General features: G+C 63.7%; 57 protein-coding genes and 2 tRNA genes (1 of these 59 cut by a window edge). 28 read left to right on the top strand and 31 right to left on the bottom strand.

Translation table 11 applies throughout. The features are described 5' to 3' along the window. Positions 1 to 202: 202 nt before the first annotated feature. A complete protein-coding gene (locus C7I85_RS22685) occupies positions 203 to 901 on the top strand; it encodes an outer membrane protein (RefSeq protein WP_106726295.1) in 699 nt (232 codons plus the stop codon). Positions 902 to 1,337: 436 nt separating this feature from the next. Beyond that, positions 1,338 to 1,751, top strand: coding sequence for a hypothetical protein (locus C7I85_RS22675; RefSeq protein ID WP_106726293.1), 414 nt, complete (start codon positions 1,338 to 1,340; stop codon positions 1,749 to 1,751). Between the two features lie 75 nt (positions 1,752 to 1,826). Here the strand turns inward: C7I85_RS22675 and C7I85_RS22670 are convergent, their stop codons facing one another. The 13 genes from C7I85_RS22670 to C7I85_RS22605 form a co-directional block, all read right to left on the bottom strand. After that, positions 1,827 to 2,486 carry a hypothetical protein gene (locus C7I85_RS22670; protein WP_106726292.1) on the bottom strand — a complete coding sequence of 220 codons (660 nt, stop codon included), beginning with the start codon at positions 2,484 to 2,486 and terminating at the stop codon, positions 1,827 to 1,829. Beyond that, entirely contained in the window at positions 2,479 to 2,802 is a 324-nt protein-coding gene (locus C7I85_RS22665; protein ID WP_106726291.1) for a hypothetical protein, read from the bottom strand. The genes C7I85_RS22670 and C7I85_RS22665 overlap by 8 nt, the downstream gene beginning before the upstream one ends. Next, positions 2,799 to 3,803 (bottom strand): hypothetical protein, encoded by a 1,005-nt coding sequence (locus C7I85_RS22660; protein WP_146148918.1) that lies wholly within the window; start codon positions 3,801 to 3,803, stop codon positions 2,799 to 2,801. Before C7I85_RS22660 ends, C7I85_RS22665 begins: the two co-directional genes overlap by 4 nt. A gap of 132 nt (positions 3,804 to 3,935) precedes the next feature. Then, on the bottom strand, positions 3,936 to 5,006 hold the full coding sequence (locus C7I85_RS22655; protein WP_146148917.1) for a hypothetical protein: 1,071 nt from the start codon (positions 5,004 to 5,006) through the stop codon (positions 3,936 to 3,938). Beyond that, complete coding sequence (locus C7I85_RS22650; protein WP_106726288.1) at positions 4,964 to 5,278, bottom strand: hypothetical protein; 315 nt, start codon at positions 5,276 to 5,278, stop codon at positions 4,964 to 4,966. Before C7I85_RS22650 ends, C7I85_RS22655 begins: the two co-directional genes overlap by 43 nt. Beyond that, positions 5,278 to 5,583: a DUF6074 family protein gene (locus C7I85_RS22645; protein ID WP_106726287.1), complete on the bottom strand. Its 306-nt coding sequence runs from the start codon at positions 5,581 to 5,583 to the stop codon at positions 5,278 to 5,280. Before C7I85_RS22645 ends, C7I85_RS22650 begins: the two co-directional genes overlap by 1 nt. A 139-nt stretch (positions 5,584 to 5,722) precedes the next feature. After that, complete coding sequence (locus C7I85_RS22640) at positions 5,723 to 6,145, bottom strand: hypothetical protein (RefSeq protein ID WP_245445052.1); 423 nt, start codon at positions 6,143 to 6,145, stop codon at positions 5,723 to 5,725. A 211-nt stretch (positions 6,146 to 6,356) separates the two neighbouring features. Next, entirely contained in the window at positions 6,357 to 6,554 is a 198-nt protein-coding gene (locus C7I85_RS22630) for a helix-turn-helix transcriptional regulator (protein ID WP_106726284.1), read from the bottom strand. A 91-nt stretch (positions 6,555 to 6,645) separates the two neighbouring features. Further along, positions 6,646 to 7,491: a hypothetical protein gene (locus tag C7I85_RS22625; protein WP_106726283.1), complete on the bottom strand. Its 846-nt coding sequence runs from the start codon at positions 7,489 to 7,491 to the stop codon at positions 6,646 to 6,648. Positions 7,492 to 7,514: 23 nt separating this feature from the next. Next, positions 7,515 to 7,591: transfer RNA gene (locus C7I85_RS22620), tRNA-Arg, on the bottom strand. A 272-nt stretch (positions 7,592 to 7,863) separates the two neighbouring features. Then, entirely contained in the window at positions 7,864 to 9,345 is a 1,482-nt protein-coding gene (locus C7I85_RS22615; RefSeq protein ID WP_106726282.1) for a sensor histidine kinase, read from the bottom strand. A 29-nt stretch (positions 9,346 to 9,374) separates the two neighbouring features. Further along, a complete protein-coding gene (locus C7I85_RS22610) occupies positions 9,375 to 10,802 on the bottom strand; it encodes a dihydrolipoyl dehydrogenase family protein (protein ID WP_106726281.1) in 1,428 nt (475 codons plus the stop codon). Between the two features lie 164 nt (positions 10,803 to 10,966). Next, entirely contained in the window at positions 10,967 to 11,785 is an 819-nt protein-coding gene (locus C7I85_RS22605) for a TVP38/TMEM64 family protein (RefSeq protein ID WP_245445051.1), read from the bottom strand. A 291-nt stretch (positions 11,786 to 12,076) separates the two neighbouring features. On the opposite strand from C7I85_RS22605, the gene rpmH reads away from it, so the two are divergent. The 5 genes from rpmH (at position 12,077) to C7I85_RS22580 (ending at position 15,752) form a co-directional block, all read left to right on the top strand. Next, positions 12,077 to 12,211 carry a 50S ribosomal protein L34 gene (gene rpmH, locus C7I85_RS22600; RefSeq protein ID WP_083867726.1) on the top strand — a complete coding sequence of 45 codons (135 nt, stop codon included), beginning with the start codon at positions 12,077 to 12,079 and terminating at the stop codon, positions 12,209 to 12,211. Between the two features lie 17 nt (positions 12,212 to 12,228). Then, positions 12,229 to 12,582: a ribonuclease P protein component gene (rnpA, locus tag C7I85_RS22595; protein ID WP_106726280.1), complete on the top strand. Its 354-nt coding sequence runs from the start codon at positions 12,229 to 12,231 to the stop codon at positions 12,580 to 12,582. A gap of 9 nt (positions 12,583 to 12,591) precedes the next feature. Beyond that, positions 12,592 to 14,397, top strand: a complete 1,806-nt coding sequence (gene yidC / locus C7I85_RS22590) for a membrane protein insertase YidC (protein WP_106726279.1) — start codon at positions 12,592 to 12,594, stop codon at positions 14,395 to 14,397. 215 nt (positions 14,398 to 14,612) lie between these two features. Then, a complete protein-coding gene (gene yihA, locus C7I85_RS22585) occupies positions 14,613 to 15,248 on the top strand; it encodes a ribosome biogenesis GTP-binding protein YihA/YsxC (protein WP_106726320.1) in 636 nt (211 codons plus the stop codon). 204 nt (positions 15,249 to 15,452) lie between these two features. Beyond that, complete coding sequence (locus C7I85_RS22580) at positions 15,453 to 15,752, top strand: putative quinol monooxygenase (RefSeq protein WP_106726278.1); 300 nt, start codon at positions 15,453 to 15,455, stop codon at positions 15,750 to 15,752. Between the two features lie 97 nt (positions 15,753 to 15,849). Here the strand turns inward: C7I85_RS22580 and C7I85_RS22575 are convergent, their stop codons facing one another. Continuing rightward, on the bottom strand, positions 15,850 to 17,370 hold the full coding sequence (locus C7I85_RS22575) for an amidase (protein WP_106726277.1): 1,521 nt from the start codon (positions 17,368 to 17,370) through the stop codon (positions 15,850 to 15,852). Positions 17,371 to 17,642: 272 nt separating this feature from the next. Here C7I85_RS22575 and msrB point away from each other — a divergent pair, with 272 nt between their 5' ends. Beyond that, positions 17,643 to 18,143 carry a peptide-methionine (R)-S-oxide reductase MsrB gene (msrB, locus tag C7I85_RS22570; protein ID WP_106726276.1) on the top strand — a complete coding sequence of 167 codons (501 nt, stop codon included), beginning with the start codon at positions 17,643 to 17,645 and terminating at the stop codon, positions 18,141 to 18,143. A gap of 91 nt (positions 18,144 to 18,234) precedes the next feature. Beyond that, positions 18,235 to 19,134, top strand: coding sequence for an acetylglutamate kinase (gene argB / locus C7I85_RS22565; protein ID WP_106726275.1), 900 nt, complete (start codon positions 18,235 to 18,237; stop codon positions 19,132 to 19,134). Positions 19,135 to 19,171: 37 nt separating this feature from the next. Here argB and C7I85_RS22560 read toward each other — a convergent pair whose 3' ends face one another. Further along, positions 19,172 to 19,606 (bottom strand): MarR family transcriptional regulator, encoded by a 435-nt coding sequence (locus C7I85_RS22560; RefSeq protein ID WP_106726274.1) that lies wholly within the window; start codon positions 19,604 to 19,606, stop codon positions 19,172 to 19,174. Positions 19,607 to 19,719: 113 nt separating this feature from the next. On the opposite strand from C7I85_RS22560, the gene C7I85_RS22555 reads away from it, so the two are divergent. Next, on the top strand, positions 19,720 to 19,899 hold the full coding sequence (locus C7I85_RS22555) for a hypothetical protein (protein WP_106726273.1): 180 nt from the start codon (positions 19,720 to 19,722) through the stop codon (positions 19,897 to 19,899). Positions 19,900 to 19,930: 31 nt separating this feature from the next. Here the strand turns inward: C7I85_RS22555 and C7I85_RS22550 are convergent, their stop codons facing one another. Then, positions 19,931 to 20,407: an Lrp/AsnC family transcriptional regulator gene (locus C7I85_RS22550; protein WP_106726272.1), complete on the bottom strand. Its 477-nt coding sequence runs from the start codon at positions 20,405 to 20,407 to the stop codon at positions 19,931 to 19,933. Positions 20,408 to 20,526: 119 nt separating this feature from the next. Between C7I85_RS22550 and phhA the strand changes: the two genes are divergently transcribed. From phhA to C7I85_RS22505, 9 genes are all read left to right on the top strand, one after another. Beyond that, positions 20,527 to 21,360: a phenylalanine 4-monooxygenase gene (gene phhA, locus C7I85_RS22545; RefSeq protein WP_106726319.1), complete on the top strand. Its 834-nt coding sequence runs from the start codon at positions 20,527 to 20,529 to the stop codon at positions 21,358 to 21,360. 487 nt (positions 21,361 to 21,847) lie between these two features. After that, the gene (locus tag C7I85_RS22540; protein ID WP_106726271.1) at positions 21,848 to 22,108 is read left to right on the top strand and encodes a DUF982 domain-containing protein; all 261 of its coding nucleotides are present in this window, start codon (positions 21,848 to 21,850) and stop codon (positions 22,106 to 22,108) included. A gap of 143 nt (positions 22,109 to 22,251) precedes the next feature. Beyond that, entirely contained in the window at positions 22,252 to 23,286 is a 1,035-nt protein-coding gene (locus C7I85_RS22535; RefSeq protein WP_106726270.1) for a BMP family protein, read from the top strand. Between the two features lie 189 nt (positions 23,287 to 23,475). Next, positions 23,476 to 25,038, top strand: a complete 1,563-nt coding sequence (locus tag C7I85_RS22530; RefSeq protein ID WP_245445050.1) for an ABC transporter ATP-binding protein — start codon at positions 23,476 to 23,478, stop codon at positions 25,036 to 25,038. Beyond that, the gene (locus C7I85_RS22525; RefSeq protein WP_106726269.1) at positions 25,028 to 26,077 is read left to right on the top strand and encodes an ABC transporter permease; all 1,050 of its coding nucleotides are present in this window, start codon (positions 25,028 to 25,030) and stop codon (positions 26,075 to 26,077) included. Before C7I85_RS22530 ends, C7I85_RS22525 begins: the two co-directional genes overlap by 11 nt. Continuing rightward, positions 26,077 to 27,021 carry an ABC transporter permease gene (locus C7I85_RS22520; RefSeq protein WP_106726268.1) on the top strand — a complete coding sequence of 315 codons (945 nt, stop codon included), beginning with the start codon at positions 26,077 to 26,079 and terminating at the stop codon, positions 27,019 to 27,021. Before C7I85_RS22525 ends, C7I85_RS22520 begins: the two co-directional genes overlap by 1 nt. Then, on the top strand, positions 27,018 to 28,298 hold the full coding sequence (locus C7I85_RS22515; protein ID WP_106726267.1) for an amidohydrolase family protein: 1,281 nt from the start codon (positions 27,018 to 27,020) through the stop codon (positions 28,296 to 28,298). The genes C7I85_RS22520 and C7I85_RS22515 overlap by 4 nt, the downstream gene beginning before the upstream one ends. Before the next feature lie 102 nt (positions 28,299 to 28,400). Beyond that, entirely contained in the window at positions 28,401 to 28,748 is a 348-nt protein-coding gene (locus tag C7I85_RS22510; RefSeq protein WP_106726266.1) for an ArsR/SmtB family transcription factor, read from the top strand. Further along, the gene (locus C7I85_RS22505) at positions 28,732 to 29,217 is read left to right on the top strand and encodes an SRPBCC domain-containing protein (RefSeq protein ID WP_106726265.1); all 486 of its coding nucleotides are present in this window, start codon (positions 28,732 to 28,734) and stop codon (positions 29,215 to 29,217) included. The genes C7I85_RS22510 and C7I85_RS22505 overlap by 17 nt, the downstream gene beginning before the upstream one ends. A 148-nt stretch (positions 29,218 to 29,365) precedes the next feature. On the opposite strand, the gene C7I85_RS22500 is transcribed toward C7I85_RS22505, so the two are convergent. Continuing rightward, complete coding sequence (locus C7I85_RS22500) at positions 29,366 to 30,340, bottom strand: complex I NDUFA9 subunit family protein (protein ID WP_106726264.1); 975 nt, start codon at positions 30,338 to 30,340, stop codon at positions 29,366 to 29,368. Between the two features lie 276 nt (positions 30,341 to 30,616). Continuing rightward, the gene (locus C7I85_RS22495) at positions 30,617 to 31,069 is read right to left on the bottom strand and encodes a DoxX family protein (RefSeq protein ID WP_106726263.1); all 453 of its coding nucleotides are present in this window, start codon (positions 31,067 to 31,069) and stop codon (positions 30,617 to 30,619) included. 187 nt (positions 31,070 to 31,256) lie between these two features. Here C7I85_RS22495 and C7I85_RS22490 point away from each other — a divergent pair, with 187 nt between their 5' ends. Beyond that, positions 31,257 to 31,457, top strand: coding sequence for a CsbD family protein (locus C7I85_RS22490; RefSeq protein ID WP_106726262.1), 201 nt, complete (start codon positions 31,257 to 31,259; stop codon positions 31,455 to 31,457). 98 nt (positions 31,458 to 31,555) lie between these two features. Here the strand turns inward: C7I85_RS22490 and C7I85_RS22485 are convergent, their stop codons facing one another. Genes C7I85_RS22485 through C7I85_RS22465 form a run of 5 tightly spaced genes read right to left on the bottom strand, consistent with a single transcriptional unit; the run spans position 31,556 to position 35,866 of the window. Continuing rightward, positions 31,556 to 32,557, bottom strand: coding sequence for an Ldh family oxidoreductase (locus C7I85_RS22485; protein ID WP_106726261.1), 1,002 nt, complete (start codon positions 32,555 to 32,557; stop codon positions 31,556 to 31,558). Positions 32,558 to 32,559: 2 nt separating this feature from the next. Beyond that, a complete protein-coding gene (locus C7I85_RS22480) occupies positions 32,560 to 33,369 on the bottom strand; it encodes an ABC transporter permease (RefSeq protein WP_106726260.1) in 810 nt (269 codons plus the stop codon). Then, a complete protein-coding gene (locus C7I85_RS22475; protein ID WP_106726259.1) occupies positions 33,369 to 34,151 on the bottom strand; it encodes an ABC transporter permease in 783 nt (260 codons plus the stop codon). The genes C7I85_RS22480 and C7I85_RS22475 overlap by 1 nt, the downstream gene beginning before the upstream one ends. Before the next feature lie 49 nt (positions 34,152 to 34,200). After that, a complete protein-coding gene (locus C7I85_RS22470) occupies positions 34,201 to 34,998 on the bottom strand; it encodes a transporter substrate-binding domain-containing protein (protein ID WP_106726258.1) in 798 nt (265 codons plus the stop codon). A gap of 52 nt (positions 34,999 to 35,050) precedes the next feature. Further along, positions 35,051 to 35,866 carry an ABC transporter ATP-binding protein gene (locus tag C7I85_RS22465; RefSeq protein WP_106726257.1) on the bottom strand — a complete coding sequence of 272 codons (816 nt, stop codon included), beginning with the start codon at positions 35,864 to 35,866 and terminating at the stop codon, positions 35,051 to 35,053. Between the two features lie 233 nt (positions 35,867 to 36,099). Between C7I85_RS22465 and C7I85_RS22460 the strand changes: the two genes are divergently transcribed. From C7I85_RS22460 to C7I85_RS22450, 3 genes are read left to right on the top strand one after another with little or no spacing between them, the layout of a single operon-like run. Then, positions 36,100 to 36,948: a dimethylarginine dimethylaminohydrolase family protein gene (locus C7I85_RS22460; protein ID WP_245445053.1), complete on the top strand. Its 849-nt coding sequence runs from the start codon at positions 36,100 to 36,102 to the stop codon at positions 36,946 to 36,948. Further along, entirely contained in the window at positions 36,945 to 37,592 is a 648-nt protein-coding gene (locus tag C7I85_RS22455) for a TetR family transcriptional regulator C-terminal domain-containing protein (protein ID WP_181257280.1), read from the top strand. Before C7I85_RS22460 ends, C7I85_RS22455 begins: the two co-directional genes overlap by 4 nt. Then, positions 37,589 to 39,178, top strand: a complete 1,590-nt coding sequence (locus C7I85_RS22450) for a 5-guanidino-2-oxopentanoate decarboxylase (RefSeq protein WP_106726255.1) — start codon at positions 37,589 to 37,591, stop codon at positions 39,176 to 39,178. Before C7I85_RS22455 ends, C7I85_RS22450 begins: the two co-directional genes overlap by 4 nt. Before the next feature lie 30 nt (positions 39,179 to 39,208). On the opposite strand, the gene C7I85_RS22445 is transcribed toward C7I85_RS22450, so the two are convergent. From C7I85_RS22445 to aroA, 4 genes are all read right to left on the bottom strand, one after another. Further along, positions 39,209 to 40,858, bottom strand: a complete 1,650-nt coding sequence (locus C7I85_RS22445; RefSeq protein ID WP_106726254.1) for an MFS transporter — start codon at positions 40,856 to 40,858, stop codon at positions 39,209 to 39,211. Positions 40,859 to 41,047: 189 nt separating this feature from the next. After that, entirely contained in the window at positions 41,048 to 42,754 is a 1,707-nt protein-coding gene (gene rpsA / locus C7I85_RS22440; RefSeq protein ID WP_106726253.1) for a 30S ribosomal protein S1, read from the bottom strand. 199 nt (positions 42,755 to 42,953) lie between these two features. Continuing rightward, positions 42,954 to 43,601, bottom strand: coding sequence for a (d)CMP kinase (gene cmk, locus C7I85_RS22435; protein ID WP_106726252.1), 648 nt, complete (start codon positions 43,599 to 43,601; stop codon positions 42,954 to 42,956). Then, complete coding sequence (aroA, locus tag C7I85_RS22430) at positions 43,598 to 44,956, bottom strand: 3-phosphoshikimate 1-carboxyvinyltransferase (RefSeq protein WP_106726316.1); 1,359 nt, start codon at positions 44,954 to 44,956, stop codon at positions 43,598 to 43,600. Before aroA ends, cmk begins: the two co-directional genes overlap by 4 nt. Positions 44,957 to 45,161: 205 nt before the next feature. On the opposite strand from aroA, the gene C7I85_RS22425 reads away from it, so the two are divergent. From C7I85_RS22425 to C7I85_RS22405, 5 genes are all read left to right on the top strand, one after another. Further along, positions 45,162 to 45,548, top strand: a complete 387-nt coding sequence (locus C7I85_RS22425) for a TIGR02300 family protein (protein ID WP_106726251.1) — start codon at positions 45,162 to 45,164, stop codon at positions 45,546 to 45,548. 263 nt (positions 45,549 to 45,811) lie between these two features. After that, positions 45,812 to 45,887: transfer RNA gene (locus tag C7I85_RS22420), tRNA-Ala, on the top strand. 639 nt (positions 45,888 to 46,526) lie between these two features. Then, positions 46,527 to 47,225: a hypothetical protein gene (locus C7I85_RS22415; protein WP_106726250.1), complete on the top strand. Its 699-nt coding sequence runs from the start codon at positions 46,527 to 46,529 to the stop codon at positions 47,223 to 47,225. Next, positions 47,222 to 49,141, top strand: coding sequence for a hypothetical protein (locus tag C7I85_RS22410; RefSeq protein WP_106726249.1), 1,920 nt, complete (start codon positions 47,222 to 47,224; stop codon positions 49,139 to 49,141). Before C7I85_RS22415 ends, C7I85_RS22410 begins: the two co-directional genes overlap by 4 nt. Before the next feature lies 1 nt (position 49,142). Further along, the gene (locus C7I85_RS22405; RefSeq protein ID WP_181257278.1) at positions 49,143 to 51,095 is read left to right on the top strand and encodes a VWA domain-containing protein; all 1,953 of its coding nucleotides are present in this window, start codon (positions 49,143 to 49,145) and stop codon (positions 51,093 to 51,095) included. Between the two features lie 51 nt (positions 51,096 to 51,146). Here the strand turns inward: C7I85_RS22405 and C7I85_RS22400 are convergent, their stop codons facing one another. The 4 genes in view from C7I85_RS22400 to hglS are tightly spaced (at most 14 nt apart) and all read right to left on the bottom strand, a layout consistent with a single transcriptional unit that may run on beyond the window. After that, complete coding sequence (locus C7I85_RS22400) at positions 51,147 to 52,382, bottom strand: pyridoxal phosphate-dependent aminotransferase (RefSeq protein WP_106726247.1); 1,236 nt, start codon at positions 52,380 to 52,382, stop codon at positions 51,147 to 51,149. Between the two features lie 8 nt (positions 52,383 to 52,390). Continuing rightward, positions 52,391 to 53,923, bottom strand: a complete 1,533-nt coding sequence (gene amaB, locus C7I85_RS22395) for an L-piperidine-6-carboxylate dehydrogenase (protein WP_106726246.1) — start codon at positions 53,921 to 53,923, stop codon at positions 52,391 to 52,393. 14 nt (positions 53,924 to 53,937) lie between these two features. After that, positions 53,938 to 55,359, bottom strand: coding sequence for an FAD-binding oxidoreductase (locus C7I85_RS22390; RefSeq protein ID WP_106726245.1), 1,422 nt, complete (start codon positions 55,357 to 55,359; stop codon positions 53,938 to 53,940). 7 nt (positions 55,360 to 55,366) lie between these two features. Continuing rightward, on the bottom strand, positions 55,367 to 55,464 hold the end of the coding sequence (gene hglS / locus C7I85_RS22385; protein ID WP_106726244.1) for a 2-oxoadipate dioxygenase/decarboxylase HglS. Its footprint extends 1,303 nt past the window's final position; 98 of the gene's 1,401 nt are visible here — the last part of the coding sequence; the start codon falls outside the window, past its right edge; its stop codon occupies positions 55,367 to 55,369.

The raw sequence follows: 55,464 nt of genomic DNA, 5'->3' as shown, positions 1-55,464 counted from the left end.
CATATTTCAACATATTCTATCTATCAAGAAACTCATCACCGTGACTTTCGATTGGTTTAACGAATAGAAAACGGCATTCCCCAGATCGAAAGCAGTATCAGATTTGCAACACTTTCTGCTAATGTAAAAGTTCCAAGCTCTACCAATTGCGTACTTCCGGGCGATTGTATTACTCCTCCTGACCTCTCAGGGGATATGATTCATGAAAAGTTACATTATCGCTTCGGCGCTTCTCTTTGCCGGCATTACCGGCGCCCAGGCCGCCGACGTGGTCGTTCAAGAGCCTGTTGCCGTGTATAACTGGTCTGGCATCTATGTTGGCGCACAAGCTGGCTATGCTTGGGGAGATGCTCCCTTCAGAAATCGCTCTGGAAACTATGTTGAAGGCGCCGACTACGACCCGCGTGGTTTTCTGGGTGGCTTTTATGCTGGTTACAGCCAGCAACTGAGCAATAACGTTGTCCTTGGCATCGAGGGTGATATCAATTTCGCCAACATCAAGCGCAATGGTGTGGACTACGTCGACTTCGCCGACGGGTATGTCTACTCGGACAATGCGCACGCAAAGATGAGGTGGAACGGCGCGGTTCGTGCACGCGTGGGCTACGCGATGGATCGCTTCATGCCGTACCTTGCGGGTGGCGTCTCGTTCGGAGAACTCAAGTTTGACCTGCTCGACCCATCCGACGGCTCTACCATCTTCTCCGAGAAAGCCACTATGACCGGCTGGAACATCGGCGCTGGCGTCGACTATGCCGCCACGGACAATTTGATCCTCAGGGCAGAGTATCGCTTCAGCGACTTCGGCAGCAAGACTTTCCACGGCCTCTATGGCGTGGACGACGGCAAGATCAAACTGCGGACCAACGACATCCGTTTGGGCATCGCCTACAAGTTCTGATCTGCACTCCCGCAGTGACTTTTGGCCCCGGCGAGAGCTGGGGCTTTTTCTTTGGGGCGTGGGCTGACTGGGTGAGACCCGGAACCGGTTGACGTTGCGGGGGGACTTGGCTCCGGGTCTCTTGGTGCTGAGGGCACAGTTGATGATTGTCCAAAGGAGCCGATGGGCGCAACGACGCCTTGGGGCGAGCCGGCATATCCATTTGTGCGAGGCGATGGCTACGACTGGCGAAAGACGCTCGCCGCATAGCGCTGCTGATTTGCATGGCCATGATGGTCGTGCTGGCGATCTACGGCATCACGCCGGCCGTTATGCCGTCGCGGAAGTAATCGGAAAGACGTGCTAGCGCCAGGCTAGCTCCAAAAGGGCGATCGTCTGCGTCTCTCGCCATCTCATTCATCGCGTGCTAGCAATCGTAAGAGAACGGGAGGGTAATATGAAAGCATCATCGATAAGCTTTTCAGTAGCGGTATTGTTGGCATTGGTTGGGATGGTCTGGGGGATAACTATGGCGATCTCGCAGGACCACTCTACGATGCCGGCGCACGCGCATCTCAACTTGTTGGGCTGGGTCTCGCTATTCCTTTTTGGGGTGTTCTATCATCTCCATCCAACTATCGACGGCGGCCGAACCGCGGTCATTCAGGTAGCCATCTGGATAGTTGGAACCGTCGTGCTCACGATAGGCGTGGGCCTCGTTCACTCGGGAACTCCGGCGGGCGATCCGATTGCCGGCATTGGCTCCTTGATTGTCGTGGCCGGAATGGTGCTCTTCGGCTGGATCGTGGTTCGGCGAGATCAGAACGCAGGTGTTGTCGACAGAAAGCCTATGGCTGCGCGCGCCAAGTAAGTCGGCGTCTCTTTTGACACTATGGTGGCCCGGTCACGCACCGGGCCATTTGCTGCCGGCCGCCCAACTCATCTGTCAGGCGGCTTTCGCCAGTCTCATCGCTTGGTGCGCGGAGCTTATCGGAACGCCCTGCTTCTTCAGCCAGGGCCCGAAGTGGCCATGAGGGAGGGATGCCTTCACCTCAATCAGCTCGCGGCCGAGTGCGATCTTCTCCTCCTCGCGAAGCCGACGCCGATAGGGCATTTCCCGCCCCTTGGCGGCCTCGCTGACACGCGCTGCGGTCTGCATGCCCCGAGAAGCCTCCCGGCTCGTCAATGTCGCTGAGCGTCGCGACATGAGGTAAAGCATGCCTGCCAGAGCGTGGCCCTGATGCACAATGCCACGTAGTTCGTTGGCCAGCATCATCAGAGCGCCAAAAGGAATCTTGTCGAACAGATCGAGAAAGGCCGATGCATCCTCCTCGATCATGTCATGACACGCCAAGACCATAGTGGAGACGGCTTTCAAGGCCATCTCGTCGATAAGGGCGTGGTTTCCCTTGCAATCCATCAGGACGGTCAGCACGAGTCGAGCATGCTCTTCGCCATGGTTGCGTATAAGCCGGCCGATCGTAGCCACCGCCCTGGTCTCGCCGGGTTCAGGATAGGCCGACTTCGAAATGATCCGTACCGAAAATTCGTCACAGAGGGCTTGCACCTGGGGATCAACGATCATTCCGGCGTGCTGATCACGCATTGCCACCCGCCTCTCTGTAAGCGACCTGAATCAATTCTCCGGCTGACATCATGGCCAGCACGTACTCATTGCCGAAGGCCTGCCACAGCGTGAACGGAATCGAGATCTTCACGACGTCGCGGTCTTCCTTCCAGAACTGGACGCCGATCCATTCCCCCTTGGGCGCCGGCCCGATCTGGAAGCTGACGATGTGATGTTTCTTGAAGTCGCCGAACGCCTCCTGAAAACCGGCTTGGTTCGCCCGCACATCGGCCGCATGCTGGTGACCGTGCGCCGGTATGGTGGCGGGATCGAAGAGCTCGTTCGCGTCGGTCATTTGTACCACCCTGGCCTGCGGCCTGCAGAGACGTTCCCGGATGCGGCTACCGCCTTGCGCATCTGCGTGGCGGTTTCGGCGGGGCTCATCAAGCCACGGAAGACCTGCACGCCGCCCTGCATGTGCAGGTGCAGGTCGAATTCCTTCATCCCGCCACCACCGCCGGCCGACGCCAGCGCGTGCTCGACAAGACCGCCATTGGCAAACTGCGGGATATTGAAACTCGACAGGCGGGAGCGGAGCCCGTCCACGATGCCGCCGCTCGAGAAGCCTTTGACTGCCGGCAGGAGTCCGCGATTGAGACTGGCGAAGAAATCAACGCCGAACTTCCGCACCGCCTGAGCCTGAATGACGAACTCGCCCAGGCTCAGCCAAGCCGGAATGCTGTCGCTGGTCGAGGTGCCCGGACCTGTCCCAAGATAGCCACCTCGCGAGAAGCCGCGGCCGGTGGAGCGCGACGACGAGGACGACGACCCTGAAGCGCGCAGCTTGGATGCCTCAGCGGCCGCCTGGCGAAGTGAGGCGATGATGCTGTTGATCATCTTGGTGATTTCACCGCCCAACTCGCGCACCGTCGCGGACAAGGCGGAAAACCCGCCCTGCGCCACACTCTTAATGGAGGTGAGGATCGAGTCGATCTTGCTGGGCAGGTCCTGGAATGGGGTCAGGATCGCGTCGGCTGCCTGCGTCGCGCTGCCGGCGTCGATGTTGCCCAATGCGGTCTGGATGCCGCTGGCGGCCTGCTGTGCTGCCGGTGCAATCCGATCCACATCAGCGACGACGCTATCGACGGCCGCCGATGCAGCGTCCGACCGCAGCGGACCCGACGATCCGTGAGCCCGAGCACGACCCCCATTTCCGTTCCTGTCACCATCAAACCCTTGATATCCATGGGTTTCACCTACGAAACGGAAACGGAAATAGAGGTTTTGAATCTGTGGCTGGAGACGCCTTGCGCTGCCGCCCCACCCGCATTGGTTTTTCGGTTCGGAAGGACCCAAGACGGGCCGAAAGATCGCCGGCGGGCGCCTCAAGCCAAAGGCGCTTGCTCCGCCGGCTTTGCCGTGAGGCACTAGGAGCAATACCCCGGCGGCAATCTGATTGTGTGTGAGTGGGCGATACTGCTGCCAACGTCATACCGCCGACTCCTCGGCGCCCACGACAAGGGCATCAACGGGCTCGTCCTCCACTGGGACGAACTCGACGCGGACCTCGCGACGATCCTCGCGCGCAACCGGGTTGTGCTGGGACACCGCGGACAGGCGAGACAGGATGGTGCGTACATCGTTGGACGGCACGACGGCACGCCAGACCGGAGGCTCATCGGCAGCAAAGCCAGGCAGATTGATCGCGGCCAGGCGATCGGGCCGGCGCATCATTTCCGCCTCGAGGTATTCCCGCTTGATGAACCGTCGCTTTTCGTAGACGCACCCAAAGCCGACATCGTTAACGCGGCCGGTCCGGTCATGGTCCATCTGGTCCAATTTCGACCATAGCGTCTCGGGTGCGATGCTGTCCTGGCTGGCATTGTACCAGCGCGTCACCTCTTGCTCGCTGACGATCTTTCGGGGCAGACCGCCCCGGCCACGCGCTGCAAACTCGGGATCGGGCAGCGGATCTTGCCCCGTGGGCAGGTCGTTGTTAGCGAGCTCCACCGCAGCCGTTGCCTCGGCCAGCGCGCGGATAAGATCTCGGATGCCGGCCGCGAGTCGCGGATATTCCTCGGCGACTCTGGACGCGGCGAGTTCGCCAGCCTTCTTGGCTGCACGGTATCGGGCGAGTTTCTCGCTATCTGCTTCGGCGGCGGCAGCTTCGCGCAGCCGCTTTTCCAGTTCGGCTCTTGTCGCCAGGGCGCGTTCAACATCCCGGTTCGCCGTTACGATCTGGGCCTCGATGGCCTCAAGTTCCTTGTCGGTGCCGTCGAGAAGGATGCGGCGCCGTTCCTCCTCAAGCTTCTCCGCAGCGGCCTCCAGATCATCGATGTTGATCCGGGCCAAGGCGTCCTCGATCTCGGCAACAGAGGATTTTCCGGTGCGCAGTTTCTTCAGGACGGAGGCGAAGGACATGGTGAACTCCTGTTCAGTAGATGAGCAGAAGTTGCGGTTCGAAACGCGATGACGAAACGGGCCGAAACGCGAAAAACGCGAAAAACGCGAAGTGGCTACGGTCGTAGTCGGGCTTGCATCTTTCGGATTGAAACCCACCACCGACCGCCACGTTTCACGCCGATTTTGTAGGTTCGGCACCAGAACCGCAGGGTATCAGAGGCCATGCCAAAGCGTTGTGCCGCAATATGGAGCTCGATCAGGTCGGTTTCCTCTCGAGGTTGGACCGCTTCACTCGACGGCCGGGTGTAGGGAGGGCCAGCGAGCGCGGCGCGCTGTGCCTCTAGCTGCGCGACGTGCACCTCCACCTGCACGAGATGCGCCCGAGCACTCGCAATCGTCTCGTTGAGAATGGCGAGCTGGTCAGACATCAAGCGGCGCCTCCACCCGGCCGCTGGCCGCGATAGGTGAGACGCGCCATTTCCCACTCGACGGCAGTCCAGAATGCGCCGACTTGCTCATCAATGACGTGGTCAGCAATGCCTAGCCGATGGAGCCTCTTCACAAGCGCGTCGGTCACTTGGCCGCGGTAATAGTCGGCATGCCTTTCGGTGGTCTTTTCGAGAAGCTTCCGGGCCGTCTCGCTGACCTTCTTGCCCTGTCTTGCGAGGGGAAAGGTGACAACTTCGCCGACCGATGGACGCCATGCAAACAAGGGCAGGTCGTCTGGTTTCATCGGCCCATATCCCCCGTAATATTAGAGATAGTAGTAGAAAGGGAACCAGTGAGATTGCAGGAAAGGGAACCGGTAAGGCCTACTTCATTGCGGAAAAGGACACCGGTCGGATGCAGAAAAGGGAACTGGGAAGCTGTTTTCATGCTGCCCTCTTTTTCTTCGTCGCGGATGCCGCCGCCTTGTCTTCTGTCCTGTAGGCCTCAAGGAGAACCTGCGCTCGCGCCTCGGTGATAGCCTTCCACTCATCGGTTGGGCCGGATTTGCCCTTTGCCGGCACGTAGGTGAGCCGATAGGCATTGGCGGCTCGAATATCGTTCAGATGGTTCTCGGCCTCCTGAATGACCTCCAGAAGGCCAAGCTTCTGGCCTAGCTCAAGCGTGGGCTTGATGGAGCGCTTCGATACGCCGAACTCAACGAACTGAAGATACGAGACGTAGAGCTCACCGTTGTTGAAACCGCCATGACGCAGGTGCTCGATCTCGAGCCGCTCAAGAACATTGCGTAGCGGCCGAGGCGCCGCGCGCCAGGCGGGGCTAATTAGAAGCTCAAGCCGATGCGGCATGAAACAGGATAGCCACTTCCGTTTTCCGCTCATCCAGCCCGAGCCCTCCGCAGATTGGCCTGGGCGATCGCTTGGCAGGCCTCCTGCGCGCTCAAGCCGAAGCGCTGGCGAAGTGCCGGAACGAGGGGGCCAGATATCTGGTCTCGCCGTGTCGTCGACAACCATTCGGCCGCGAGATCGACTGCGGCGGTGTGCTGGTGGTCGGCGCCAGTCATGCCGCCACCCTGTCGCGCGCGGCGATCTTCTCGTTAAGCCATGTATCAACATCGCGCTCGGGCCAGCCGACGCGGCGACGGGTAAGCTGTACGGGGCGGGGAAACCGACCTTCCGAAATCTCGTCGTAGAGGGTTCGACGGCTGAGGCCGGTGCGGTCAAGAACTGCATCAATGGGGAGGATGCGGGTCTGCATGAATCACTCCATCTATTGCGATGGTGTGCATCATGGCGCGGCAACGTCACATAAAGTAGGAATTTAAGCTGCGCGAAATCGCGAAAAAAGTTTACCCTATTCTTTTGCTGCCCCAATCGGCAAAGGCATAAGCCAGCTCTGGTCTTCGCCCTTCTTCCCAAAAGCGCTTCACTTCAGCGATCTCCTTGCGGATCACTTGATCGTCGAGAATATGCGGGCCTTTGAGTCTTGCGGCCTTCAATATGGGGGGCAGCGCCACGCTTATAAAGTCGACAGCGGGGCTAACCTGTCGATCACCAAGGCGGTTCCTGTTAGCGTAGGCGGTGGCTTCCTGCCCCGTGATGCGACAGAAGGTGGCCAAGAGATCTGCAATCAAGACGAACCGCGGGTATTCAGTACGCCGCTTCACGCCTTCTTCCGCTTTCTCGTCCGCCGCTGGGTCGAGACCGCTGTGCAGCCTAAATTTCGCGAACAGATGCAACGTCAGGAGAGACTCGTTCGCTCGTGCCCAATGGTCGAACCGACTTCGTTTGTCGCCACGGGCTCTGCTAGTCTTCTCCAGGAAGCGAAAGGGGTCCGCAGTTGTGCCGTCGATCTCCTGATACCCCGTCAGCAACCGCATTAGCGCTTCCGTGTGCGCTTCGATCGCTTGAAGGTATTTTCGTTGATCAGCCTTGCCGGCCGGCTTTACCCGATTGCGCAGAAAGCGGTTCGCGCAACCCTCGAGAGCCATGGCAATTGCAGCGTCAGGCGTTGATACAAGCTCAATGGCACCGTCACGGTATTGCTCTAACCAGTCCTCGCAGGGGCGGCAGAGCTCTAGCAGGCGGATGCGCGCCTCATCATCAAAATGAAACTGGATTGCAAGTTGATCGGCTAAAGCGCCAGTGATCTGTGCCCCCGGTGTGCCCCCAGCGATTAGGCTATTACTTGCCATTCGCCTCAACCCCTTGGGAAATATGGCGCGCCCGAAAGGATTCGAACCTCTGACCCCCAGATTCGTAGTCTGGTGCTCTATCCAGCTGAGCTACGGGCGCGCAACCGATCGTCCATCAGGCGATCGTCGCTGGCCGGCTGATGTCCCGGCCGCGATTGATGTGCTACCTAACGGCTGAAACGACGAATTGCAAGCGCCTCTCGAAAAACTTTTTGTTCGCCCACAGGCGTCCGCAAAAGCCCCTTGAATCCGCTGGGTCATCTTGCCCACCTCGCCGGCCATGGCAGGGGGCTGGTTCGTCTCGTGAGCCGAACAAGTGAGCTGCGGCCGCGAATCGCGGTCGCCTTGATAGCCGTTGAGTAGCGCGAATCGTCATGCCGGGCGGCGCAGGCTGCTGCGAGCCTCGTCGAGCCGGACCGGCTGGTCGGGGATGGTGATCGAGAACACTGTGCGCCCGCCCACGCTTTCCACAAGCTCCAGCGTGCCCCCATGGGCGCGCACGAGCTCGTAGGCAATGGCCAGGCCCAACCCCGTGCCGCCGCTGCGGGCCGAGCCGCGGAAGGCGGAAAACAGGTTTTCGCGCGCCTTTTGCGGCAGGCCGGGGCCGGTGTCGGCAACCAGGATGCGGCTGACGCTGCCATTGCGCTCGGCCGAAATGGTCAGCCGCTTGACGATCGCGCCCTCCTTGTCGCCGGCCATCGCTTGCAGCGAGTTGCGGCAGAGATTGGTGAGCACGCGCACCAGCTGTTCCGAATCGGCGTCGATCTCGAAATTGGGGTCCACCTGGTTCTCGAATTCGATGTCGCCTTCCGGCTCGATGCCGAGCAGGCCCTGCACGTCCTCGATCGTCTGGCGCAGCCGAAGCCGGCGACGCGAAGGAGGCGCTTCCTGCGTGCGGCCATAGGTGATCACGCCCTCCGAATAGGAGACCGCGCGGTTCAGCGCGCGCACCAGCTTGGGCACCAGCGACTGCACGGTGGGGTCCTTCACCATGCCCAGGCGGTCTGACATGAGCTGGGCGGAGGCCAGTATGTTGCGCATGTCGTGATTGATCTTGGAAACCGCGAGCCCGAGGTCGGCCAGGTGCTTCTGCTCGCCCAGCGTCCGCTGCAGGCGTTGCTGCATGTCGGAGAGCTCGCGTTCGGCTACGCCGATCTCGTCGGCGCGCGGTTCCGGCGCGATGATGCTGGCCGGATCGTCCGGCGCCTGCGAGAAGGTGAGCATAGAGCGCGTCATGTCGCGAATCGGGCGAATCATGATCCGGTCGATGGCGTAGAAGACCAGCGTCGCGGTGAACAGCGAGATCAAGAGCGACAAGAGCGCTACGTTGCGCGAATAGGTCAGCATCGCGTTGCGCAGCTTGTGGTCGGAAATGATCAGCTCGAATTCCTTCTCGCTGTCGCCGACATGGCCGAACACGCGCAATATGCGATCGCCGCCGAAAACCAGCGTGTCCAGCGCCTCGCGCATGGCCAGCACCGGCCCGGTATTGGCGAGGTCGATGTGCTCGTCCACCTGCGGCGGCACTTCCGACGCGACAAGCATGCGTGATTCGCCGCCGTCGCGGATGGCAATCGCCTTGACGCCCATCGAGCGCAGCACCTCGTCCTGCACTTCGCGCGAAATGCCGGGGGAATTGTTCTGGACCAGAAGCACCGAGACGGCGGCGGCGGTGCCCAGCCGCTCTTCCAGCCAGCGCAGCCGGAAATAGGCGACCGATGGCGCGAAGATCAGGATTTCGGCCAGCAGCACGAAGATAGCGGTGAGCACCAGCAGCTTGGTCGACAGACCGCGCGCCAGCGGCACCGTGCGTGCCTGCCCCCTGCCGGGATCGGTGATGGCATTGTCTCCCATCTGAAAAGTCTGCCGCTCCAGAACCCTGTTCAATCGAATTTGCGCAGCAAGTTCACCAGCCGGCGTACCAGCGGCTTGCGTGCCATGGGGGTAAAGTAGGCCACCGCGGCGCGTTTGCCAATTTCGCCAAGCGTGGGGTAGGGCGGGACATAAGAGGCAACGTCGCGCAGGGTCAGGTTCTTGGACAGCGCCAGCGCCCAGACGCCGATCAGCTCACCGGCCTGGGCGCCGACTATGGACACGCCGAGGATGCGTCCCCGGGGGCTGGCGATCACCTTGATGTGGCCGTGGGTGCGGTGCTCGGTCCGGGCCCGGTCGTTTTCGGCATAGGGCCAGCGCGCCACGCGGATCGATTTGTAAGCCTTGGTCGCCTCCGCCTCGGTCAGCCCGATATGGGCGAGTTCCGGTTCGGTGAACGTGACCCTCGGGACGATGTTGCGCCTTTCGCGCGCGGGCAGCCGGAACAGGATGGAGCGGACCACCAGCCCGGCATGGTAGTTGGCGGCGTGGGTATATTGCTGCAAGCCGGTAGCGTCGCCCACCGCATAGATGCGGCGGTTGCTGGTGCGCAGCCGGCTGTCGACCTGCAGTCCCCACTCGCCATGCACAACGCCGGCCTTGTCGAGGCCCATCCCTCTGAGGTTGGGCACACGGCCGGCCGCGACCAGCAGATGCGTACCCTCGATGGTCTCGCTGCCGTCGCCTGATTTGAGGCTTAGCTGCACGGAGCCAAGCCCGTGCTGCACGATGCGGGTGATTTCGGTTCGTTCGTGAATGACGACGCCCTCGTCGCGAATCTGCTTGAGGACGATTGCCGCAAGCTCGGGGTCCTCTTTGCCGAGCGCTGTGGCGATCTCGATCACCGTCACCATGGAGCCGAGCCGCTTGTAGGCCTGTGCCAGCTCCATGCCGATTGCCCCGCCGCCGATGATGATCAGATGCTCCGGCCTGGCTGTCAGGTCGAAGATCGTCTCGTTGGTCAGGTAGTCGGACTTGTCCAGGCCGGGGATAGGGGGCACGAAAGGTGACGAGCCGGTGGCGAGGACGAAATAACGCGCCTGGATTTCGATGTCGCCGGCGACGAGCGTCTGCAGGTCCCTGAATTGGCCCTCGGCCCTGATGACATGAACACCAAGCGCGTTGAAACGCTCGGCCGAGTCGTTGGGTGCTATTGCGGCGATTGCTTCGTGTACATGGCGGTGAACCGCTTCGAAGTCGATCTCAGGTTCGACCGCGCCGATGCCGAGCGGGGTTCCGTCGCGCATCGCCTGCGCGTGGCGCGCGGCGGCGATCAGAGCTTTCGAAGGTACGCAGCCATAGTTGAGGCAGTCGCCGCCCATCTTGCCGCGTTCGACAAGCACCACATCCACCCCGAAGGCCGCTGCTGCTGCAGCCACCGACAATCCGCCCGACCCGGCACCGATCACGCAGATGTCCGGGGTCAGGGTTGTCGTCATTCGTTCGCCTTCTGAAACGGGACGTTGCGCCGGCTACAGCGCCGCTCGCCCTATTGGGCGAGCAAAGGACGCTGTAACACTTTGAATCTACGCATAATCCTTTCCAAAAATCGATTCCGATTTTTGGGGTTATGCGTTAGGCGCGGAAAAAAATCAGCTCAAAATCAGATACGTGAAGCCCACATTCTCTTTACGACGGTGGCGAGCGCCGCGACAAGCGCGAGCGCCAGGAAGGCGATGGTAATCTGCGGTGTGACGAGGTCGCGGATCGTGGCCTGCTGGCCGGCCGTTTCCGCCGCCATCAGCACGCTGTCGCAGCCCTGGCCGAGCCAGGCATAGGCGAAGCCGCCGGGAATAATGCCGATAAAGGTTGCCGCCACATAGGTGCGCAGCCTGACGTTGAACAGGGCAGGGGCTACGTTGACGATGAAGAAGGGGGCGAACGGAGCGAGCCGCAGCACGAGGAGATAGCCGAAGGCGTTCTTCTCGAAGCCGTCCGAGAGCTTGCATGCCAGCCCGCCGACGCGCCGCCTGAGAAAGCTGCCACAGACCGTCCGCGCCGCCATGAATATGATCGTTGCGCCCACCGTTGCGGCGACGATGGCATAGATGCCGCCCAGCAGCCACCCGAACAGGAAGCCGCCAAACACGGTCATTATGGATGCTGCAGGAAAGGAACAGGCGACGGCGGCGGTGTAGATCGCCATGAAGCCCAGCGGCGCCAGGACCGGGTTGTCGGCGGCGAAATCCTTGAGGACCTGCCGGCTTTCGGCGAGATAGTCGAGCGTCAGATAGTGCTGCCAGCCGAGCGCGTAACCGGTGGCGAGACCCACCAGCACGACGACGAGCGGTGCATAACGCCAGCGCCCGGCCGCGCGCCCGCCCGTGTCGAATTCTCCCGTCATGTCGGCCCCGATCGCCTCTCCAGCCCTCATCCCGGCTGCCATCATGGGTTCGCCCGGGTCCTGGCCGCAAGAGGTCATATCGTTTCCATCGTTGTTTCTGCTATGACAGGTGGATTGGAATTATGGTGCGCGCAAGCCGTCTGGGAAGGTCTCACCGCCTATTGAACTATCGGAAAGAAAACCTCACCCGTTCGTGAGTTTTTTGCCTTTTCATGCGCCGATTGACTCGCCGGGCCCTTCTTTCTATAAGCCGCACACGCTCGGGCCGACCTCCCGGCGCGATTTCTATTGCGCTTGAGTAGGCCGGGCATAGCTCCTGTTACAACGTGACAGAATTAAGAAGGGCCGCACACCGCGGTATTAAAACAAATGAAGCGTACTTATCAGCCATCCAAACTCGTCCGTAAGCGCCGCCACGGCTTCCGCGCGCGCATGGCCACCAAGGGCGGTCGTGCCGTCGTTGCGGCCCGCCGCAATCGTGGCCGCAAGCGTCTTTCCGCTTAAAGCGAGAGACGAGACCATTGCCGGCTGCCGGCAAAACCGAATTTCCGTCTCCGCTGCGGCTTCGCAAGCGAGCTGAGTTCCTGGCCGTCCGCCGCGGTGAAAAGCGTCGCGGGCGGCTTTTCCTCATGGAAGTTCTGGACCGTGGCACGTCCGACGCTCCGCGCGTCGGCTTCACGGTCACCAAGAAAGTTGGCAATGCGGTTGTCCGAAACCGCATTCGCCGCCGCCTCAAGGAGGCGGTTCGCGTCCATGCCGCAGGTGACATGACGCCTGGCAAGGACTATGTGATCGTCGGGCGGGAAGACGTACTGACGGTGCCGTTTGAGCAGCTTGCCGCCGAGCTTTCACGACGAATTCGCGGTACGCGTTAAGGGTTTTCGATGGAAAACAACCGGAATTTCTTGATCACGATCGCGCTTTCCGTGCTGATCCTGACGCTGTGGCAGGTGTTCTACATGAACCCGCGCGTCGAGAAGGAGCGCGAGACCGCTCGCATCGAGCAGCAGCGCGTCGAGGCGCAGAAGCAGACCCAGGGCGCCACGGGCGAAGTGCCGGCCGCGCCGCAGGGCGGCGTGCCCGGCAGCAACACCGGAACCGCAGGCGCGGTGCCCGAAAGCCGCGAACAGGCGGTTGCTGCTTCCCAGCGCGTGAAGATCGATACGCCGAGCATCGGCGGCTCCATCAACCTCACCGGCGCCCGCATCGACGACGTCCTGCTGAAGGACTACCACGTCACCGTCGACAAGAATTCGCCCAACATCGACCTGCTCAACCCGTCGGTCCTGCCGAATGGCTACTATGCCGAAATCGGCTTCGTCGGAAATGCAGAGACCGGCAGCGTGCCGGGTCCGGACACCGTCTGGACCGCCGAGCCGAATGCGGTGCTGACGCCCACCACCCCGGTGACGCTGACCTACACCAACGACAAGGGCCTGACGTTCAAGCGGACGATCGGCATCGACAGCAACTACATGTTCACCGTCACCGACACGGTGACGAACAGCGGCTCGGCCCCCGTGTCGCTCTCCAACTACGGCCGCGTCATCCGCTTCGACAAGCCGCTCGTCGCCAGCACCTATGTGCTGTTCGAGGGCCTGATCGGCGTCACCGGCAAGGAAGGCCTGCACGAGGTCAAGTACTCGCAGATCGAGAAGGACAAGCAGGTCGTTCCGGGCAAGTCCGACGACGGCTGGCTCGGCATCACCGACAAGTACTGGGCGGTGGCCATGGTGCCTTCGTCCAAGCAGTCCTTCCAGCCGCGCTTCAGCTATTTCGACGATGGCCGCCCGCGCTTTCAGTCGGACTTCATGACCGACCCGCTGACCATTGCGCCCGGCCAGTCGGGCACCGTCGAGACGCTGGTGTTCGCCGGCGCCAAGGAAGTGGCCAAGATCAACGCCTATGAAAAGGACCTCAACATCCGCCAGTTCGACCTGCTGATCGACTGGGGCTGGTTCTATTTCATCACCAAGCCGATGTTCTGGCTGATCGACAACCTCTACAAGTTGCTCGGCAATTTCGGCCTCGCCATCCTTGCCACGACCGTTCTGGTCAAGGCCATCTTCTTCCCGCTCGCCAACAAGTCCTACAAGTCGATGGCGAAGATGAAGATGGTGCAGCCGCGCATGCTTGAAATCCGTGAGAAATATGCGGACGACAAGATGAAGCAGCAGCAGGCCATGATGGAGCTCTACAAGACGGAGAAGATCAATCCGCTGGCGGGCTGCTGGCCGGTGCTGATCCAGATCCCGGTGTTCTTCGCGCTCTACAAGGTGCTCTACATCACCATCGAGATGCGCCATGCGCCGTTCTTCGGCTGGATCCAGGATTTGGCCGCGCCCGATCCGACGTCGCTGCTCAACCTGTTCGGCCTACTGCCTTTCGCGGCACCCGACTTCCTGCACATCGGCGTGTGGCCGCTCATCATGGGCGTCACCATGTTCCTGCAGATGCGCATGAACCCGACCCCGCCGGATCCGACGCAGGCGATGATCTTCAACTGGATGCCGGTGATCTTCACCTTCATGCTGGGTTCGTTCCCTGCCGGCCTCGTGATCTACTGGGCCTGGAACAACACGCTGTCGATCATCCAGCAGAGCGTCATCATGAAGCGCCAGGGCGCCAAGATCGAGCTCTGGGACAATCTGACGGGCATCTTCAAGAAGAAACCCAAGCCCGCCGAATAGCGGGCATCCCAATCCTCGAAAGGCCCCGGCTCGTCCGGGGCTTTTTATTCCGAGGTGGCTATTCCGGATGCATCGGCTGGGTCGCGGTTGCGACGCAGGTCCTGCTGGGCGGTTGACAAGGCCGTCCGCAACGCCGATGCCACTGGATGCCGCGAGAATGCCCGGCTGGAGCAAGCAGCGTGACTGAACAGACCGAGACGAATACCGTACCGCCGCTGGCCGGCAGCCTCTTCACGAACCCGTGGATCTTCATCCGCGGCGTGCCATCCATGAAGTTCCTGCCGCCGGAAGGCCCGCCCGAGATCGCCTTCGCCGGCCGCTCCAATGTCGGCAAGTCCTCGCTCATCAATGCGCTGGTCGGCCAGAAGGGTCTGGCGCGCACCTCCAACACGCCCGGCCGCACCCAGGAGCTCAATTACTTCGTGCCCGACGGCTATTCCGGCAAGGACGGCGACCTGCCGCCGATGGCACTGGTGGACATGCCGGGCTATGGCTATGCCAAGGCGCCCAAGGACCAGGTGGATGCGTGGACCAAGCTGGTGTTCGACTATCTGCGCGGCCGCGTGACGCTGAAGCGCGTCTATGTTCTGATCGACGCGCGCCACGGCATCAAAAAGAATGACGAGGAGGTTTTGACCTTGCTCGACAAGGCTGCCTGCTCCTACCAGATCGTGCTGACCAAGACCGACAAGATCAAGGCCGCCGGCGTGCCGCGTCTGATCGAAGAGACGTCGCAAAAGATCCGCAAGCGCCCGGCGGCCTTTCCCGCCGTGCTGTCCACCTCGTCCGAAAAGGGCGACGGCATGGAGGAACTGCGCGAGGCCATCGCGCTCGCGGTGAGCGGCGGCTGACGCCGGTTTCCTGAGCCGGCCCTGTCCGATTTATCCTCGGCGGGGCATGGACGCGCACCTGCCGCAGCCATATTTCTGAATCGCCGATCCTTGCTGCAGCGCGCGCCCGACGAGGAGCGCAAGGGTGCTGCAGCACTTAGATCCACGCATGATCCTTCCCAAAGATCGCTTCCGATTTTTGGGGTTATGCTTGAGGAGGCAGCGATGGTCAGCAAGGCGCTTTACGTGAGATTGAAGGCCAAGCCGGGCAAGGAAGCCGAGGTCGAGGCCTTTCTCAAGAACGGCCTGGCGCTGGTGCAGCGAGAGCCGGCGACCACTGCCTGGTTCGCCATGAAGATGAGCCATTCGACCTACGGCATCTTCGACGCCTTCCCCGACGAGGAAGGGCGCGACGCGCATCTCACCGGCGAAGTGGCCAAGGCTTTGTTTTCCCAGGCCGAAGAGATGCTTGCCGAGACGCCGACCGTGCAGAAGATCGATCTTCTGGCGGCGAAGCTGCCTTGAGCATTGTGCAGCCAAGCGGAATCGCTTGGCGTCGCACAAATGCGGCTAAAACAATGCGAAAGAGCGAAGCAGGGCATCCGTCAGGATGACCGCCGCTCTAAGCTTTTGTGTGGGCTCGAGCCCTGCGCTCGGGCCGTTGCAAGGGCGCGCGACGGGTGAGCCAGCCCGACAGCCGCTCCAACTGCGCGGCGAGCGACAGAAGCGTCTCCTCATCGCCTGGCCGTCCCGCCGCCTGAATGCCGAGCGGCAGCCCGTCATCCGTCACATGCACCGGCAGCGCGATCGAGGGCTGGCCGGAAACGTTCTGGATTGCCGGCCAGTGGGTGAACCACAGGCTGTTGTCCAGCAGCTTGTCGAGCAGCGGCTTCAGCCGCAGCAGGCGGGTCAGGCGCATTCTGTCGAGCATGTCTTCGAGGAAGGCGTCCAATCCCTTCGGGTCCATCGCCCCGCATTCGAGCGGCGGGCGCGAGATCACCGGCATCAGCACGGCGTCGTATTGCGCCGTCTCCGCGAACAGCCGGCGCGAGGCGGCCTGCAGCCGCTCGAGCCCGGCATAGACTTCGCCGGCCGACAAAATCTCGCCGTAGCGGGCGAGAAGGCGTGTCGGGCGCTCGACCTCGCCGGTCACCGGCTTGCCGAGGCGCGCTGCCTCGCCGCGTAAGGTGCCGGCCACGGCCGAGGCGACGGTGCTGGCGAAGTCGGCCATGAAGTCGCGGCCAATCGGCAGGTCGATCTCCTCGACCGAGTGGCCGCCTTCGCGTGCCAGCGCCACGGCGATGTCCAGCGCGGTCATCGTCTCGGGCGAGATTTCGAGGCCGAGCGGCGATTTGCGATAGACGGCGAGCCGCAGCCGACCGGGATCGCGCGCCGCCGCTGCCGAGAAGGAGCCGCGCGGCGCGCGCGCCACATAAGGCGCCAGCCCATCGGCGCCGTGGCACAGGTCGAGCAGGAGCGCGCTGTCGCGCACCGAGCGGGTGACGGCGTGGTCCACGACGAAGCCGTACCAGGCTTCGGAAGTCATCGGCGTCAGCGGTATGCGCCCGCGCGAGGTCTTGAGGCCGACAAGCCCATTGCAGGCGGCGGGTACCCGGATCGAGCCGCCGCCATCGGAGGCATGCGCCACCGGCACCACGCCGGTCGCGACCAGAGCGGCCGCGCCGCCGGATGAACCGCCTGTGACGTGCCCGGTGTTCCACGGATTGCGAGTGACGCCGAAGGCCGCCGATTCCGTCACCAGCCTGAGGCCGTATTCGGGCGTCGTGCTGGTGACGATGGGAATGAGGCCGGCGGTCAGCAGGCGCTTGGTCTGCACCGAGTCGAAGTCGGGCACGAAGGCCGGCAGGCGGCTGCCCGCATGGGTCGGCACGCCCTTCATGGCGATGCCCAGATCCTTTAGCGCCGTCGGCACGCCGGCCAGCGGCAGCGAGCGGTCGACGGTTTTTGCGCGCTCGCGTGCGGTGTCGTAAAGCTTCTCGGCGGTGGCGTTGATCTCGGGCTGGGTGCGCTCGGCTCGCGCGATCGCCGCGTCGATGAGTTCGACCGGCGAAACCTCCCCCTTCTTGACCAATCCGGCGAGCGCGGTGGCGTCGTTCTCCCAAAGCACGGATTCCAGCGACATCTTCCCCTCCAAGACATTGCCGACCGGGAAAGCCTAGACTGCAGCGATGCGCTTAGCAACGCCGCACGGCCGTCGGTGGTGGAAAGCGTAACCAATGTCGTCCATGGTGCGAAGATGCGGGCCTATTCTGTCGCGTGAGGCTGGTCTTTTTCGCCTCGCGCAATAGGTCTAATCGCGGGGTATGAATGTCGAGCGGGAACACGATCCTCAAACCGAGTTGATTGGCCTCCGGCATTCGCGCGGCGTAAGACTTGCATTCTGGAGAAATAACGATGAATCGTCGCCACGTTCTGCTCGGCGGCACTGCCGTTGCTACATTTGCCGTCTGCAATGCCATGCTGTGGCGGGTGGACGAGCCCGACGAGGCGCATGCCGAGACGTTCGAGGTCCACAAGACCGACGACGAGTGGCGCAAGATCCTGACGCCCGACCAGTTCGCCATCTTGCGCAAGCAGGAAACCGAGCGGGCGGGCTCCAGCCCGCTCGACCACGAGACGCGCAAGGGCATCTACCACTGCGCCGGCTGCGACCTGGCCGCCTATTCGTCCGACGCGAAATATGACTCCGGCACCGGCTGGCCGAGCTTCTGGCAATCCTTGCCCAATGCCATCGGCACCCGGGAGGATCACTCCTTCTTCATGAACCGCACCGAAGTCCATTGCCATCGCTGCGGCGGCCATTTCGGACATATCTTCGATGACGGACCGCCGCCGACCGGCAAACGCCATTGCCTGAACGGCCTTGCCCTGAGTTTCAAACCCGCAACAGCCTGAAACTTCCGCCAATCCGCGGTGCTTGCCGATTGCTCCAGGGCGCCTTTGTCGCTAAGTAACCGCCGATTCCATCCGACGGGGAACTCCTCTCATGACATCGACGGAAATCGCGGCCAAGGCAGCGGAGCAGGCGAACCTCCTTTCGGCTGCGCTGCCCTATATGCAGCGCTATGAACACAAGACGGTGGTGGTGAAATATGGCGGCCATGCCATGGGCGACAACACGCTCGGCAAGGCTTTCGCCCGCGACATCGCCCTGCTCAAGCAGTCGGGCGTCAACCCCATCGTCGTCCACGGCGGCGGCCCGCAGATCGGCGCCATGCTCACCAAGATGGGCATCGAGTCCAAGTTCGAAGGCGGCCTGCGTGTCACAGACCAGAAGACGGTCGAGATTGTCGAGATGGTGCTGGCCGGCTCGATCAACAAGGAGATCGTCGCGCTCATCAACGCCGAGGGCGAATGGGCGATCGGCCTGTGCGGCAAGGACGGCAACATGGTCTACGCCCAGAAGGCGCACAAGACCATCAAGGACCCCGACTCCAATATCGAGCGCGTGCTCGATCTGGGTTTCGTCGGCGAGCCGATCGAGGTCGACCGCAAGCTGCTCGACCTTCTGGCGCGCTCGGAGGTGATCCCGGTGATCGCGCCGGTGGCGCCCGGCCGCGACGGCCACACCTACAACATCAATGCCGACACCTTCGCCGGCGCCATCGCCGGCGCGTTGAACGCCTCGCGCCTCCTCTTCCTCACCGATGTGCCGGGCGTGCTGGACAAGGACAAGAATCTCATCGATGAGCTGACTGTGGCTCAGGCGCGGGAGCTCATTGCCGACGGCACCATCTCCGGCGGCATGATCCCCAAGGTCGAGACCTGCATCGAGGCCATCGAGCGCGGCGTGGAAGGCGTGGTCATCCTCAACGGCAAGACCCCGCATTCGGTGCTGCTCGAGCTCTTCACCGAGCACGGCGCCGGAACGCTGATCGTTCCGTAGGCTCCTGAACTGAAACTAGCGCGGCGCGACGCTGGCGTTATTCGCCGGTCAGTCGCGCCAGTTCCCTTTGCTGCAAGGCGAGCGCGTCGGAGATGAAACGCTCCACGGTCGCAAGCTCGGCGTCGCTGTAGCCGTCGAGCATTTCCCATCCGGCCTGTGCGATCGGGCCGTAATATTTTAGGCCAAGGTCCCTGGCCGCTTCTCCTGCTTCGACCATTACTTTGCGCCGGTCTTCGGCGCTTCGCGTGCGCCTGACGAGGCCGCGCGCCTCCAGCCTGTCGATCAGCGATGTCACGGCTGCCGGCGTCAATGCCGTTGCCGTCGCAAGGGCGCCAGCCGTCTGCGGTCCACCCTGAAGCAGGGCCAGCGCGCGTCGCTCGGCCGCGTTCAATCCCGCCCGTTCGCCGACCGCGTCATCGAAGGCCTGCGTTGCATCCTGCCAACGCATCACGGCCTCGGTGATGGCATGCATCCGCTGCTCTCGCTCCGCGCTTGACGAATTTAGTTCGATCATCTAAATATCAATCCATCGTATATTTCGCATACTTTATGAATATGCGGCGAGCACCTTTGAAACGCAAGGCCATGAAGAAGCCAGAGATGCAGATCGAACAGCAGCCGGCGCTGACGCGCGAAGAGGAATGGGAATATGCCGAGCGCACCATGGCCTGGTACGGTTGGGGCTCGCCGATCGGTCTCGGCTTCGGGCTGTTGGCACTTGGCGTGTCCGCCGTGCTCGTGCGCATGGCGATCATGGGATTCTGAGAAGAGCGGCCTCCATAGGCACACCCTGTTGCTACCTCCGCAAATGGCCCAGCGGCACGTGGCCCGGGCCCTTGATGTTCTGAAGCACGAGCTGGGTGTGCACGTCGCGCACGCCCGGCAGACGCATAAGCCGGTGCATGACGAAGTAGTTGAGATCGTCCACGCTCGGCACCATCACATGCAGCAGGAAGTCGTATTCGCCAGTCATCGTCCAGCAGGCCGAGACCTCGTCCATGCGCTGCACGGCGGTGATGAACTGCTCCGGCGACTCGTCGCTGTGGCTGGTCAGCCGGACCTGGACGAACACCTCCACCATCAGCCCCACCGCACGCCGGCTGATGACGGCGCTGAAGCCATTTATCACGCCGGCCTGCTGCAGGGCGTCGAAGCGGCGTGCGCAGGGCGTGGTCGACAAGCCGATCTCCTGCGCCAGCTCCGACACCGGTTTGCGGCCGTCGCCCTGCAGGATATCGAGTATCTTGATCTCAAAGTCGTCGAACTGAGGCATTTTCTCTCCCCGATGCAGCTTTCATGCTGAACTTACCTCAAATTCGCGGCTGTAGCGATGAATTAGGCAAAAACCCCTCCGGATCAGAAGGTATTCTGTTTTGCGTGGAGGACATGGCCATGAATATCAGCGTCGAAGCCTATGCCCGCGAATGCGCGGCCCAGGGTTTGCGTGGCAACTATTCGGTTTGCCGCGCCGATTTCACCGTTCAGCAAGACTACGACTACAGCGATAGCGAGCAGGAGGTGTGGCGCATCCTGTGCGACCGCCAGACCAAGCTGACGAAGCGCCTTGCGCATCGCTCCTATCTCGAGGGCGTCGAAGCGCTGGGGCTGCTCGAACGCATCCCGGATTTCGACAAGGTCAGCCAGAGGCTGCGCAAGCTGACCGGCTGGGAACTCGTCGCGGTGCCGGGCCTGATCCCGGCAGAACCATTCTTCGTGCACCTGACCAACCGGCGTTTCCCGGTCACCAACTGGCTGCGCACCAAGGAAGAGCTCGACTACATTGTCGAGCCCGACATGTTCCACGATTTCTTCGGCCATGTTCCGGCGCTGACCCAGCCGGCTTTCGCCGATTTCATGCAGCAGTACGGCGAAAGGGCCAGTGGGGCTATTGAGCTTGGCGGCCACGACATGATCTCGCGGCTCTACTGGTACACTGCCGAATTCAGCCTCATCCAGGAAGCCGGCCAGCCGCTCAAGGCGTTTGGCGCGGGTTTGATGTCGTCCTACAGCGAGTTGCAGTTCGCGGTCGAAAGCAAGGATGCGCACCGCGTGCCCTTCGACATCGAGACGGTGATGCGTACCGGCTACGAGATCGACAAGTTCCAGCGCGCCTATTTTGTCCTGCCGTCGTTCGATGGGCTGCGCAACGCATTCCGCAATGCGGACCTTGCGACGCTGATCGCGCGCCACAAGGACGAGCCGCCGCTCGATCCGGCGACGGTCTGACATTTTCTTTGAGCTGTTGCGAACGGCGGGGATTCTCTCCGCCGTTTTCGTTAGGCGGCGAACTCGGAGCGCATCCACGTTCGGAATTCGAACCGGATGCATATCGGCATCGGGCGGCCGCACTGGCAGCCCGCGAACGGAAGACCCATATTTGGGGCAAGGTTAAGCACCGAAAACGGTGCACCGGACGGCCGACATACCGGGGCTGGGCAGGGCGCCGAACCGCTTTGCCCTTATTGCCGTTCCCCGAAACGCCTGGCCGACATCCATTCGCTGGATGAGCGCGTGATGGGACGCCCTGGCGCCCTGTCGTGGCATGCAGCCCAGCGGCGGATTTTTGTTTTTGAGACAGATGAGGGGAGTGGCGCAAACGGCCGGGGGCGGCCGTTTCGCGCGAAACCGGCATTGCCCGGAAGAACCGTTGCCGCGCGGATCGAGTGCGGGCAGGTGGCTTGAGCCCCTCCCGTCATGCGGCGCAGGAGCAAATATGCAAGATGATCGTTTTGATGTTCCGCTGATTGTGAAGCTTGGCGACACCGGAAACCAGATGACCCTGAGGACGGTGCACGACGCCTCGGAGTTTCTTCTCCACCACTGGCCGGGGAAGAGAACGCCCAAGCACCGCGCGGCGCTGCAGGCCTGCTACGACGTCATGTATGGCCACAAGCCTGCCATGGCGGCGAGGCGCGCCTTCGTGGCCGCCGCGCGCGAGACCGATGTGCTGGTGCACGAAAACGTGCCGCATTGAGTCGCTGGTCCGATGGCGCTAAACGCCGACGGTGGAAAGGATTTGCCCGCCGATTGCCCGGTTTGGGAAATTCGAATAGCGTTGCCCCGATAGTTGAAAAACCGGGCCCGGAGCCCGGGCTCACAAGCCAGAGGTGGATGATAATGCCCAACAATAAGAATGCCACGGAATTCGCCGGCGTCTCCCGTCGCACAGTGCTGAAGGCGGCAGGCGCGGGCGCCGCGTTCGCAGCGATCGCCGGCTCGCCGGCCCGCCTTCTGGCTGCCGAGCCGCTCAAGGTCGCCGCCGTTTATACCGTTCCGGTCGAGCAGCAGTGGGTCAGCCGCATCCACAAGGCTGCCAACGCCGCCAAGGACCGTGGCGACATCGAATATGTCTACTCCGAAAACACCTCCAACAACGACTATGAGCGCGTGATGCGCGAATATGCCGAGGCCGGCCACAAGCTGATCCTCGGCGAGGTGTTCGGCGTCGAGGATGCCGCGCGCGCGGTCGCCAAGGATTATCCGGACGTCGCCTTCCTGATGGGCTCGAGCTTCAAGCCGGACGAGGCCATTCCGAACTTCTCGCCTTTCGACAACTACATCCAGGACGCGTCCTACCTGTCGGGCATCATCGCCGGCGCCATGAGCAAGTCCAACCACATCGGCATGGTCGGCGGTTATCCGATCCCCGAGGTCAACCGGCTGATGAATGCCTTCATCGCCGGCGTGAAGGAAAGCGCGCCCGACACCAAGTTCCAGATCGCCTTCATCGGCTCCTGGTTCGATCCGCCCAAGGCCAAGGAAACCGCTTTCGCCCAGATCGACGGTGGCGCGGATCTGCTCTATGCCGAGCGCTTCGGCGTCTCGGATGCTGCCAAGGAGCGCAAGGTTCTGGCGGTCGGCAACGTCATCGACACCCAGTCCGAATATCCCGAAACGGTCGTCGCTTCCGCGCTGTGGCATTTCGAGCCGACGCTGGACAAGGCGATCGCCGAGGTGAAGGCGGGAACCTTCAAGGCCGCCGACTATGGCGTCTATTCCTTCATGAAGAACGGCGGCTGCTCGCTCGCCCCGCTCGGCACTTTCGAGGGCAAGGTGCCGGCCGAGGTCATGGCCAAGGTCGCCGAGAAGGAAAAGGCCATCAAGGACGGCTCCTTCACTGTTGAAATCGACGATTCCGAGCCGAAAGCCTGATGATGCGGCTTTACCTTTTCGCCACTTGCGGCGAAAAGGTGGTCTCAAGCTGGCATGAATGGCAGTGCATGGATCGAGGCGGCTTCCGCCTCGATGGCGCTGGCGCATGCCGGCGAAGGCGTCCGCGCGGATGCGGGCAGGGCGGGTAGGATGCGGGGTTGATGCCCGGCAGAACTGGGGATTGGTGATTTGGCGGCGTCGATCGGTGTCGAACAAGGGGCTCCAGCCCAGGCGGATATCGTCCTGCGTCTCGATGGCATCACCAAGCGGTTCGGTCCGCTGGTCGCCAACAATGCCATTTCGTTTACGCTGAGGCGCGGCGAGGTCATCGCGCTGCTGGGTGAGAACGGCGCCGGCAAGACCACGCTCATGAACATCCTGTTCGGCCATTACGTGGCCGACGAGGGCACGGTGGAAGCCTTCGGCAAGCCGCTGCCGCCGGGCGACCCGCGCGCCGCGCTCGATGCCGGCATCGGCATGGTGCACCAGCACTTTACCCTCGCCGAAAACATGACCGTGCTGGAGAACATCGCGCTCGGCACGCAGAGCCCGTGGAGCCTCAGGCTCGACCGGGCAGCCGCGCGGCGGCGCATCGAAAAGCTCTCGGCTGACTTCGGCCTGACCGTACATCCGGACGCGACTGTCGCCACTCTCTCGGTAGGCGAGCGCCAGCGCGTTGAAATCCTCAAGGCGCTCTATCGCGACGCGCGAATCCTCATCCTCGACGAGCCGACGGCGGTGCTGACGCCGGCCGAGACCGACGCGCTGTTCCGCACGCTCAAGCTCCTGGTGGCGCAGGGTCTGTCGATCATCTTCATCTCGCACAAGCTGAACGAGGTCATGGCCGTCAGCGACTGCGTGCTGGTGCTGCGCTCAGGCACGCTGGCCGGCGAGCGCACGACCGCCACCACCAATCGTGCCGAGTTGGCAGCACTGATGGTCGGGCAGGAAGTATCGAGCCCGCCGGTGAGCGCGCCGAGGACCGGCCCGGTCGTGTTCGAGCTGAAGAACGTCTCGACCGCCAGGCAGGGCACGACCACGCGCCTCGATGGCCTCTCGCTCGCGCTCCGCGCCGGCGAGATCACAGGGCTGGCGGGTGTTTCCGGCAACGGCCAGTCGGCCCTTGCCTCCCTGATCTCCGGCACTCTGCAGCCGGCGTCCGGCGAGATGGTCATCGGCGGGTCCGCGGCCGGCAATTGGTCGCCACGCGCGGCGCTCGCCAGCGGCATCGGCCGCATCCCGGAGGACCGCCACGCGGTCGGCACCATCGGCGACATGAGCATCACCGAGAACGTCATCTCCGAGCGCTACGCCACGCCGCGTTTCAGCCGCCATGGCTTCCTCGACTGGAAGGCGGCGCGTGCCTTTGCCGAAGAGATCATTCGTGATTACGACGTGAAAGCACCGTCGCCCGAGGCGCGCATCCGCCTGCTCTCCGGCGGCAACATGCAAAAGCTCATTCTCGGCCGCGCGCTCGATTCCGAGCCGGCCGTGATCCTCGCCAACCAGCCTACGCGCGGGCTCGACGTCGGCGCCGTCGCCTTCGTGCATCGCCGGCTGCTCGAAGCGCGCGACAGGGGGGCGGCGATCCTGCTCATTTCGGAAGATCTGGAGGAAATACTGGCCTTGTCCGACCGTATCCTGGTCATGTCGAAGGGGCAGCTTTCCTCGCCCTCCAAGCGCGGCGAACGAAGCATCCGCGAACTCGGCGAACTGATGGCCGGCCATGGCGAGGTGAACGATGCGGCTTGAACCCAAACCCGCGCCCTCGCTGGCGGTCACGTTGCTTTATCCCGTCGGCGCGATCATCGTGACCTTCCTGATTGCCTCGCTGCTGGTACTGGCGGCAGGCGCTTCGCCGTTCTCCGTGTTCTATCTCGTCGCCAAGGGTGCGGCGGGCTCGCAATTCGCGCTTCTGGAAACGCTGACGCGCGCCACGCCGCTCATCTTCACCGGCCTTGCTGTGGCCGTCGCCTTCCGGGCAAAACTCTGGAACATCGGCGCCGAGGCGCAGCTCTATATCGGCGGGGTGGTGACGGTGGTGCTCGGCACCGGCGCGCTGCCGTTGCCGTCCTACCTGCTGATCCCGATCATCATGATAGCGGCCATGGCGGCCGGTGCGCTTCTGCTGCTTGGCCCCGCCATCCTCAAGACCCGCTTCGGCGTCGACGAGGTGGTGACCACGCTGCTGCTCAATTTCATCGTGCTGCTGTTCGTCTCGATGCTCTTGGAAGGCGTGCTGAAGGACCCGACGGGTCTCGGCTGGCCACAGTCATCCAAGGTCATTGCGGAGGCACAGCTGCCGCGCATCATCCAGGGCAAGCGCCTGCATTATGGCTTCGTGATTGCCATCGTCTCTGCGGTGATCTGTTGGGTCATCATGAAGAAAACGGTCCTCGGGTATGAGATGCGCGCTGTGGGCAACAACAAGGAGGCCGCGAATTTCGCCGGCATCCCGGTCAACCGCGTGCTGATCAAGACGGCGATCCTGTCTGGCGGCATCGCCGCCCTTGCCGGCTTCTCGGAAGTGTCGGGCCTGAAGGGCAACCTGACCCTCGATCTGTCGCCGGGCTACGGATATTCGGGCATCGTGGTGGCGATGCTGGCCATGCTCAATCCGCTCGGCGTCATCGCCTCGGCCATCTTCGTGGCAGGCATCTTCGTTGGCGCCGACGCCATGAGCCGCACTGCAGGCGTGCCGAGCTATATCGCGCAGGTGATGGTGGCGACCGCGCTTCTGACCATGGTCACGGCCATTTTGCTGACGCGCTATCGGGTGAGGTGGAAGTGATGGAGCAGGCCCTCGAAATCCTCTTCACCGCCTCCTTCTGGGTGGCTGCGATCCGCATCGCATCGCCGCTGATATTCGCCACCATGGGCGAACTGATCTGCGAGCGCGCGGGCGTCCTCAATCTCGGCATCGAAGGCATCATGACCGCCGGCGCCTTTGCCGGCTGGTTCACCGTCTATTCCGGCGGCGACCTGTGGACTGGCGTGGCCGTCGCGGCGCTCGCCGGGGCCATGTTCGGCCTGCTGCACGCCACGCTCACCGTGCCGCTTGGCCTGTCGCAGCATGTGGTGGGCATCGGCGTCACGCTGCTGGCCACCAGCCTCACCTACTTCACCTACAGGCTGGCGCTGCCGCAGGTCACCACGCCCCCCAAGATCGAGCCGTTCCAGCCGCTGCCCATTCCCGGCCTGTCGAAGATACCGGTGCTGGGCGAGGCCTTGTTCACACAGACGCCGCTCACCTATTTGGCCTTTGTGACGGTCGCCGTGGTTGCCTGGATGCTCTATCGCACGCCGATCGGCCTTGCCGTGCGCGCGGCGGGTGAAAACCCCTCGGCCGTCGAGGCGCAGGGCATCAGCGTCACCGGCCTCCGCATGGGCGCGGTCATGGTCGGCAGCGCACTGATGGCGGTCGGCGGGGCGTTCCTCACCATGTCGGCCTTCAACTCCTTCTTCTTCGAGATGATCAACGGCCGCGGCTGGATCTGCATCGCGCTGGTGGTGTTCGGCTCGTGGCGGCCGGGCAAGGCGCTGCTCGGCGCCATACTTTTTGCCGCCTTCGATGCGTATCAGATCCGCCTGCAGCAGATTTCCGGTGGCGTGGTGCCCTATCAGGTGTTCCTGATGATGCCCTATGCGCTGTCCATCCTGGCGCTGATCCTGGTGGCGCGCCGCGCTACCTATCCCAAGGCGCTGATGATCCCCTACCAGAAAGGCGAGAGATGAGCTTTGACCTGATTGTCCGTGGCGGAATTCTTCCGGACGGCAACACCGCCGACATCGGCATCAAGGGCGACAAGATTGCGGCCATCGAGCCCCGGCTCGAAGCCGAGGCAGGCAAGGTGGTGGATGCCACCGGCAATCTCGTTTCGCAGCCTTTCGTCGATCCGCATTTCCACATGGATGCCACGCTCTCCTACGGCATCCCGCGCATCAATGCCTCGGGCACGCTGCTCGAAGGCATCGCGCTCTGGGGCGAGCTGAAGCCGCTCCTCACCCATGAGGCGGTCAAGAGCCGCGCGCTCGCCTATTGCGACTGGGCCGTCTCGATGGGCCTGCTTGCCATCCGCACCCATGTCGACACCTGCGACGACCGGCTGCTCGCCGTGGAAGCGCTGCTGGAAGTCAAGAAGGAGGTCGCGCCCTACATCGACCTGCAACTCGTCGCTTTCCCGCAGGACGGTTTTTATCGCTCGCCAACCGCGCGCGAAAACACGATCCGCGCGCTCGACATGGGCGTTGAGATCGTCGGCGGCATTCCGCATTTCGAGCGCACAATGGCCGACGGAACCCGCTCGGTGACGGAGCTGTGCGAGATCGCGGCGGAGCGCGGCCTGATGGTCGACATGCATTGCGACGAGACGGACGATCCGAATTCGCGCCACATCGAACAACTGGCCTATGAGACGCAGCGCCTCGGCCTGCAGGGGCGCGTCAACGGCTCGCACCTCACCTCCATGCATTCCATGGACAACTATTACGTCTCCAAGCTCCTGCCGCTGATTGCCGAGGCGGGCGTTTCGGCCTGCCCGAACCCGCTCATCAACATTGTCATCCAGGGCCGCCACGACACCTATCCCAAGCGTCGCGGCATGACGCGCGTGCCCGAAATGCTGAAGGCCGGCATCAAGGTCGGCTTCGGCCAGGATTGCGTGCTCGACCCGTGGTATCCGCTCGGCACCGCCGACATGCTCGACGTCGCCTTCATGGGCCTGCATGTGGCGCAGATGACCAGCCCCGCCGATATGCGCCAGTGCTTTGACATGGTCACCAGGACCAATGCCGAGATCATGGGTCTGCACGACTACGGCCTCGAAGTCGGCAAGACGGCGAGCCTCGTGGTGCTCGACGCCGGCAATCCGGTCGAGGCGCTGCGCCTGCGCGCCGAGCGCCTGTGCGTGGTCGCCAAGGGCAAGGTTGTGGCCACGCGCCAGAAGCAGGAGACGCAGCTTTCGCTCTCCGGCCGTCCTGGCAGCGTCAACCGCCGCCACAAGACCCCCTGAGCCCCGCAGAGCTTTTGAGGCCATGCGTGTCGACATTTGTTGACACGCGTGGCTTTGCTCTATATTTAACCTATGAGTTAATTAACAAGACGGTTTAGTTCCATGTCGACCGACAGGCTCAGTGCCACCTTCGCGGCTCTCGCCGATCCCACGCGCCGGGCGATTCTGGCGCGGCTGGCGCGCGGCGAGGCGTCGGTGTCGGAACTTGCCGAGCCATTCGATATGAGTCTGCCGGCCGTCTCCAAGCATCTGAAGGTGCTGGAAAATGCCGGGCTCATCACGCGTGGCCGCGAGGCACAGTGGCGCCCCTGTAAGCTGGAGGCCGCGCCGCTGCGCGACATTGCCGGCTGGGTCGAAACCTATCGCCGCTTCTGGGAGGCCAGCTTCGACCGGCTCGATGAGTATCTGAAGGAAGTTCAAAAAGGAGAAGGAAATGGCCCAAGCAGCTAATGCGCGGGAAGAGCAGACGCACGAACTCCTCATCACGCGGGTTTTCGATGCACCGCGCAGCCTGGTGTTCCGCGTCTGGACGAGCCCCGAGCATCTCTATCGCTGGTGGGGGCCGAAAGATTTCACCACGCCTTCGGTGAAGATGGATTTCCGGCCCGGCGGCGCCTATCGCTCGACCATCCGTTCACCGGCGGGCGTGGATCACACCATGGTCGGCACCTATCGCGAGATCGTGGAGCCCGAGCGCATCGTGTTTACCTTCGCCTGGGAGGGCGAGGACGGCGAGCCCGGCATGGACACGCTGGTGTCCGTGACCTTCGCAGACGAGGGCGGCAAGACCAGGCTGACGTTCCACCAGGCGCCGTTCCAAACGATCGAAGACCGCGACTCGCATGTCGAAGGCTGGAGCGGGGTCATGGATCGCCTGGCGGCCTATCTGGCCGTGGGCGACCACGCCGGGCTTCTTTGAGGGAAAGGCGCGGGTGCGCGGCGGGCATGAGGATCGTGCCGCCACGCATGCCCGCTGCTCATGAAAAACGGGCGCCGTGACCAAGTCAGGCGCCCGCTCAAATGTTTCATACCACCGAGGGACAGAATGGCGCCCCGGGGGAAAAGTCTCACGCCTCGTTGTTGCGCGAGAATTGGCCGGCGGCGCGGTAGCGCCACAGATAGCTCGGCAGGATCGTGCCGGTCGACTGCGGTTGGATGCCGATGCTGTCGAAGGTGCGCCCCTCGCGCTCGGCTTCGGCCGACACGACATTGTCGGACTTCAGCAGTGTCACCTGGTCGCTGGTCAGCAGCTTGCCCGGCAGCATGCCGAGCACCGCGCCCTGCAGTTCGGCCGCCCACCACGGCACCGACACCAGCATGCGGCGGCGCTCGATCACTTGCAGCATCTCTTCCATGCACTGGCGGAAGGTCAGAACGTTCGGGCCGCCCAGTTCGTAGGTCGTGCCGCGTTCGACGCTGCCCTCGACCGCGCGCGCAATCGCCTCGGCGACGTCGCCGACATAGACCGGCTGGAAGCGCGTCTCGCCGCCGCCGATCAGCGGCAGCACAGGCGAGTAGCGGGCCATGTTGGCGAAGCGGTTGAAGAATTGGTCCTCCGGGCCGAACACGATGGACGGGCGGAAGATCGTCGCATCGGCGATCGTTTCGCGCACGGCGCGCTCGCCTGCCGCCTTGGTGCGGGCATAGGAGGATTGGGAGTGCTCGTTGGCGCCCAGTGCCGAGAGATGGGTCAGGCCTGCGCCGATCGCGCGTGCGGCTTCCGCCACGGCGCGCGCGCCGAAATCATGCACGGCGGGGAAGCGCTGGCGGCCGCCCTCGGCCAGGATGCCGACGAGGTTGACCACATGGTCGGCGCCTTCTACGGCACGGTCGATCGACCACCTGACGCGGACATTGGCCTGGACGGGCTGGATCTGGCCCATGGCGCCGAGCGGCTGCAGATGGCCGGCAAGATCGGGCCGGCGGCAGCCGACGCGAATGCGGTAGCCGCGCGTTGCCAGCGCGCGCACGACATGGCGGCCGATGAACCCGGACCCACCGAAAACGGTGATGAGCTTGGGGATCTGGAGGATTTCGGTCATGGCTGGCTCCGGTCGTGCCCTTCTAGCTTGTCGAGAGCATCGGACCGAAAAGTGGGATCCGGTTTTCGGAATATTCCGATGCTCATTCAAAGTGCTGGATCGTCCTTTGTGCGTCCGAACGGACGCACGGCGATCCAGGCTCGTTCATAATGATTTTCGCAGGAAAGGCAAAGGGCGAGCGCGCCGGCTTTGTGCCGCATCTCCCAAAAGAAAAGGCCCGCCAGACGCATCCGACGGGCCTTTGATCCTCATCAGGGTAGCGGTTCGGTCCAGGCGTCAGAATTCCTTGCCGATCTTTGCGTCGACAGAATGCCGATTGCCGCCGCGAACGGCGAAGAAAAGGAAGATTGCTGCCCAGAGGATCGACTTTTCGGCGCCGGAATAACCCTGGCCGACGGTGACCCAGTGGAACCACACGGTGACCAGAAGCACGAAGGTTGCCGCAAACGCTGCCGGCCGGGCGAGGAGGCCTATTGCCACGAGAATGCCGCCGAAGAACTCGGTGGCCGAAAGCAGCGGCGACCAGAAGACGCCCGGATAAAAGCCCAGCCCTTCAACCATCTCGGTGGCCCCGAACGGATCGACGATCTTGGTCGCGCCATGCGTCACCAGCGCAAGGCCAGCGACGACCCTCAGGAGCGTCTCGACCCCGTCATGCAGCGAGGCATAGAGGCCGCCAAGGGCGGGAACGATCAGTCGTTTGCTGGAAGGGGCGGTGGCGTCGGTCAAGGCTCTCTCCTGTTGTTGCAACGCACAAGCGGGAGCCCGCCGGTCACCGTCAAGTCAACAAGCTTTGACATAAAGTTGAACATGATATTCATGTTTTCTAAGGGGAACCATAGCCGACAAGAGCCGTTGACTGCCCGGACGGTGCGCGGCGCCGCCGAAAAATCTCAATCAAATCAAGGAGATTCAGATGAACTGGAATCAGGTGGAAGGCAATTGGGAAAAGTTCAAGGGTCAGGTTCAGCAGCAGTGGGGCAAGCTCACCAATGATGATCTGGACGTCATCAAGGGTAAGCGCAAGGAGCTCGCCGGCCGCATCCAGGCCCGCTATGGCACGGCTGCCGACCAGGCCGAAAAAGACATCGACACCTGGCTTTCTCGCCACCACTGATCCCGGGTGATCCCTTTGAGCGTTGCAGCGTAAACGCGAAAGCGCTCCGAATCTTTCAGGAGTCCCGCTAGCGGGCGGGGCTCCTTAATTATTGACCATCATTGGCCCCAGCCGGCGATACGTTTGTAGATTTCCTTGTCGATAGCGATGCCGCTCCGCTCGGCCTTTTCGCGCGCGGCGGCCTTTGCCAGGCCCGGTATGTGAACGCCGTATGTGCCGGAAAGACGATCAAGTTGCGCGGCAAGTCGCGTGGAAAAATCTGGGTCGATCAGTTTTGGGTCCAGCGCCAGAACGAACAGGCCGCTGCCGGGGCTTTGCGAGCCGCTGGTGAAGCCTGGCGCATCGAGCGACCAGTTGGCGCCCGAAATACCCGCCGCCAGCACCTCCACCATCAGCGCGATATTGGCGCCGCGCACGCCGCCAAAGGCGAGCAGGGCGCCCTTCACGGCAGCCTTGGCGTCGGTGGTGGGCCGGCCTTCGGCATCGAGCGCCCAGCCTTCGGGAATATCGCGTCCCTCCTGCGCTGCCTTCCGGACATTGACGAAGGCCGTGGCGCTGGAAGCCTGGTCGATCACCAGCGGCGCCCCGCCCTCGACCGGCGCGGCAAATGCCAGCGGGTTGGTGCAATAGACAGGCTTGGTCGCGCCCGAACCCGCCAGCAGCGCCGGGCCATTGGTGGCGGCAAAGCCGACCAGATCGGCCTCGGCGAGACGTCCGACGAAATAGCCCAACGAGCCGCAGGTGAAGGCATTGTTCTGCGAAAAGACGGCAACGCCGAACTGCCGCGCGGTCTGCGCAAGGTCGTCGAAGGCGCGATCGAAGCCCAGATGCGCCGAGCCGCCCTTGGCGTCCGACAGGATGATGGCGCCGGCCGGCCGCGACAGTTCGGGCTCGACCGTGCCGTCGATACGGCCGGCTTCCAGCGATTCGAGATAGTCAATGAGGTGGCCGATGCCGACGGTTGCCTGGCCATCGCGCTCGGCGTCGACCGAGGCCCGGGCAAGCGCCTCCGCGGTTGCCTCGCCCGCGCCGGCGCGCATTGCCGCTTCCCGGCAAAGCAACAGGGCTTCTTCGAGGCTCAGTGTCACTGTTTCGCTCATGCTCACCCCAGTCGCGTCGGTATCCTGCCTTCGACCTTGCGAAAAGCGAAGACGATGATGCCGGTGATGCAGAGATAAACCAAGGCAAGCAGCAGCAGCGGCTCGTAGACCACAAAGGTCTCCTGCCGCACGCGCGAGGCGACGGCATAGACGTCGACCACCGTGATGGTGGCCACCAGCGGCGTGGCCTTGAGTTGCAGCACGGTTTCGCCAGCGAGCGTCGGCAGAGCCCGCTGAACCGCTTGCGGCAGCCAGATGCGGCGAAAAATCTTCCAGCGGCTCATGCCGAAGGCGCGCGCGGCTTCAAGCTGTCCGCGCGCCACGCCGGCAAAGGCGCCACGCATCACCTCGCCCTCATAGCCGGCGAAGGAGAGCGTCAGGGCCAGCAGGCCATAGGGCCATGCCTGCCTGAGATAGGGCCACATGAAGGATTCGCGGATCCACGGGAATTGCGGGAAGAGCGAGCCCAGCCCGTAATAGAGCAGCCAAACCTGCAGCAGCAACGGCGTGCCGCGGATGATAGTGCAGAACGTCTTGGCCGGCACGGAGAGGATCTTTGGCCCGGTGGCCTGGACGAGGCCGAGCGGGATGGCCAGCATGATGCCGAGCCCCGCACTTGCCAGCAGTAGCCAGATCGTACGCCAGATGCCTCCGATGGCAATCGGCAGATAGCCCGGCAGCCAGTCCCAGCGCATATAGAAGACGGAAGCGAGCACCAGCGCGGCGGCAATCAGTATCAGCACGATCCGGTGCGGCTGCAGCCAGGCCGAAGTCCGTGGGGCGGCTGTTAGGACGGAGGATTCGCTAGACATCACGCCGCGCCCCCCACGGACGGCAGCCCGCGTCTTGCCCAGCGCTCCACGCGGCCGAGGATCAGGTTGGAAAACAGGGTGAGCGCGAGATAGAGCGCGCCGGCGGCCATGAAGAAGGTGAAATAGGCCTTGGTCGCGCCTGCGGCAGTGCGTGTGGTCTGCGTCAGTTCGTTGAAGCCGACGATGGCCAGAAGCGCGGTGTCCTTGGTTGCGATCAGCCAGAGATTGGCGAGCCCCGGTATGGCGAAGGGCAGCATAGCCGGCAAAGTTATGCGCTTCAGCATCAGCATCAGCGGCATGCCGAAGGCGCGCGCGGCCTCGATCTGTCCCTGCGGGATGGCAAGGATCGCGCCGCGCAGCACCTCGGTCGAGTATGCGCCCTGCACGACGCCAAGCACAAATATGCCTGCCACAACGCCGTTGATGTCGGCCGGCGGATAGCCCCAGACGGCAAGCACCCGGTTGATGAGGTCGGTGCCGGCGAAATAGAGGAGCAGGATCAGCACCAGTTCCGGAACCGCGCGGACCAGCGTGGTGTAGACCTCGCAGAGGTCCTTGATCACCGGGTTGCCGTACAGCTTGCCGCAGGCGCCGGCGATGCCGATCGTCAGCCCGAGTATCGTGGCGCCGACGGCGATCATGATGGAGTTCATCAAGCCAAGGAGCAGGAACGAGCCCCGGCCGGGAGGTTCGAGCGCCAATAGCCCGAGGGTGCCGTGTCCGAAGACGGCTGCAAGGAAGTCAGACAGCTTGGTTCTCCTGCTCGGATGTACAGCCGGCATTCCGGGCGGCGGCGCTAGGCACCAGCCGCCCGGTCGAAGGGACTAAGCCTCAGTTGGCCTGGCTGGCAGCGCCGTAGATGTCGAAATCGAAGTACTTCTTGGTGATCTCGGCATATTTGCCGTTGTCGCGAATGGCCTTGATGGCGGCGCTGAGCCTTTCCTGCAGCGCGGTGTCTTCCTTGCGCACGCCGGCACCGACGCCGAGGCCAAGCACTTCATCATCGGGCGCGACTTCGCCCTTGAGGTCGCAGCAGGCCTTGCCGGCGTCCGACGCCAGGAAGTCGCCCAGCGCGATCGAGTCAGCCTGGGTGGCATCGAGGCGGCCGGCGGCGAGATCCTGATTGGCTTCGTCCTGCGTCTGGTACTCCTTGATCTCGGCTGCGGTGTCGCCGAAGTGCTTCTTGGCGTAGGCGGCGTGGATGGTGGAAACCTGGACGCCGAGCACCTTGCCCTTGAGCCCTTCGGGCGTGGCGTCGAACTTCTGGTCCTTGGCGCCGATCACGACCGTCGGCGTGTTGTAGTACTTGCTTGAGAAGTTGATCTCCTTCTTGCGCTCCTCGGTGATCGACATCGAATTCATGATCGCGTCGATCTTCTTGGTCTTGAGCGCGGGGATCAGGCCGTCCCACGGGATAGGTGTCAGCACGCAGTCAAGCTTCGCCTCGCCGCAGATGGCATTGGCGATCTCGACTTCCCAGCCGCCCCACTTGCCGGAGGCATCCTGGGTGTAGAACGGCGGGTAGGCTTCCGGCGAGAAGCCGACCTTGATCTCCTCGGCATGCGCAGCCGCCATGCCCGCAACGCCCAGCATCAGCGCTGCCGCGGCGATCTTCAGACCCTTCATCATATGTAAGACTCCCATTTTATCGTTGAGTGTTCCCGGGGTTTCCCCGCTTGCATCAACCGATGCTGCGGATGAATTGTTTGAGTCGTTCGGATTTTGGAGCGCCGAAGATCTGTTCCGGCGGCCCTTCCTCCTCGACCTGTCCGTTGTAGAGATAGATGACGTGGCTCGCGACTTCGCGCGCGAACTTCATTTCGTGGGTGACCAGGATCATGGTGCGCCCCTCACGCGCCAGATCGCCGATCACTTTCAGCACCTCGCCGACCAATTCGGGGTCGAGTGCGGAGGTCGGCTCGTCGAACAGCATGACGCGCGGCTGGATGGCGAGCGCCCGCGCAATCGCGGCGCGCTGCTGCTGGCCGCCTGACAGGAACGCCGGATAGACATCGCGCTTCTCGGCCAGACCCACACGGGCCAGAAGCTTTTCGGCCGTTGCGATCGCCTCGTCGCGCTTGACGCCCAGCACATGCACCGGAACCTCGATGACGTTTTCCAGAAGCGTCATGTGGCTCCACAGGTTGAAGCTCTGGAACACCATGCCGAGCCGCGAACGGATGCGCTCGATCTGCCGGCGGTCGGCTGGCACGCTATGGCCGTGACCGTCCTTCTTCAGCCGGATCTCCTCGCCATTGACGCGAATGAGCCCGCTGGTCGGATTTTCCAGGCAGTTGATGCAGCGCAGCAGCGTCGACTTGCCCGAGCCGCTGCCGCCGATGATGGCCACCACGTCGCCGTCGCGTGCCGAAAGCGACACGCCCTTCAGCACGTGCAGATCGCCGAATTTCTTATGCAGGTTCTCGATGTGGATGGCCTCGGCCGCGCCGTTCGGCGCCTGGCCGGGTGCTATGTTCGCGGCACCCTCGACGCTCATGCGCAACGCTCCGCGCGACACTCGCCAATCGGTCGAAAGCTTACTCGGCTACTCTTCATGCGATGCGCGATCCTCCCCAAGATCAGCATGGACCCGTCTGCGCGGGCCCGTCAATCCCGAGCATTACGGCACTTGCGGCGTTGTTATGCAAGTGTATAAGTAGCGTCATATGAAATTTTGTTCACTTTTTTCAGCACGAGGAAGCACCAGTGAACGCTTTCGGCTCCCAGTCCATGGCCGCTCCTTTGAAGCGTGTCCTGATGCGATCGGCGAAGAATTCCATGCGCGGAGCCGATCGGGCCGCCTGGCATTACGGGCCCGGTTTCGACCCGGCCAGGGCCGCTATCCAACACGCCGCGCTGGCCGAAATGGTGGCTGCTTCCGGCGCAAAGGTGGAATGGATCGAGGACCGCGAGGACGGGCTCTCGGATTCGGTCTTCACGCATGATCCGTCGCTGATGACCGATCACGGCGCGCTGATCCTGTCCATGGGCAAGGCGCTGCGCAAGGACGAGCCGGCGTTGCACGAGGCAACCTATGCGCGGCTCGGCATTCCGATCCTGGGTCGTGTCGAGGGGGCGGGGCAGGTCGAGGGCGGCGATTGCGTCTGGGTCGACAAGCACACGCTGGCCATCGGCCGCGGCGTGCGCACCAACCAGGAAGGGATCCAGCAGCTGGCCAACATCCTCGGGCCCCATGGCATCCAGGTCTACGGCTTCGACCTGCCGCTGTGGCAGGGCGAGGAGGCGTGCCTGCATCTGATGTCGGTGATCAGCCCGCTGGCCGACGATCTTGCGCTGGTCTATGCGCCGCTTCTGCCCGCGCCGTTCTACCAGATGCTGCGCGGCCGCGGCATCACGCTGGTCAATGGCGATGCCGACGAGTTTTATGCTTCCAACGGCCTCAGCCTCAACGTGCTGCCGACTGCGCCGCGCGAAGTGATCGCGGTGGCCGGCTTCCCCAAGACGCAGGCCGCCATGGAAGCGGCCGGCTGCGTGGTGAAAACCTTCGAGGCCGATGCGCTGTGCATCGCTTGCGAAGGCGGGCCCACCTGCCTGACCCGTCCGATCCTGCGGCAATGACAGCGCATTCCCGCCGCAAATTTCGCCGCGAGGGCGAGGAGCGGCGGCGCCAGGACCTGATCGAGGCAACGCTGGATTGCGTTGCCGAACGAGGCCTGCCGGGCGCCACCGTGCGCGCCATTGCCCAGCGCGCCGGCGTGACCGCCGGGCTGATCCGGCACTATTTTCCCGGCAAGGAAGAGCTCTTGCAGGCGGCCTATGCGGAAATCGTCGGCCGGATGACCGAGCAGGCCAAGGCAGCGCTCGCCATGGAAGGCGCCGGTCCGCGCCGCCGGCTCGCCACGTTCCTTGCGGCCAATCTCGGGCCTCCGGTGGTGGACACGCGGGTGTTTTCGCTCTGGGCGGGCTTCATCGGCCGCGCCCATGCCGATCCTGCGCTGTCGGTCGCGCACCGCGAGGGCTATCTCGACTTTCGCGACGAGGTCGAGGCGCTGGTGGCCGAAGTGCTCGAGGCGGAAGGACGCGCGGCAGGCAAGACGCAGCTGCGCCGCCACGCCATCGCCATCAACGCCATCATCGACGGGCTGTGGATCGAGGGCTGCCTCGCCGGCGACATCTTTGAGCCGGGAGAGCTGGCGGATATCGGCATCGCCACTGTCGAGGCGCTGCTTGAACTGGATTTACGTGAGGAGGAAAAGACATGACCACCGTGGGAGAAGCGCTGATCTCGCTATTGGAGGCGCATGGGGTCGACACCGTGTTCGGCATTCCGGGTGTGCATACGGTCGAGCTCTATCGCGGGCTGGCGCGCTCGAAGATCCGCCATGTCACGCCGCGTCACGAGCAGGGCGCAGGCTTCATGGCCGACGGCTATGCGCGTGTCACCGGCAAGCCGGGCGTGGCCTTTGTCATCACCGGGCCGGGGCTCACCAACACCATAACCGCGATGGGGCAGGCGCGGGCCGATTCCATTCCCATGCTGGTGATTTCAGGCGTCAACGCCTCGCCGACACTCGGCAAGGGGCTCGGCTTCCTGCACGAACTGCCCGATCAGCGCGGCATGATGGAGAAGGTGGCGCTGTTCTCGCAGCGCATCGAGCACGGCCATGAACTGCCCGAGGTGCTGGCGCGCGCCTTCGCGCTCTTCGCCTCCGTCCGCCCGGGGCCGGTGCATATCGAGATCCCCACCGACGTCATGGGCAAGCCGGCGGACGGGCTCGTTCCGCACGCGGTCGAGGCGACGCTGCCCCAGGCCGAAGCCTCTACCCTGGCGGAAGCCGCGCGGCTGGCGGGCGCTGCCCGCCGCCCGCTGATCCTTGCTGGTGGCGGCGCCAAGATGGCCGAGGCGCCCTTGCGCCAATTGGCCGAACTGCTCGACGCGCCGGTGGTCGAGACCGCCAATGCGCGCGGCCTGTTGCACAAGCATCCGCTCGGCGTGCCGGCGAGCCCCAGCCTCAAAGCCGTGCGGGCGCTGATTGCCGAAGCCGATCTGGTGATCGCGGCCGGCACCGAATTCGGCCCGACCGACTACGACATGTATGGCGATGGTGGCTTCGTGAAGCCGCAAAACCTCATCCGCATCGACATCGACGGCAAGCAGATCGGCCGGCATCCAGCCACGCTCGGCATCCGCGCCGATTGCGGCTCGACACTGGCGGGGATGGCGGAACTGCTGGCCTCGTCGCGCCGCAACGCCTCGGAGGAGGGCTGGGGGGCTCCGCGGGCCGAGACGGCACGCAGCCAGTCGCTGCAGGAAATCGGGCCGGTCATGCGCGGCCAGGTCGAGGCGGTCGAGATGATCCGCGACACGCTGCCGGGCTCGATCATCGTTGGCGATTCCACCCAGCCGATCTACGCCGCCAACCTCTACTACGACCACGACCGCCCGTCGGGCTGGTTCAACGCCGCCACCGGCTTCGGCGCGCTGGGCTTTGGCCCGCCGGCGGCAATCGGCGCCGCACTTGCTGTGCCGGATGCGCCGGTCGTCTGCCTGTCGGGTGATGGCGGTTTCCAGTTCACGCTGCCGGAACTGGGCGCAGCACTCGACGCCGAGGCGCCGGTCATCTTCGTCGTCTGGAACAATCGCGGCTATCGCGAGATCGAAACCTCGATGCGCGATGTCGGCGTCGAGCCGGTCGGCGTGTCGCCCGCCCCCCCGGATTTCTGCAAGCTGGCCGAGGCCTATGGCATGGCGGCGGAACGGCTGGAGGCTGTCGCGGATCTCCCAGCCGCGCTGAAGCGGGCACGCGAGACGGGCAAGGCCTGTCTCATCGAGATCGGGGTGGAGTAGGGCGGCTGGCGCGGGCGTACGCCCGCGCCTTCAATGATGCAGGTCGATGATCGGTTTGGGCGGCACCAGTGCCACTGACCAGTCCGTCGGCCGCTCGATCATGCGGTGCACGCGCGGCGGCTCGGCGCCGCTGTGCAGCTTGCGGATGCGTTCGCTGATCACGGCGTCGGCCTGTGTCATGCGCTGGTTGTGGCGCACATATTCGACCCAGGTCGGCGTGTGGTAGGTCTCCATCCACAGCTCCGGGTTTTCGAGGTCGCGCGATAATGTCCACTGCCGCGCACCGTCGCGACGGCGAATGCGTCGACGCTCGGCCATCACGTCGAGGAACGCCGGCACGTCCTCCTCGCGGATGATGTATTCGATCATGATGGCGATCGGCCCGCTGCGCGGCTTGAGGTCAAGCGCCACATGCGGCTCCTTGAAGCGGTTGGCCGGGTCGAGATTGAGCGTCGTCTGCTCGGGCAGCGTGAACCATTTTAGGCCGAGCGCCGCACCCGCGACCAGCACCACCGCCGACATCAGCAGTGCCTCGCCGGCGCCATAGGCGTCGGCCGCGATACCCCAGATCCAGCTGCCCAGCGCCATGCCGCCGAAGGTGGCGGTCTGGTAGAGCGACAGCGACCGCCCCACCACCCAGCGCGGCGTCGACATCTGCACCGTGATGTTGAACAGCGAGAGCGACGTGACCCAGCTTGCGCCGCCGATCAGCAGCGCCACGCAGGTCAGCCACGGCAAGGTGCTCAGGCCGGCAATCGCGGCGCAGGCAGCAAAGCCGATGAAGCCCAGGCGCACATTCCATTCACTGGTCAGCACATTCCGCATCCGCGAGCTGAGCAGCGCGCCGCCAACGGCGCCGATGCCGAAGGCGCCAAAGAGAACGCCATATAGAAGCGGGCCGCCGCGCACGATGTCGCGTGCCACGAGCGGCAGAAGGGCGAGCACCGAAACGGCACTGAAGCCGAAGACGAAGGCACGCAGGAGCACCTTTTCGATGTTGGGCGACATGGCGACATAGCGCAGCCCTGCCGTCATCGCGAGGCCGAAGGGTTCGCGCGGCAGGGTACGTGCCGATACGGGCGGCTTCCAGCGCAGCAGGACGAAGATGAGCGGCAGGTAGCTCACCGCATTGACGGCGAAGGCTGCGGCGGCACCGGCCGCGGCCACGATGGCGCCGCCGATCGCCGGGCCGACGCTGCGCGTCATGTTGAAGCCCATGCTGTTGAGCGCCACCGCCGCCGGCAGATCCGAGCGCGGCACCATGTCCCCGACCGAGGCCTGCCAGGACGGGTTGTTGAGCGCCGTGCCGCAGCCAAGCAGGAAGGTGAAGCCCAGCAGCAGCCAGGGCGTCATGGCGCCCAGATAGGCCGTGACGGCGAGCGCGACCGATACGGCCAGCAGGAAGAGCTGGGCGATCAGCATCACCCGACGGCGATTGTAATTGTCGGCGATGGCGCCCGACGCCAGCGAGAACATCATGATGGGCAGGGTCGTCGCGGCCTGCACCAGTGCCACCATGTCCACCGAGTTGGCGATCGAGGTCATCATCCAGGCGGCGCCGACGCTCTGGATCAGGCCGCCGAAATTCGAAGCAAGGCTCGCGGTCCACACAGAGCGGAAGATGCTGTGCTTGAAGGGAGAAAGGGGCGACACCCGCTCGGTCACGGAATGGTCTGTCATTTTCCTAGGCGTGCCACCCTGTCAGATCGCCACGATGGTCGATCATGTGAGTCGGTCGAATTCGTGTCAGCCTAGAGCAATGTCAGCCGCGATGGAATTTCGTTCCGTCCTTTCGGCTGTTGGCCCAAACAAAAACCCCGCCGGATCGCTCCGGCGGGGTTTTCCGTTCACTGGCAAGCGAGAAGACTATTAGTCTTCCTTGCTGCCGCGGTTCTTCAGGGCAGCGCCCAGGATGTCGCCGAGCGAAGCGCCGGAGTCGGTCGAGCCGTACTGGGCAACCGCTTCCTTCTCTTCGGCGATTTCCAGCGCCTTGATCGAGACCTGCAGCTTGCGGGTCTTCTTGTCGAAGGCGATGACGCGCGCATCGACCTTCTGGCCGACAGTGAAGCGCTCGGGGCGCTGCTCGTCACGGTCGCGCGACAGGTCCGAACGCTTGATGAAGGTTTCGATGTCGTGGTCGACGAGACGCACTTCGAGACCACCATCCTTGATACCGGTCACTTCGGCGGTGACGACGGCGTTCTTGCGCAGTTCACCCGACGAGGCGGCTTCGCCGACGGCGTCACGCGACAACTGCTTGATGCCGAGCGAGATGCGCTCCTTGTCGATGTCGACGTCGAGCACCTGAGCCTTGACCACGTCGCCGCGGTTGTACTCTTCGATGACCTGCTCGCCCGGACGGTTCCAGTCGAGGTCGGACAGGTGCACCATGCCGTCCACGTCGCCTTCCAGGCCGATGAACAGGCCGAACTCGGTCTTGTTCTTGACCTCGCCCTCGACCTGGCTGCCAACCGGATGGTTGCGAGCGAAGGCTTCCCACGGGTTCTCCAGCGTCTGCTTGAGACCCAGCGAGATGCGGCGCTTGGCCGGATCGACCTCGAGCACGACCACGTCGACTTCCTGCGAGGTCGAGAGGATCTTGCCGGGGTGCACGTTCTTCTTCGTCCACGACATTTCCGAAACGTGGATCAGGCCCTCGATGCCCGGCTCCAGCTCCACGAAGGCGCCGTAGTCGGTGATGTTGGTGACCGTGCCGCGGATCTTCTTGCCGAGCGGGAACTTGGTGCCGATCTCGCTCCACGGATCGCTCTCGAGCTGCTTCATGCCGAGCGAGATGCGGTGGGTTTCCTGGTTGATGCGGATGATCTGCACCTTGACCGTCTGACCGATGTTGAGGATCTCGGTCGGATGGTTGACGCGGCGCCATGCCATGTCGGTGACGTGCAGCAGGCCGTCGATGCCGCCGAGGTCAACGAACGCACCGTAGTCGGTGATGTTCTTGACCACGCCTTCGACCACCTGGCCTTCTTCGAGGTTCTGCACGATTTCCGAACGCTGCTCGGCGCGGCTCTCTTCGAGCACGGTGCGGCGCGAGACAACGATGTTGCCGCGACGGCGATCCATCTTGAGGATCTCGAAGGGCTGCGGGTTGTGCATGAGCGGGGTGACGTCGCGGATCGGACGGATGTCGACCTGCGAACGCGGCAGGAAGGCAACAGCGCCGTCCAGATCGACGGTGAAGCCGCCCTTGACCTGGTTGAAGATGACGCCTTCGACGCGCTCACCCTTGTTGAACTTCTCTTCGAGCTTGACCCAGCTCTCTTCGCGGCGGGCCTTGTCGCGCGACAGCATGGCTTCGCCCAAGGCGTTCTCGATGCGCTCGACATAGACCTCGACGGTGTCGCCGATCTTCAGCGTGCCGTCCTTGGCCTTGGCGCCGAATTCCTTCAGCGGAACGCGGCCTTCGACCTTCAGGCCGACGTCGATGATGGCCATGTCCTTCTCGATCGCGGTGATGGTGCCGCGAACGACCTGGCCTTCGCCCGAATGACCATCCGAGAAGGATTCTTCGAGCATGCTCGCGAAATCGTCGCGAGTGGGAATAGCTTGTGACATATGATCTCCTGGAGTGCCCCTCATGAGGGACAGGCGCCTGGGGTTCGTGTTGCGTTGGCCTGCCGGCGTTCCCGGGCTTTTCTAGCCCTGTACCGCTATAAGCGGTTTTTCCGGCGCAAGTGAATGCTGGCAGGCGGGTTCGTGCCCGATATGGAGACCTCCGCAGGTTCCGGCAAGGGAACAGTGCGGAAATTCGTGCTCAGGCAGTGCCTCTCTTGGCCATTGCATCGTCAACGATTGCCTTGGCCGCAAGAAACGCGGCTTCTATATCCATTTCCGACGTGTCGAGCAAGTGCGCGTCCTCGGCGGGCCTGAGCGGGGAATCGGCGCGTCCCATATCGCGCTCGTCGCGGCGCTGGATGTCGGCCAGGATTTCGGAAAACTCGGCATATCCGCCCTTTTCCTCGATCTCGTTCAGCCGCCGCCGTGCGCGCACGTCGGCCGAAGCGGTGAGGTAGAGTTTAACGTCGGCATCGGGGCAGACGACGGTGCCGATGTCGCGCCCGTCGAGCACCGCGCCCGGCGCAGTGGCCGCAAAGGTACGCTGCTTTTCCACGAGCGCCCGCCGCACCGCAGGGATGACCGCCACCTTGGATGCGGCTTCGCCCACATCGTGGGCCGAGAGCACGGCGCGGTCCAGCTGGCCGAGGTCGACCAGGCGTGCCGCTTCCAGCGCATGCGCCTCGTCGTCGAGCGGCCAGCCTTTCAGGATCAGCATATGCGCCACGGCCCGATAGGTCAGGCCGGTGTCGAGAAGGTTGAGGCGGTAATAGTCGGCCAGCCGGCGGGCAAGCGTGCCCTTGCCCGCACCCGCGGGGCCATCGATGGCTATGACGAATCCGCTCACGCTGCCGCGTCCATGGTTTCGATCTTCGCGCCCATGCCCGTCATCAGCCCCATGAATTCCGGGAAGCTGGTGGCGATCATGGTCTGGTCGTCGACGGTGACCGGCTTTTCGGCCGCCAGGCCCATGACCAGGAAGCTCATCGCGATACGATGATCGAGATGGGTCTTCACCGTGCCGCCGCCAAGGCCCTTGCCGCCGGGCTTGCCGCGCACGGCAAGCGTTACTTCGCCTTCGGTGCAGTCTACACCATTGGCTTCGAGCCCGCGCGCGACGGCCGCGAGGCGGTCGCTTTCCTTCACGCGCAGCTCCTCGAGACCCTGCATCAAGGTCTCTCCCTCGGCGAAGGAGGCTGCCACGGCCAGCACCGGATATTCGTCGATCATCGACGGCGCACGCTCGGCGGGCACGGTCACGCCCTTGAGCTCGGATGAGCGCACGCGCAGGTCGGCCACGTCCTCGCCGCCGGCATTGCGCGGGTTCATGAGCTCGATCTGCGCGCCCATTTCGATAAGCGTGGTGATGAGGCCGGTTCGGGTCGGGTTCATCAGCACGTTTTCGATGACGATGTCCGAGCCCGGCACGATGAGGGCCGCCACCAGTGGGAAGCCGGCGGAGGAGGGGTCGCCCGGCACCGCGATGACCTGGCCGGAGAGCTTGCCCTGGCCTTCGATGCGGATGTGGCGCACGCCGTCCTTGTCGGTTTCCACCTCGAGATTGGCGCCAAAGCCCTGTAGCATCTTTTCAGTGTGGTCGCGCGTCATCACCGGCTCGATCACGGTGGTGATGCCCGGGGTGTTGAGGCCGGCGAGCAGCACGGCCGACTTCACCTGCGCCGATGCCATCGGCACGCGGTAGCTGATGGGCGCAGCGACCTTGGGTCCGCGCAGCGTCAGCGGCATGCGGTCGCCGGGCGCGGCATTGATCACCTGCACTCCCATTTCGCGAAGCGGGTTCAGCACGCGGCCCATCGGGCGGCCGGAAAGCGAGGCGTCGCCGATGAAGGTGGTTTCCATATCGTAGGTGCCGACGAGGCCCATGGTCAGGCGGGAGCCAGTGCCGGCATTGCCGAAATCGAGCGGTGCCTTAGGTTCGAGCAGGCAGCCATTTCCGGTGCCCTGGATGATCCATTCTTCGCCGTTTTTCTCGATTCTCGCGCCCATCGCCTTCATGGCTTCGCCAGTGCGCAGCACGTCTTCGCCTTCCAACAGGCCGGTGATGCGCGTCTCGCCCGAAGCCAGGCCGCCAAACATAAAGGAGCGGTGGGAGATCGACTTGTCGCCCGGCATGCGAACCTTGCCGGAGAGCGCGGGCGAGCGGTTCGCCACCGCGGGTTTGGGAAGGGCTTGGTGCGACATGACGATAACCTCTTGGCAAAAACGGAAAAGGCTGGCTTTCCTGTTGCTGGCGCGGTCTCCTATCATGGGTGGCGGCGGCGGTCATCCCCCCGCGGGGGCGAGCGCTCCAAAGGCTTGCGGCAGCGCGAAAAATCGCGTTTTTTTGGCTTTGACAGTGCCCTAAACTGCGGTTAAGGGGACCAACCTTTACAAACGAGGATCTACGGTGGCTAAACCAGAGCTTGGCACAAAGCGCATCGATCCCGAGACGGGGCGTAAATTCTACGACCTCAACAAGGATCCGATCGTTTCGCCCTACACGGGCAAGTCCTACCCGCTCTCCTTCTTCGAGACGACGACTAGTAGCAAGGTTGTCGAAGAGGAGGAGGACGAGGTCGAAGAACGCGGTATCGACACGGAAGAAGAGAGCGCGGACATCGTCTCGCTCGAGGATGCCGATGACGAGACCAAGGGCGACGAGGACATCATCTCCATCGATGACGACGAAGATGTCGACCTCGGCGATGATGATGACACCTTCCTCGAGGACGAGGAAGAAGACAACGACGACGTTTCGGGCATCATCGGCGTCGGCGACGACGACGAAAGCTGATGTTTTGCTGGTGCGCCGCATGGCCGGCGCACCACATCGCCGCGTCCGTTCGGGCGTGCAGGGCGATCTGGCACTTTGAAGAGCATCGGAAATTCCGGGAAACCGGCTTCCAATTTTCAGTCCGATGCTTTGGTTTGAGAAAAAGCTAGAAAGAGGCTTGATCTTCTCAAAATGGGGCGCTAGAAGCCGCCTCACGGTCGGTTCGGGACGAAACGCCAGAACGACCTTCCCGCCGGAAACGGCACCCGGTTATGCCGGATTGTGGGGCCATAGCTCAGCTGGGAGAGCGCTTGCATGGCATGCAAGAGGTCAGCGGTTCGATCCCGCTTGGCTCCACCAAATTCCCCAAGAATTCTTTAGTTTACCAAAACCGTCCAGCGCTGCAGCGGGTTCGCGCGGCGTGGCTTCGTTTCCCGCAATCCGCGGAATTCCTGGCTTTTCCTTCAGGTGCGCTGCGTTCGAGAAGCATCCGGCTCTAGCTCAAGATCCGAATTGTGCCCCGTCGTCTGATTTGGCCGCGGCCCGTCGATGAATCACTTATCCCGAAAGCGGCCGGACCAAGGATCGGCGAATCACGAATCGCGAGAATCACTGTCGATCCGGGCGCCGGCCGCCGGCTGGCAAGAACCGCCGGATTGCAATATGCTCGCCGCGCCAGTTGGATTTCTGCGGTCGGGGACGGGCTGTGGTGCATTCGGGGACAAATCTTCAGGCTGTGAGGCGCATCGCTGAAGCGCCGTCGCTTGTTCGCGACGGCCAGGCGCCCGCTTTTGCTCACCTCTTCGAGAAGACAAGCCTTTGCCGGCAGGCCGATCTCGGCCTGCTGATTCCAATGCAGGGGAGGGGGTGATGCCTCCATCGCACAGGACCGCCGCCTCCAGTCGTCTCGACGCGGTCGCGCGGGAGAATGGATTGTCCAGGCGCGGTTTCACCTTTGGCTTGCCTCTCGCCCTGGGGGTGTGGCTGAGCGGAGTGCGGATGGCCCGGAGCCAGGAAGAAATCGAGGCGCCCGAGGACGATGTCATGGGCCCTGTCAGCGCGCGCTATCGCAAACTTGCGTCCTACAGCGACCAGGGCACGGTGGAGGTGCGCTACCAATGGCCCGGCAACCCGCTGGTCACGGAGCGCCACAGCTTCCGCACGCTCTTCAGGGCGCCGCGCAACTTCTTCTTCCGATTCGACGCTGATCCGGCCGCCGGTGGCGACGCGTTGGTCATCTGGTGCGATGGAGGCGCCTTTCAAAGCTGGTGGAAAGCGACGGGCGTCCACACCGTGCATGACGGCGGCAAGGGGGCCGTCGCCTTCCTGACCGCGCAATCGCCGACGAAGGATTCGGCAAATCTGATCGCACCGCATCTTTTTCCCCAGGCCAAACTGCCGGGGCCGACCTATGGCCTGATCGAGCCACGCGAAAATGGCGACGACGAGCTTGCCGGCCGCCGCTGCCGCAAGATCGTGGCCGACCAGCGCGTCACTGGCGTGGTGACGGTGGAGAAGCGGCCGACGACGGTGTGGATCGATCAGGACAGCGGTCTGGTTCGCAAGGTGGTGGTCGACGCGGAGGTGAACAGCCCGGCAGGTATGATCGACCAGCGCATATTCCTGATCGAGCCGGTGGTCGACCCAGAACTTTCAGATGACCAGTTCATCTTCGCGCCGCCGGGAAGCGCGCCATGAGGCGGCTTCTGTGGCTGGTGCTCTTTCTTGCGCTGTCGGCGCTCCAGGCGCTTGCCCAGGATGCTGGTGACAGCAGGCAGGTCCAGATCTATCTTGCCGTCGAGATTGCCGACAAGCCGGCTGGCGCCGTCGCCGTGCCCGGGGAAAAGGTCGCCACGGTGCGCGGCAAGGCCGTAAGGATCAGCGGCATCACATCGCGCGATCTTGCGGGCAAGTCGCTTCTGGTCACCGTCACGCCGCCGCAGGAGTTCGAGCCGGACGGTCCGGAGCCGGAAAGCAAGTGCGGGGACGATGACGCGCCGGCGAAGGCGACCACCATGTTCACGCGCGAAAAGCCAAGCGTGCTCAGCGCCGAGGTGGGCCGGGACGGCAATTTCGAAGTCCTGTTCACCCCGAAAGTAACGGGCACGCATGAGGTCGAAGCGGCCGACGCGGAGAATGCCTATAGCGGGACTGCCGAATTCGACGTCACCGAACTGGAGGCCGAGGAACAGTGCGAGGCCATACCGCAAGACGAGATCGAGGAAGAGGCGGCCGGGCTCACCGAGGTGATCTGCGAGGCGACCGATGCGCTGCTGGAGCGCGTCGGCGATCTGCCGCCATCGCCGGCCAAGGATGAATTGGCACAGCGGCTGAAGGAACTCGCCGACGACGGCAAGGAAGCCGTGCCTTGTGGCGAGGCGCCGCAATGGGCGGTCGGCTATCGTCACCTGGAAAAGCTGCGCAAAGAGGTGCCGGCCATTCGGCCTGCGATCGCCCCGGCAACTCGCCAGATCAAGGAATGGTTGCGTGGCGCCCGGCAGGCGCGCGCCGAAGGGCGGCGGGCGATCGCGCAGATCACGCAGGGCAATGTCGTCTGCGACCAGCTCGACGTGATCATAAACGGACTGAAATTCGTCGATTTCTATCTTGGCCTGATTATCGAGCCGGAAAATTTCCTCGGCGACTGGGCAAAGGAGAACATCCCGACCAAGCTGGTGGGAATGATCCCGGCGGTCAAGCAGAACACGGTGCTCAAGGAAAGCATCGAACTCGGTTGGAAGGGGGTGACGACCTACGAGCCCAAGTTGGAGGGCGGCCGGATAAAGATCTCCCCCCAAGGCTTCGAACGTTTGCTGGCCCACCAGAAGATGGCGACCGCAATTTCCACTTTCTTGGCAAACCGAGTTTTCGAGGCGCTCTGCCAGACCTTCCAGGGGCCGATCGAGGGCACGATGTCGGCTGAATTCAGCGCCCCCAGCGGGATCTGGTGGCAATATTCGATCGGCATCACCGGCCAGCTCATCCTGCGCTATCCAAAGGACGCTAAGGGTGACGTGATTGCGCTTACCGGCGAATTCGTCGGCAATGCGAAGAGCATCAAGTCCTGGGACAATGCCGTGCCGGTGCTGTTTCCCGGCCTCGCCCAGGGAACGGTATTCCGCACCCTGCGCATTGAGCCCTTCGTGCTGGACGACTTCCCGGCCATCTATGAAAAGAATCTCGGCGTCAGCAAAAATCAGGTCGCGCCCGACTTCAACCCGGTCAAATCCATCATCGACCAGGGCGGCTTGATAACCCAATACGTCATGACGCCGGCCTTCTTCCGCGTGCCGGTACGGGCCGAACTGCGCGAAAAGACCTTGCGCCTGGAGCTTCAGCCGGCGGCGGTCGATTTCGACGATCTGCGTGTGAAGGTCGTCCACATCATGCTGCCGGTGCTGAGCCTGTGGCCGGAGGTCATCGACTATGCTCTGCCTTACAAGGGAGCGCATTTCATCATGACGCGCGCCATGAACGACGGCCCCGTCACCTTCGACGTAGAGCGCGCCGGCCTGACCATGAAGATATCGAAAGCCTTTACGCGCAAGAAGAACACGCAAGGGACGACCGGCGCCTACACGCTGACGGTCGATGCCTGCAACCCGGGATGCTAGTATGAGGTCCAGCCTTCTCGCCTTCCTGATCATGCTCGCCATGGGCGCATTCGCCCGTGCCGACCAGCCCGCCCCGTCGGTGATCATCCTCGACGCCTCCGGCAGCATGGCGGCCCGGGAGCCGGATGGAGATACCAAGCTCGACGCGGCAAGGAGGGTGGTGACCGAGACGCTTGCGAAATGGCCGGCGGGGGGCGAGCTTGCCTTGATCGCCTATGGCCATCGGCGCAAGTCGGATTGCGCCGACATCGAAACTCTCGTGGAGATGGGGCCGGTTTCGGCAAGCGAGGTTCAGCAGAAGCTCAAGCCGCTCAGGGCGCGCGGCAAGACGCCGCTTTCGCAATCCCTGTCGCAGGCGGCAAAGCTGCTGCCCGCCAATGGCGGCTCCATCATCCTCGTCAGCGACGGCATAGAGACATGCAATGCCGACCCTTGTGCGGTGGCAAGCGAGCTCAGGAAAACCAATCCCTCGCTCATAATCCATGTCGTCGGCTTCGGCCTTGCCAAGGGCGAAGCGACGCAGCTTTCCTGCATCGCCGAAAATGGCGGCGGAAAGTTCTTCGATGTCGGCAGCGCGTCGCAACTGACGCAATCGCTGGACACCATCAAGGAAGAGATCGCCGCCGCGCCGGTCGTTTCCGAACCTGCGCCGCAGCCAGCGCCTCCTACGGAACCGGCTCCCGTCCCCGAGCCGCCGCATATCGTGCGCGTCGGTCTCGCCGCCGTGGCGCAGGGGCTGGGGCCCATTGTCGACGCGCCCGTGCGCTGGGAGGTGAAGGACGACAAACATGAGACCGTCTTTGCCGGCGAAAGCCGTGCCCTTTCCCTCGACCTCGCAGCCGGAACCTATGAGGTTGTCGCCAGCGCTGCCAACGCACAAGGCAAGGCGAGTGTCATCGTCACCGGTGAGGAAGGCAAAACCTATGAAGTCGAGGTGCCGGCAGGCCGCCTCGATTTGGCGCTTGCTGCAAACAAGTCGGCCGCGCCCTTCGGTGATCTTGAAGCAGCTGGCGTCCAATGGACCCTGGAGCCGGATGAAGGGCAGGGCAAAGTCGAGATCCCAAGCCTTGCTCGTCCCTCGCTTCTGCTGGCGCCCGGCCGTTACAAGATTGGCGCCAAGCTCAAGGGGCTCGAGGCAACCGCGCTCGCGACGGTCGTGCCGGGTGCGCCGGCTGCGGTAACGCTCGATTTCAGGCTCGGCACGGTCGTGCTGGAAGCCGCTTTCGACGGCGAAGCCGAGACACTGGACGACGCGGCCATGCTCTCCTGGCGGATCGGCGAGGGCGACAGGGCGCAGACCATTTCAGGACAGGCGCGCCCGCGGCTCGTGCTGCCGGAAGGCCGATATCCGGTGACGCTGTCGATTGCCGGGGCGGATGTGCCGGCAAGCGCCGAGGTCAGCGCCGCCGAGGAGCGGGTGGCGCGTGTCGTCGTGGGCGGTGGCGAACTGGCGCTCTCCGCGCGGCTCGGGCCGCAGGCGCCGCCGATCGACGATTGGCGCGACGCGTTCTGGACCCTCGAGCCTGCCCAGGCGCTGTCTCCGGCAAAGACAATCGAGATCCAGCAGGCCGCTCCAAACGCGCCCCTGCCGCCCGGGCGTTGGCACATTGGCCTCAAGAGCGGCACGGTGACGGTGGAAAAGGAGGTCATGGTGGCGCCGGGCAGCAAGACGGCGCTCGACTTTGACTTGGGCGGCTCCCGGCTGACGGCAAGCGCCACACCGGCCGCGGGCGAACGAGCCGCCAACACCGTCTATTCGGTCTTTGCGCTCGATGCGACCGACACGCCGGCTACCGATGCGATCTATGAAGTCGGTTCGTCCGAAGACATGTCGACGATTTTGCCCGCCGGGAAATGGCGCGTGGTCGCAAGCGACTCCGATGGCCGCGCGGGGCAGGCCGACATCGAACTCGGCATCGGCGAGGAACGCAGCCTTGACCTCAAGCTCGAATAGTACCCGGATGGTGCGGCGCCCGACATTGTTTCATATCGGGCGCCGTCTCTGTTAGGCGCCAAGCTTGGCGCAGGCCGCAGCGATGCGCGAAAGCGCTTCCTGCAGCTCTGCCTGGGATGTTGCGTAGGAAATGCGGAAGTAAGGCGACAGGCCGAACGCGCTTCCCGGCACGACGGCGACAAGCGCCTCCCGCAGCAGATAGTTCGTGAAGTCGCGATCGCTCGCGATCCGCTCGCCCGACGGCGTGATCCGCCCGATCATGCCGGCGCAGCTGGCGAAGGTGTAGAAGGCACCTTCCGGAACGCGGCAATCGATACCGTCGATCTCGTTCAGGGCTGCCACCACCAGATCGCGCCGCGCCTTGAAGCTATCACGCCGCTCGGCGATGAAGCCTTGCGGGCCGCTGAGGGCAGCCACCGCCGCCGCCTGGCTGACTGAGGACGGGCACGAGGTGGACTGGCTCTGCACAACGGCCATGGCCTTGATCAGCGCCTTCGGCCCGCCCGCATAGCCGATGCGCCAGCCGGTCATGGCGTAGGCTTTCGACACGCCGTTCACCGTCAGCGTGCGATCCTTGAGCCGGGGCTCGAGCGCTGCCGGCGTGACGAAGTCGAAGCCGTCATAGACGATGTGCTCATACATGTCGTCGACCAGTAGCCAGACATGCGGGTGCCGGAGCAGGACGTCGAGCAAGGGGCGGTAATGCTCGGCACTGTAGGCAGCACCCGAGGGATTGGACGGCGAGTTCAGCATCACCCAGCGCGTCTTCGGCGTGATCGCCTGTTCGAGCTGTTCGGCGGTCAGGCGGAAGCCGGCCTCGGCGTCGCAGGCGATGAGGACCGGCCGGCCCTCGGCGATCTCGACGATGTCCGAATAGGACGTCCAGTACGGGGTCGGAATGATGACCTCGTCGCCCGGATTGAGCGTCGCCATCATCGCGTTGAACAGCACCTGCTTGGCGCCGGTGGCGACGGTGATCTCGTCGAGCTCGTAGGACAGGCCGTTCTCACGCTGGAACTTGTCGCGGATGGCGGCCTTGAGCGCCGGTGTGCCGTCGAGTGCGGTATATTTCGTCTCGCCGCGCTGCATGGCGTCCGAGGCCGCCTGCTTCACATGGTCGGGCGTGTCGAAATCCGGCTCGCCCGCGCCGAGGATGATGACCGGCTTGCCTTCGCGCTTCATGGCTTGCGCCCTGGCGCCGATGGCCAGGATTTCGGAGACACCGATTGCGGAAATCCGCGAGGCCGGCGCAAAGCCGGCCCCTTCGATCTTGTTCATCACGGTCATCGCAGCGCCTATTCGATGTCGAAGGAAACGCCCTGTGCCAGCGGCAGGGCTTTCGAATAGTTCACGGTGTTGGTGGCGCGGCGCATATAGGCCTTCCAGGCGTCCGAGCCGGATTCACGGCCGCCGCCGGTTTCCTTCTCACCGCCGAACGCGCCGCCGATCTCGGCGCCCGAAGTGCCGATATTGACGTTGGCGATGCCGCAATCCGAACCCTCGCTCGAAAGGAAGGTTTCGGCCTCACGCATGTCGAGCGTGAAGATCGAGGAGGAGAGGCCGGCGCCGACGGCATTGTGCTCGGCAATCACGGCGTCGAAATCGGTGTACTTCATTACGTAGAGGATCGGCGCGAAGGTCTCTTCGACCACGGGCCCCTGCTGCTTCGGCATTTCGACCAGCGCTGGCTTGACGTAGTAGGCGGTCGCCTGGCCGGCTTCCACGCGCTCGCCGCCGGTGACGGTGCCACCCTGCGCCTTCGCCTCGGTCAGCGCCTTTTGCATGTTGTCGAAGGCCGGCTTGTCGATCAGCGGGCCGACCAGCGCCGAGGTCTCGAGCGGATTGCCGACCGACACGCTGGCATAGGCCTTCTTCAGGCGCGGGACGAGCGTGTCATAGACGCTCTCATGGACGAAGAGGCGGCGCAGCGTCGTGCAGCGCTGGCCAGCGGTGCCCATGGCGCCGAAGGCCACGGCGCGCAGCGCCATGTCGAGATCGGCCGACGGGCAGACGATGCCGGCATTGTTGCCGCCGAGTTCCAGGATGGAGCGAGCGAAGCGCTTGGCAAGGCGCGGGCCGACCTCGCGGCCCATGCGGGTCGAGCCCGTGGCCGACACCAGCGGCACCTTCGGGTTGTCGACCATAACCTCGCCGATGGCACGGTCGCCGATCAGCACCTGGCTGAGACCTTCCGGCACCTCGCCGAAGCGGGCGATGGCGCGTTCGAGAATGGCCTGGCTGGCCAGGGCGGTGAGCGGCGTCTTTTCCGAAGGTTTCCAGACCACGGCGTTGCCGCAGACAAGCGCCAGCGCGGTATTCCACGACCAGACGGCAACCGGGAAGTTGAAGGCGGTGATGATGCCGACGACGCCAAGCGGATGCCAGGTTTCCATCATGCGGTGACCAGGGCGTTCGGTGGCGATGGTGAGGCCGTAGAGCTGGCGCGAAAGACCGACGGCAAAGTCGCAGATGTCGATCATTTCCTGCACCTCGCCGAGACCCTCGGAGGTGATCTTGCCGGCCTCGATCGAGACAAGGCGGCCGAGATCGGCCTTGGCGGCGCGCAGTTCCTCGCCCAGCAGGCGGATCAGCTCACCGCGCTTGGGGGCAGGGACGTTGCGCCAGGCGCGGAAGGCCTTGTCGGCGGCTTCGATCTTGGCGGCGGCCTCGGCGGCCGAAACCGTCTTCAGCCTTGCAATCTCCTGGCCGGTGACCGGCGAATAGGAGGGCATGTCTCCGCCCTTGTAGAGCTGCTCGGCGACACCGAGCTTGCTGAGGATCGCGGCGGCTTCCTCGACGACGTTTACCGCTTTCGCTGCAATGTTCATGACGGGCTCCTTTTTCATCCAAAGCGCGCGGTGCCGAGGCGGCCGGGCGAGGTTATCGCCTTGAGGCCTTGGGCAAGGCGCTTGATTTCGGGGTTGGTGTAGAGGTCGTAATAGGCCTGGTTCTTGCGGCCGATGGCATGCTCGGCGCTGAAGCTGCCGCCGAAATCCTCGACGGTGATGCGGAAGACCCAGTCGCGCAGCCGGCGCTCGTAGTCTGCGTCGGAGGCGGCCGCGCTGTCACGTGGCACGACGAGGTTGAGATGCACGCCGCCATCGCCGATATGGCCGAAGTCGCAGATGGTCACTTCCGGGAAGAGGCTCGGCATTTCCGTCTTCATTCGCTCGCAGAACGCCATGATCTGCCCGCGCCGGAAGGAGAGGTCGAAGGCGATCAGCCGGCCGGAATGCTTGACGCCTTCCGACAGCGCATGGCGCAGCGCCCAGGTCTCATGGGCAGGGCCGACGAAGGCATCGGCCAGCGGCGCCTCCTCGCTTTCCCAAATCTCGGCGAGCACGTTTTCCAGCACTGCATCGAGCCCCTGTTCGCCCTCACGCGGGGCCCAGGTCCGGCTGATCTCAGCAAGAATGACGTAGGGCGGCACGACACCACGCTGGAACGGGTTCCTCAGCGACGGCACGTGGTCGAGTGCAGCGGCGACGGCATTGCCGGACATGCCCTCGAAGGCCGAGAGGTAGACGCCGAGCCGATCTTCCATGGCGCGCAGCAGCGGCATGACGTGCGCTGCGCTCTTGGGCACAAGAAGCGCTGTCGCGGCCTGGCGAGGCGTTTTTTCAAGATTGAGGACGCATTCGGTGACAATGCCGAAGGCACCCGACGTGCCGATGAAAAGCTGCTTCCAATCGACTCCAGTGTTGTTCTTGCGCAGGTCGGCGGACAGCTCCAGCACTGTGCCGTTCTCGTCGCCCAGCACGACGGTGAGGCCAAGCGTGTTGCGGCGAACGTCGCCGTAGCGGAGGAAGCGCGAGCCGCCGGTGTTGGTGGCCACCATGCCGCCCAGGCATGGATCGGCGCCGAGATCGATCGGGAAGAACAGACCGTGCTCCTCCAGTCGCCGGTTGACTTCGGAAAGCCGAAGGCCGGCACCGGCTTTCAGCGAGCGGTTGTCGAGATCGAGTTCGAAGACCTGCGTCACGCGGTCGAGACTGAGTACGATTTCCGTGCCCGAGCCATCAGGCGTCGAGCCGGAGACGAGGCCGGTGTTGCCGGACTGCGGCACCAGCGCGAGGCCGTTCCTGACGCAGTAGGCGACGACGGCCGAGACCTCCTGCGTGGTGCGTGGGCGCAGGACCAACGCCGCCTTGCCTCGGTCGTAGCGGGCGCCGGTCTCATAGGCGGCAACATCGCCCTCGTCCTCGACGAGCCCCTTGTCGCCGAGGATGTGCAGAAACGCGTCCCTGTGCGCCCGGTCGATCATCTAGAACCTATTCCGCGGCTTCCTGGGCGGTCAGCACGCGGAGGCAGGCCTCGATCGAGCCCTGTTCGATGGCCGCGTAGTGGTCGAACTCGTTGAGCACCGCCG

This window comes from Pseudaminobacter soli (ex Li et al. 2025) (assembly GCF_003012705.1).
Classification (GTDB): domain Bacteria; phylum Pseudomonadota; class Alphaproteobacteria; order Rhizobiales; family Rhizobiaceae; genus Pseudaminobacter; species Pseudaminobacter soli.
This window is presented reverse-complemented; position numbering and strand designations above follow the sequence as displayed.

Coding starts and splice junctions, on each gene's coding strand:
- C7I85_RS22685 (WP_106726295.1), top strand. CDS start 203: ATGAAAAGTTACATTATCGCTTCGGCGCTTCTCTTTGCCGGCATTACC.
- C7I85_RS22675 (WP_106726293.1), top strand. CDS start 1,338: ATGAAAGCATCATCGATAAGCTTTTCAGTAGCGGTATTGTTGGCATTG.
- C7I85_RS22670 (WP_106726292.1), bottom strand. CDS start 2,486: ATGCGTGATCAGCACGCCGGAATGATCGTTGATCCCCAGGTGCAAGCC.
- C7I85_RS22665 (WP_106726291.1), bottom strand. CDS start 2,802: ATGACCGACGCGAACGAGCTCTTCGATCCCGCCACCATACCGGCGCAC.
- C7I85_RS22650 (WP_106726288.1), bottom strand. CDS start 5,278: ATGTCTGACCAGCTCGCCATTCTCAACGAGACGATTGCGAGTGCTCGG.
- C7I85_RS22645 (WP_106726287.1), bottom strand. CDS start 5,583: ATGAAACCAGACGACCTGCCCTTGTTTGCATGGCGTCCATCGGTCGGC.
- C7I85_RS22640 (WP_245445052.1), bottom strand. CDS start 6,145: ATGCCGCATCGGCTTGAGCTTCTAATTAGCCCCGCCTGGCGCGCGGCG.
- C7I85_RS22630 (WP_106726284.1), bottom strand. CDS start 6,554: ATGCAGACCCGCATCCTCCCCATTGATGCAGTTCTTGACCGCACCGGC.
- C7I85_RS22625 (WP_106726283.1), bottom strand. CDS start 7,491: ATGGCAAGTAATAGCCTAATCGCTGGGGGCACACCGGGGGCACAGATC.
- C7I85_RS22615 (WP_106726282.1), bottom strand. CDS start 9,345: ATGGGAGACAATGCCATCACCGATCCCGGCAGGGGGCAGGCACGCACG.
- C7I85_RS22610 (WP_106726281.1), bottom strand. CDS start 10,802: ATGACGACAACCCTGACCCCGGACATCTGCGTGATCGGTGCCGGGTCG.
- C7I85_RS22605 (WP_245445051.1), bottom strand. CDS start 11,785: ATGACCTCTTGCGGCCAGGACCCGGGCGAACCCATGATGGCAGCCGGG.
- rpmH (WP_083867726.1), top strand. CDS start 12,077: ATGAAGCGTACTTATCAGCCATCCAAACTCGTCCGTAAGCGCCGCCAC.
- yidC (WP_106726279.1), top strand. CDS start 12,592: ATGGAAAACAACCGGAATTTCTTGATCACGATCGCGCTTTCCGTGCTG.
- C7I85_RS22580 (WP_106726278.1), top strand. CDS start 15,453: ATGGTCAGCAAGGCGCTTTACGTGAGATTGAAGGCCAAGCCGGGCAAG.
- C7I85_RS22575 (WP_106726277.1), bottom strand. CDS start 17,370: ATGTCGCTGGAATCCGTGCTTTGGGAGAACGACGCCACCGCGCTCGCC.
- msrB (WP_106726276.1), top strand. CDS start 17,643: ATGAATCGTCGCCACGTTCTGCTCGGCGGCACTGCCGTTGCTACATTT.
- argB (WP_106726275.1), top strand. CDS start 18,235: ATGACATCGACGGAAATCGCGGCCAAGGCAGCGGAGCAGGCGAACCTC.
- C7I85_RS22560 (WP_106726274.1), bottom strand. CDS start 19,606: ATGCATGCCATCACCGAGGCCGTGATGCGTTGGCAGGATGCAACGCAG.
- C7I85_RS22555 (WP_106726273.1), top strand. CDS start 19,720: ATGAAGAAGCCAGAGATGCAGATCGAACAGCAGCCGGCGCTGACGCGC.
- C7I85_RS22550 (WP_106726272.1), bottom strand. CDS start 20,407: ATGCCTCAGTTCGACGACTTTGAGATCAAGATACTCGATATCCTGCAG.
- phhA (WP_106726319.1), top strand. CDS start 20,527: ATGAATATCAGCGTCGAAGCCTATGCCCGCGAATGCGCGGCCCAGGGT.
- C7I85_RS22540 (WP_106726271.1), top strand. CDS start 21,848: ATGCAAGATGATCGTTTTGATGTTCCGCTGATTGTGAAGCTTGGCGAC.
- C7I85_RS22535 (WP_106726270.1), top strand. CDS start 22,252: ATGCCCAACAATAAGAATGCCACGGAATTCGCCGGCGTCTCCCGTCGC.
- C7I85_RS22525 (WP_106726269.1), top strand. CDS start 25,028: ATGCGGCTTGAACCCAAACCCGCGCCCTCGCTGGCGGTCACGTTGCTT.
- C7I85_RS22520 (WP_106726268.1), top strand. CDS start 26,077: ATGGAGCAGGCCCTCGAAATCCTCTTCACCGCCTCCTTCTGGGTGGCT.
- C7I85_RS22515 (WP_106726267.1), top strand. CDS start 27,018: ATGAGCTTTGACCTGATTGTCCGTGGCGGAATTCTTCCGGACGGCAAC.
- C7I85_RS22510 (WP_106726266.1), top strand. CDS start 28,401: ATGTCGACCGACAGGCTCAGTGCCACCTTCGCGGCTCTCGCCGATCCC.
- C7I85_RS22505 (WP_106726265.1), top strand. CDS start 28,732: ATGGCCCAAGCAGCTAATGCGCGGGAAGAGCAGACGCACGAACTCCTC.
- C7I85_RS22500 (WP_106726264.1), bottom strand. CDS start 30,340: ATGACCGAAATCCTCCAGATCCCCAAGCTCATCACCGTTTTCGGTGGG.
- C7I85_RS22490 (WP_106726262.1), top strand. CDS start 31,257: ATGAACTGGAATCAGGTGGAAGGCAATTGGGAAAAGTTCAAGGGTCAG.
- C7I85_RS22485 (WP_106726261.1), bottom strand. CDS start 32,557: ATGAGCGAAACAGTGACACTGAGCCTCGAAGAAGCCCTGTTGCTTTGC.
- C7I85_RS22480 (WP_106726260.1), bottom strand. CDS start 33,369: ATGTCTAGCGAATCCTCCGTCCTAACAGCCGCCCCACGGACTTCGGCC.
- C7I85_RS22475 (WP_106726259.1), bottom strand. CDS start 34,151: ATGCCGGCTGTACATCCGAGCAGGAGAACCAAGCTGTCTGACTTCCTT.
- C7I85_RS22470 (WP_106726258.1), bottom strand. CDS start 34,998: ATGATGAAGGGTCTGAAGATCGCCGCGGCAGCGCTGATGCTGGGCGTT.
- C7I85_RS22465 (WP_106726257.1), bottom strand. CDS start 35,866: ATGAGCGTCGAGGGTGCCGCGAACATAGCACCCGGCCAGGCGCCGAAC.
- C7I85_RS22460 (WP_245445053.1), top strand. CDS start 36,100: ATGGCCGCTCCTTTGAAGCGTGTCCTGATGCGATCGGCGAAGAATTCC.
- C7I85_RS22455 (WP_181257280.1), top strand. CDS start 36,945: ATGACAGCGCATTCCCGCCGCAAATTTCGCCGCGAGGGCGAGGAGCGG.
- C7I85_RS22450 (WP_106726255.1), top strand. CDS start 37,589: ATGACCACCGTGGGAGAAGCGCTGATCTCGCTATTGGAGGCGCATGGG.
- C7I85_RS22445 (WP_106726254.1), bottom strand. CDS start 40,858: ATGACAGACCATTCCGTGACCGAGCGGGTGTCGCCCCTTTCTCCCTTC.
- rpsA (WP_106726253.1), bottom strand. CDS start 42,754: ATGTCACAAGCTATTCCCACTCGCGACGATTTCGCGAGCATGCTCGAA.
- aroA (WP_106726316.1), bottom strand. CDS start 44,956: ATGTCGCACCAAGCCCTTCCCAAACCCGCGGTGGCGAACCGCTCGCCC.
- C7I85_RS22415 (WP_106726250.1), top strand. CDS start 46,527: ATGGCCCGGAGCCAGGAAGAAATCGAGGCGCCCGAGGACGATGTCATG.
- C7I85_RS22410 (WP_106726249.1), top strand. CDS start 47,222: ATGAGGCGGCTTCTGTGGCTGGTGCTCTTTCTTGCGCTGTCGGCGCTC.
- C7I85_RS22405 (WP_181257278.1), top strand. CDS start 49,143: ATGAGGTCCAGCCTTCTCGCCTTCCTGATCATGCTCGCCATGGGCGCA.
- C7I85_RS22400 (WP_106726247.1), bottom strand. CDS start 52,382: ATGACCGTGATGAACAAGATCGAAGGGGCCGGCTTTGCGCCGGCCTCG.
- amaB (WP_106726246.1), bottom strand. CDS start 53,923: ATGAACATTGCAGCGAAAGCGGTAAACGTCGTCGAGGAAGCCGCCGCG.
- C7I85_RS22390 (WP_106726245.1), bottom strand. CDS start 55,359: ATGATCGACCGGGCGCACAGGGACGCGTTTCTGCACATCCTCGGCGAC.